The following is a 55,151-nucleotide window of genomic DNA, read 5'->3' as shown; positions in this document are numbered from 1 at the left end:
TCAGCACTTCGGGCACATGCAGCATCATTTTCAGGAACTCCGCAATGAGAAAAGCCCCGGCGCGGGCCGGGGCTCGAGTGTCGCACCGCACCGGGTGAGCCCGGTGCGCGCAAGGACCGTCAGAACGCGAAGTTCGCGGTGATCTTGGCCGAGCGAGGCGTGCCCGGCGTGTAGCGGTAGCCGCTCTTGTTGATGGCTGCCACGTAGTCCTTGTCGAACAGGTTGTACAGGTTCAGCTGGATGTCGATGTTCTTGTTGATGCGATAAGACGCCATCGCATCGAACACCCAGTACGAATCGACATACGCTGGCGTTCCCACCGCGCCGTCGGTGCCGCGCTGCAACTTGCCGTTGTAGCGGGCGCCGCCACCGACGGTCAGGCCGAACGGGAACTGGTAGGTGGTCCAGAGCGTGAAGGCCTTCTTCGGCGTGTAGGCGAGGGCGGTCGAGCCATCGGCCAGCACCGAGGGGCCGCTCGCCACGCGGGTGTTCATGGTGGTGAAGCCCGAGCTCACGCCCCAGTTGTCGGTCAGCGCACCCGACACGCCCAGCTCGACGCCCTGCACGCGCTTCTTGCCGGTCTGGAAGTACTGCTGCGAGACCGTGTCCTGCACGACTTCGTTGCTCACGTCGGTGCGGTACAGCGCCGCCGTCAGGGCCACGCGCTTGTTCATCACGTCCCACTTGGTGCCGACCTCGTAGGTTTTGGCCTTCTGCGGCAGGAAGTCGGTGCGCCCGGCGCTGTTGCCGGTGCCGCTGGCGGCCAGCTGGAAGTTGGCGCCGCCCGGCGGCTGTGCGGCGGTGCCGTAGGCCGCGTAGATGCTGCTGTTCTCGGTCGGCTTATAGACCAAGCCGATCTTGCCGGAGAGCAGGTTGTCCGACAGCTTCAGGTTGGTCGGCGTGATCGTCGAGGTCTGCGGGCCGTTGCCGGTGCGTGCCAGCGTCAGCGCGGTGGCGTTGTACGTGGTCGAGTAATGGTCGTAGCGCAGGCCGGCTGTCAGCTGCCATTGCTCGTTGAACTTGAGCGTGTCGAAGGCGTAGAGGCCGATGGTGTCGGTGCTGCCGTCCGAGCCGGTGCCGTTGGCGATGCGGTTGTAGCCGCTCACGTACGGGTTCGGGTTGTACAGGTTGGCGGCCGGCCACGAACCGGCCGCCGCCAGCGTGGTGCCCACGCTGGGGTAGCCCGCGGCGTAGTAGTTGTTGGCGCGCTGCGTCTCGCGGATGAATTCGAGGCCACCGTTGAACGAGTGGCTGATGCTGCCCGTGTTGAACTTGGCCGACACGCTCGTCTGGTTGGTGAAGATCGTGTTTTCCTGGTCCTTGTTGGTGGGCAGGTTGCGCGTGACGGTCCAACTGGCGGGAATCGTGGGGATCACCGTGTTGAGGAAGCCCGCGTTCGCGGCCGGCAGTTGGCCGACACCGGTTGCCGACGCCGTCAGGCCGCCGCCCATGAACGACGTCAGCATGTAGTCCTGCGAAGTCTTGCCGTAGCGCGTGGTGTTGCGGATGGTGATGTCGGGCGTCAGGTCGTGCTCGATGCGCGCGGTGAACATGTCGGCCGTCACGTTGTCGAAGTCCGAGCTGGTGCCGTAGAAGTTGCTCGAATCCACGCGCGCGGCGGCGTTCAGGTAGGTGCGGCGCGCCAGGCCGCGCGTGATCGCGGTGGCGTCGGGCGTGCTGTAGCCCGGCAGGCCGATGGTGGGCACCCCACCATCGGGAATGTTGTTCTGCTTGACGTGCAGGTAGTCGAGGAAGATGCGTGTCGGACTGTTCAGGCCAAGGGCCAGCGACGGGGCGATCGCCGTACGCTTGTTCTTGACGAAATCGCGTCCGGCCACGCCGCCGTCTTCGGTTACTGCATTCAGGCGAAACGCCGCGCCGATGCCGTTGGCGCTACTGAGCGACTTGTTCCAGTCGACGCTGCCGCGCTTGAAGTCGGCGCTGCCGAAGCTCATCGAGCCCAGGAAGCTGTCTTCGAGCTTGGGCTTCTTGGTGACGAGGTTGATGTAGCCGGTGGGCGAGGTGCGGCCCACGTCGGTGCCCGACGGGCCCTTCACGACCTCGATCTGTTCGATGTTGAACACGTCGCGTGACACCGAGCCCAGGTCGCGGATGCCGTCGACGAAGATCGCGCTCGAGCTGTCGAAGCCGCGCATGAAGACGGCGTCGCCCGTGTTGGTGTTGCCGTTTTCCCCGAGGAAGAAGGTACCCACGCCGGGCGTGTTGCGCAGCGCCTCGGTCAGCGTGGTCGCGCCCTGGTCGCGAATGATCTGTTCCTTGATGACCTGGATGGTCTGGGGCGTGTTCACCAGAGGAGCCGTGAACTTGGGGTTCGACGAGTTGTCGGTCTTGTAGTCGGCGGCAGTGGAGTCCTGCACGCGGACTTCGGGCAGCGCACCACCCGACTGGGCGAGAGCGGCTGGGGCCGCAATGGCCATCAGCGTGGCGGCGGCAGCGCCTGAAAGGTGTGGAACGGCGCGCGCAACGGTGTGCTTGCGGCTCTTGATGTAGGCCATGAAGTTCTTCTCCGAAAAGGGCGGGCGGCAGGACTCGACTGGCGATGTCCTGGCGGCCTGCGTTTTCTGAAGAAGCGAGGGCGGACTGGCTGGGTGAGTCGATTTACAAAGCGTTTGTAAATCGCTGCGAATGATATTGTTTCTCAATACGGAAGTGCGCGGCCAACTTCGTATTAATTAAAAAGTTCTGCTGATTTGTTGCTGTCACGCAACTGGCCCGAAGCGCAGAGCGTCAGTAGACGTCGCGGCGATAACGTCCACTGGCCGTCAGTTCGCTCACCATCGTTTCGCCTGCAACCTGCCGTAGCGCGGCGTCCACGCCCGACGCCATGCCCTGCAAGCTTCCGCAGACATAAATTGCCGCGCCGTCGTCCAGCCACCGCAGCAAGGTGTCGGCCGACTGCAGCAGCCGGTGCTGGACATAGAAGCGCTCCGCCTGATCGCGCGAGAACACCATGTCGAGCCGCTGCAGCACGCCGTTGGCCTGCCAGGTTTCGATTTCTTCGCGATACAGGAAGTCGTGAGCGGCCTGGCGCTCGCCGAAAACCAGCCAGTTGTCGTGTCTGCCCGCGGCGGCACGGGTCCGCAGGTGCGCGCGCAGACCGGCCAGGCCAGTGCCATTGCCGATGAGGATCAGCGGCCGTGCTTCGTTGCCATCCAGGCGGAACCCTCGATGAGGCCGCAGTCGCAAGGCCACCGTGTCGCCGATGCTGAGTGTGGACGTGAGCAGCCCCGACGCCGCGCCAAGCGTCCCATCGGGATGCTGCTCCTGCCGGACGAGCAATTGCAGTTCGCCGTCGGCGTGTACGGACGCGATCGAATAGTCGCGCGGGCGTGCCGGATCGCTCGCCACCGCCACCTGCACCAGGTCGCCTGAAACCCAATGCGGCAATGTGCCAGCCTGCGGCACCAGTCCGAGGTGGAAAACTGGCGCGCCCGCGCTGCCTTGATTGAGTCGCTCGCGCGCAATGAGCCGCCACTGCGTGAAGCTGGTAGTCGTCGCGCTGTCGTCGGCCGCCGGCGCATCGCCCCATTGCGCCTGCCATGCGGCTAGCGCGGCGGGGTTGCTGTTGTCGACCTCGATGCGATCGAACTCGCGCTTGGCGCCCGTCGCAAGCAGCCATTCGTCGAGTGCGCGGCCGAAGCCGCAGAAGTTGGCGTACTGGCGGTCGCCCAACGCCAGCACGGCGTAACGCAGCGACGGCAACTTGGGTGGCGAATTCATCACGCGCTCGGCGAACACGCTGGCGCTATCGGGCGCGTCGCCTTCGCCGTAGGTGCTGGCGATGAAGAGCGCACGCCGCGCGGCGGCCAGCGTCGGGGCATCGAGCGTGTTCAGCTCCATCACGCGTGCCGGCATGCCTGCGGCACTCAGCTGCCGCGCGGTCTGCCAGGCGATGGCTTCGGCCTGTCCGGTCTGGCTGGCGAACAGCACGAGGACTGGTGGCTCGTTGCCGCTCCCCGAGAGCGCTACGGCGTCGCGCGCAGCAGAGGCCTGCCGCCTGCGCTCGCGCACGTAGATCGACGCGCAAAGCGCCGCGTACGCCACCACGGTGGAACCCGCACCCAATGCGCGCCAGCCGAAGTCGTTCATGCCCCGGCCGGTGCGGGCCAGGCGCGCGTGGCCTTTGCCGCAGGCGATGCGTCGCCATGGCTCACGAACAGCGCGGCAACGTCATGCCGCTGCGCAAAGTCGAATCCTTCGTCCGGGCCCAGCACCGTCAGCACGGTGGCCAGTGCGTCGGCCTGCATGCACTCCGCGTGCAGCACGGTGACGCTGGCCAGTGCATGCGCGACCGGTTCGCCCGTGCGCGGATCGATGGTGTGCGACCAGCGGCGCCCCTTGTCCGAGCGCTGGTGCCATCGGTCGCCCGACGTGGCGATGGCCATGTCGGCAAGCGCAACGCGCCGCGCCTTGGTCGGGTCGCCGTCGACGAGCACCTGCCAAGGCTGCCCACCGGGACGTTGCCCGATGCCTCGCAGTTCTCCGCCGACTTCAAAGAGGAAGTCGACAAAGCCAAGTGCGCGCAGCGCCTCGACGCCATGGTCGACCGCGAAGCCCTTGGCAATGCCCGAAAGATCGAGCGCGAAGCCGCCCGGTTGCAGCAGCGAGCCATCGGCTGCATCGAAGGCCAGCCGCGACCAGCCGACGCACGCACGCGCATCGGCCAAGGCCGTCGCAGCAGGCAGTCCGTTTTCTTTCGCTCCGGGGCCAAAGCCCCAACAAGCGACGAGTGGACCGACGGTCGGATCGATCGCGCCACCGCTGGCCGTTGCCCATCGCGCAGCACAGCGCATCACCTCAGCGAACTCCGTGGGTAACACGTGCCGCGACCCGGCCGGCGCCCGGTTGAAGCGGCTGATGTCCGAGTCCGGCTCCCAATGGCTCATCTGCGCGATCACGCGGCCGAGCGCCGACTCGACGGCCGCGCGCACCTGCCCCAGCGGCAGCATCCGCGGATTGTCGAAGCGCAGCGACCAGGTTGTGCCCATGGTCTGCCCGCCCAACTGCTGCAGGGTCGCGGGATCGGCGGGGCGCGGTACGGCTGCGTTGGCGTAGCCGCCAGCGCGCCAGGTGCTGAACGAAAGGCCCAAGGTGGTTGGCTGCCGTGTCAGGGCATCACTTCAAGGGTGGCCGCGTAGTTCAGGCGGCGTTCCTTGGCTTGCGGCACCGTGGTCTTGTTGTCCTTGGTGCTGGCGTCGAGCCAGTACATGCCGGCGGCCGGCCAGGTCACGCTGAACTGGCCCTTGTCGTCGGTCTTGAGCTTGATTTCCTCGAGCTTGTCGCGGTACTGGGTGTTGCCTGCCGTCACCGTCACTTCGAGGCCCTTGGCGGGCTGGCCGTCGAGGTTCAGCGTGAAGGTGGCCTTCTCGCCCTTGACCAGGTCGGTCGGGCTGCCGGTGGCGATCAGCTCCAGCCCCTGCCCGGTTGGCTTGAGCACCGAAGGCTTGCCGACCGTCACGAAGGTCTCGATGCGGCCGGACGACTGGGTGACCGTCACGTCCTGCGCATCGGCCGGGATTTCCTTGCCGATGGTCTCGGCCGTGCCGCGCGCGCGCTTGGTCTGGCCCGTGGCCTTGTCCTTCCAGCTCGCGAAGGCGCCGGCATTGATCACGGCGATGCGATAGGTGCCCGATTGCGCCACGTTCACGTCGAACACGTTGCGCAGCTTGAGCTTGGCTTCGGTCTCGGGCTTGATGGTGCTGCCATCGGGCGCGGTGATCTGCAGGCCGTCGAGCCGCAGCGGTGCGTGATTGGCCACGAACAAGTCGTTCGACACCGCGGCATCGACGGTCACGGTGTCGGCCTTGGAGAACACGGTGGAAGAGGGCAGCAGCCAGGCGTTGTGCGCCTGGGCGAGCGAAGCGGCGGCCGACAGGGCGATGGCGAGGGAGGCAGCGCGCAGGTTGAAATGGGTCATGGCAGTTCCTTGATGTGACGGGCTGGCGGTGAAAGGGGCTGTGCGGCGCAGGTCAGGGCTTGAGTTCGAGCTTGATTTCGCCGAGCTCTTCCTTGCCCGTTGCGGTCGGCTGTGCCGCTGCCGTCGGGGGCCACTGGAAGGGAATGCTCACGACCTCGCGGCCACCGACTTCGCGCGCGGCTTCCACCACGAGCTTGTAGGCGCCCGGTGCGAGCTTGGGCATGGGCGCCGTGCCTTCGGTGAAGCTCAGCTGGTGCTTGCCGGCGGGCTTGGTGGCGCCCGTCACGCCGTCGACCGGTACCGCGAGTTCGCGGCCGCCGCGGCGCCACCACTGGCGCATGTCCTTCAACCATTTCGTGCCTTCGCCCTCGGGGTTGTTGGTCTTGGTGCGCACGTCGTACCAGACCGCCAGCGTGCCGGCGACGGTGTTGTCGGCGCGCTCGATCCAGGTCGCCACGTAGGGGCGGTGGTACTCGGAGACGTTCAGCCGGGGGATCTCGATGTTGACGGCCAGCCCCGACGCGAAGGCCGGAGCTGCGAACAGCGCCGACATGGCCAGCGGTGCGAGTGAATAGCGAACGTGCACGGGAAACCTCTTTTCCTGGATCGACGATTGATGAATGAATCAGTGAATGAACAGCAGCGCGAGCAGCACCGGCACGACGAGCCCCATGCCCACCATCGGCCAGGTGAACGGCCGGTTGCCCGCATGCATCTTGAGAATGAACAGGCCGGTGATCGAGAAGACCAATGCGGCGCCCGCGAAGATGTCTATGAACCAGCTCCACGCGGCGCCGGTGTTGCGGCCTTTGTGGAGATCGTTGAAGTAGGAGAGCCAGCCGCGGTCGGTGCGCTCGTATTCGATCTCGCCGTCGGCCAGGCTCAGGCGCAGCCAGGCATCGCCGCCGGGGCGGGGGAGCGAGAGATAGATTTCGTCGTCCGACCACTCGGCCTCGCGGCCGGCGGTGGCGACGTCCCAGTGCTTCTGCACCCAGGTCTGGAGTTCAGGGGGCAGGGGCGCTTTCCCTTTGCTGGCCTTGGCGGCGGGCAACTGCTTTTCGAGCCGCGCGCGAAGGGCTTCGTCGACCGAGCCGTTCAGCTTCGTGACGGCCGGCTTGGCCTCGATCTGCCCCGCGTGGTTGAGCGTGAAGCCCGTGACGCTGAACAGGATCATGCCGATGAGGCAGATGGCCGAACTCACCCAATGCCATTCGTGCAGGGTCTTGAGCCAGTAGGCACGGCGGCGGTTGTCGGGGCGGGTGGCAGTCATCGAAGGCGCGGATTTTATCCGTGCAAATGAGAATGACTGTTATTCGTGCGGAGTTAAGTTACGTAAAGCAATAAAAAACGGGACCGAAGTCCCGTTGATTGGCTGGTGCGAGAGCCTCGCCTTATTCGAGCTCGCCCATCTGCGATTGCAGGTAGTTCTGCACCCCGACCTTGTCGATCAGGTCGATCTGGGTTTCGAGGAAGTCGATGTGCTCTTCCGTGTCGTCCAGGATCTCTTGCAGCAGATCGCGCGAAACGTAGTCGCGCACCGATTCGCAATGCGCGATGCCGTCCTTGATGGTGGCTTGTGCGCCGGTTTCCGCGCCGAGGTCGCAGCGCAGCAGTTCGGGCACGTCTTCGCCGATGTTCAGCTTGCCCAGGTCCTGCAGGTTGGGCAGGCCGTCGAGCATGAAGATGCGGTCCATCAGCTTGTCGGCGTGCTTCATTTCGCCGATCGATTCCTCGTATTCCTTCTTGGCCAGCTTGTCCAGACCCCAATGCTTGAGCATGCGGTAGTGGAGGAAGTATTGGTTGATTGCAGTGAGCTCGTTCTTGAGCTGCGCCTGCAGATGTTCGATGACCTTGGGGTCGCCCTTCATGGTTTTTTCCTTGTTCTGAAAGCGGTGATTGTCAGAGGGGCGCAGTGGCACTTGCAAGCAATCCCATGCTGCGCCGGTCTGCATGCGTGTGATGGTGATACACGTTCGTATTGATGTATCGCCAAACGCGTTTCGCGGTCATCGTAAACATAGCAAGTCCCAATACTTTTAATAGATACTGACTATCAAATGTATTGAATTGGTAGTTATACTCATGGCTCGCACTTATCTTTGTCCAACCGCAGCATCTAAGGAATTTCAATGTCCCTGATCAACACCCAAGTCCAGCCCTTCAAGACCCAGGCCTACCTCAACGGCAAGTTCATCGATGTGTCCGACGAGACGCTCAAGGGCAAGTGGTCCGTGCTGATCTTCATGCCGGCGGCGTTCACCTTCAACTGCCCGACCGAAGTCGAAGACGCGGCCGACAACTACCCCGAGTTCCAGAAGCTGGGTGCCGAGGTCTACATCGTGACCACCGACACGCACTTCTCGCACAAGGTCTGGCACGACACCTCGCCGGCCGTCGGCAAGGCCAAGTTCCCCCTGGTGGGCGACCCGACCCACACGCTGACCAACGCTTTCGGCGTGCACATCCCCGAAGAAGGCTTGGCACTGCGCGGCACCTTCGTGATCAACCCTGAAGGCATCATCAAGACCGCCGAAGTGCACTCCAACGAAATCGCCCGCGACGTCAAGGAAACCCTGCGCAAGCTCAAGGCCGCGGTCTACACCGCCGCTCACCCGAACGAAGTCTGCCCGGCCAAGTGGAATGAAGGCGACAAGACGATCGCACCGTCGTTCGACCTCGTCGGCAAGATCTAAGCGCCCCTGCGCGAAAGCCCGGGCGCTCACGAGGCCCCGGGCTTTTTTGCCCCCAGTTGATAGTTTTCAGTTATCGAAAGAGAGTCCCTCATGCTCGACGCAAGCACCAAAGCCCAATTGAAGAGTTACCTCGAACGCGCCACGCAGCCGATCGAGATCGTCGCCTCGCTCGACGACAGCAAGGCCTCGGGCGAAATGCTGTCGCTGCTGAAGGACGTTGCCGAGTCGTCCCCGCTGGTCAAGCTGACCGAAAGCCGCGACGACAACCATCGCAAGCCCTCGTTCTCGGTCAACCGCCCGAGCGAAAACCACGGCCCGCGTTTTGCCGGCCTGCCGATGGGCCATGAATTCACCTCGCTGATCCTTGCATTGCTGCAGATCGGCGGCTATCCCCCGAAGGTCGAGCAGGCCGTGCTCGACCAGATCAAGGCGCTCGACGGCGACTTCGAGTTCGAGATCTACGTCTCGCTCACCTGCCACAACTGCCCCGACGTGGTCCAGGCACTGAACCTGATGGCGGTGCAGAACCCGCGCATCCGCACCACCATGATCGAAGGCGGCACCTTCCAGGAAGAGGTGAAGGAACGCCAGATCATGGCCGTGCCGACCGTGTTCCTCAACGGCACCGAGTTCGGCCAGGGCCGCATGAGCCTGGAGGAAATCCTCGCCAAGATCGACACCAGCGGCGTCGAGCGCGAAGCGAAGAAGATCGCCGCCAAAGACCCGTTCGACGTGCTGATCGTCGGCGGCGGCCCTGCCGGCGCGGCAGCTGCGGTGTACGCAGCGCGCAAGGGCATCCGCACCGGCGTTGCCTCCGAGCGTTTCGGCGGCCAGGTGCTCGACACCCTGGGCATCGAGAACTTCATCTCGATCAAGGAAACCGAAGGACCGAAGTTCGCCCACGCGCTCGAAGAGCATGTGCGCGACTACGAGGTCGACATCATGAATCTGCAGCGCGCAAAGGCCCTGGTGCCCGGCAGCGACCTCATCGAGGTGCAGCTCGAAAGCGGCGCGTCGCTCAAGAGCAAGTCGGTCATCATTTCGACCGGCGCACGCTGGCGCAACATCAACGTGCCCGGCGAGCACGAGTTCAAGAACAAGGGCGTGGCCTACTGCCCGCACTGCGACGGTCCGCTGTTCAAGGGCAAGCGCGTCGCTGTGATCGGTGGCGGCAACTCGGGCGTCGAAGCGGCGATCGACCTGGCCGGCATCGTGGGTCATGTCACGCTGATCGAATTCGACACGCAACTGCGCGCCGACGCCGTGCTGCAGCGCAAGCTCAAGAGCCTGAAGAACGTTGACGTGTTCACCAACGCGCAGACCACCGAGATCACCGGCGACCAGAAGGTCAACGGCCTGGTCTACAAGGACCGTGCGACGGGCGAGCTGAAGAAGGTCGAGCTCGAAGGCGTGTTCATCCAGATCGGCCTCGTGCCCAACACCGACTGGCTCAAGGGCACGGTCGAGCTGTCGAAGCACGGCGAAATCATCGTCGACGCGCGCGGCCAGACCTCTGTGCCGGGCGTGTTCGCGGCGGGTGACGCGACCACGGTGCCGTTCAAGCAGATCATCATCGCGGCCGGCGACGGCGCGAAGGCGGCGCTCGGTGCGTTCGACCACCTGATCCGCACATCGGCCCCTGCATGAGTAAGCCTTAAGTTGTTTCAATGAGAATTATTCTCATACAATAAAAAGCTCGGGCGACAGCCCTTCATTGCCAGCCAGGTCGTTCGCGCAGTCTTCTGCGCCCGAAGGTCCAGCAAGCAGTTCTTTAACTGTTTCTGGACCTTTTTTCGTGGCCTCCAAACTCAACCGACGTCCCTCCCATCGCCTCGCTCTCCTGCCGTGCCTGATCGCCTCCGGGCTCGGTCTTTCGGCACCCTCGTGGGCCCAGCGTGTCGCGGCGCTCAATGAAGTGGTGGTGAGCGGTTCGCGCTCGGAGCAGGCAAGGGACGATCTTCCGGTGAGCACCGAGGTCATCAACCGCGACGACATCGAATCGAAGCAGATCACCGACATCCGCGACGCGGTGCGCGACCTGCCCAACGTGTCCGTCAAGCGCGCCCCCGCACGCTTCGGCCTCGCGCAGGGCAACACCGGCCGCGACAGCAATGCGGGCTTCAACATCCGTGGCCTCGACGGCAACCGCGTGCTGCTGTTGACCGACGGCATCCGCACGCCGCGCAGCTACGTCTTCAGCGCCAACGCGTTCGGGCGCGACTACTTCGACATCAGCCTTGTCGAGCGCATCGAGATCATCAAGGGCCCGGCCTCCGCGCTCTATGGCTCCGACGGCCTCGCGGGCCTGGTGAACTTCATCACGCGCGACCCGTCGTCCTACCTGCGCGATGGCAAGAGCTTCGGCGGTAGCGCCAGCATCGGCTACAGCGGCGACGACAACGGCACGCATGGCGGCGTCACGCTCGCGGGCAAGGCCAACGACACACTGCAGTGGCTCATCTCGGCCAACATGGGCCGCTCCAGCGCGCTGGAGAACATGGGTACCAACAACGCCGCCAACGTCGACCGCACCACGCCCAACCCCGAGCGCGACCGCAACAAGGCGCTGCTTGCCAAGGTGATCCTCACGCCCAATGCCGACCAGCGCCACGGTTTCACCTTCGAGCACATCGAGAAAACCAGCCGCTACGACCTGCTCTCGGGCGTCGCCAAGCCGCCGTATGCGTCCACTTCGGTCATCGGCCTCAACGCCAAGAACGATCTGCAGCGCGACCGCTTCACCTACGACGGCCGCCTGCGCCTGAATTCCGTCATGGCCGACAGCCTGCTCGCCGTGGTGAGCTACCAGAAGGCGAAGTCGCGCGAGTTCATCTACGAAGACCGCTTCACCGCCGCCGACCGCACACGCGACGTCACCTACGACGAGAGCACCTGGCAGTTCGGCCTGCAGGCCGACAAGACCCTGCGCACCGGCGACTGGGCACAGAAGATCACCTACGGCTTCGACTACACGCGCACCAACGTCGAGAACCTGCAGACCGGCCTGGTGCCCCCGGCTGGCGAGACCTTCCCGCTCAAGCGCTTCCCCGACACGCGCGAGACTTCGTCCGCGTTCTACGTGCAGGACGAGTTCATCCACGACCGCTGGAGCATCACGCCGGGCATCCGCTTCGACCGCTTCTCACTCGACGCGAAGCAGGCGGGCTTCGGCGCGCAGGCCGTGTCGCTCTCGGGCTCGGCCGTATCGCCCAAGCTCGGCGTGCTGTTCCGCGCAACGCCGCAATGGAGCGTGTACGGCAACTACGCCTCTGGCTTCAAGGCGCCCAACGCGTTCCAGGTCAACAACTTCTTCGAGAACGTGATCTCGGGCTACAAGACGATTCCCAACCCGAATCTCAAGCCCGAGAAGAGCCAGAACATCGAGCTCGGCGTGCGCGGGCGCACCGGCGTGCTGAGCTTCGACGTGGCCGCGTTCACCGGCGACTACAAGGACCTGATCGAGAACGACCGCCAGGTCGGTGGCGTGTTCGGCTCGCGTACCAATCCGGCGACCTTCCAGTCGGTCAACATCGGGCGTGCGCGCATCAGCGGCTTCGAGATCAAGGGCGAACTCGACTTCACCGACAACGGCAACGGCTTCTCCGTGCCTTTTGCCTACGGCCAGACGCGCGGACGCGACCGCACCAACAACCGCCCGCTCAACTCGATCGACCCGAGCAAGGCCAGCGTCGGCGTCAAGTACCAGGCGCCGGTGTGGAGCGTGCGCCTCGACGCCGTGAATCACGCGCGCAAGAAGTGGTCGGACATCGACAGCACCGAGGTCACGACCGGCACCCAGTTCCGCACGCCCGCTGCCACCACCTTCGACCTGAGCGCACAGTGGCGCATCCGCAAGGACTTGCGCCTGAACGCGGCAATCGTCAATCTCACCAACAAGCGCTACTGGATGTGGAGCGACGTGCGCGGGCTGACCTCGACCTCGACGATCCGCGACGCCTATACCCAGCCGGGCCGCAGCTTCAACGTGTCGCTCGTGGCGGACTTCTGATCGCCGCACGCCGCTTTCACCACAACAAGGAAACCCGATGATGAACGCCGAAGACATCCGAGATCGTTTCGCCGAATTGCGCGCCAAGGGCATGCGCCACAAGGACGCCGCCGCGGCCATGGGCCTGTCCGAAGGCGCTGCGGTGGCCGCGCACACGGGCACGCATGTCAAGGCCCTGCGCGCCACCCGACTGCACGGCCCATGGGTCGAACTGCTGCAGGCGCTGGAGCTGTGCGGCCCCGTGCTTGCGCTCACGCGCAATGAGACCACGGTGCACGAGAAGACCGGCGTCTATGAAAAGGTGTCGGGCAGCGGCGCGATGGGGATCGCACTGGGCGAGGCCATCGACCTGCGGCTGTTCTTCAGCCGTTGGCATGCGGGCTTCGCGGTGAGCGAGGCGGCTGCCAACCCGGGTGTGTCGCCTTCGCTGAGCCTGCAGTTCTTCAATGCACAGGGTGTAGCCGTGCACAAGATCTTCGTGCGCGACGCCACCGATCGTGATGCCTTCCAGTCGGTCATCGACAGCTTCACGGCGCCCGACGAGCCCGTGGTGTTTGCCGCGCCCGAGGACAAGGCTGCGCCGCGCGAAGACAGCGCCATCGACACGGCAGGCCTCGTCGAAGCCTGGCGCGGCATGCAGGACACGCACGAGTTCTTCGGCCTGCTGAACAAGTTCGGCGTGGAGCGCCAGCAGAGCTTTCGCCTGACCGAAGGCGAGTTCACGCAGCGCGCCGAACTGAGTGCCATCAGCGGTCTGCTGAACGAAGCCGCGTTCGACGGCACGCCGATCATGGTGTTCGTCGGCAGCCCGGGCTGCATCCAGATCCACTCCGGCCCGGTGGTGCGCATCGAGCCGATGGAAATGAAGGGCCACGGCGAGAACGCGACGCCGATGCGTTGGCTCAACGTGCTCGACCCGGGCTTCAACCTGCACATGCGCGAAGACCGTATCGCCAGCGTCTGGATCGTCGAGAAGCCGACCAGCGACGGCGTCGTGACCTCGGTCGAAGCCTTCGACCAGCAGGGCGAGCTGATGGCGATGTTCTTCGGCGCACGCAAGCCCGGCATGCCGGAGCGCGAGGAGTGGCGGCGCATCGTGCGCGAGCTGCCGCGTCTTCAACTCAAGAACGAGGCCCCATGACCACCTTTCATGAAATGAACGCCCGCCTTCCGCTGCAACGCCGAGACGTGCTGCGCCTGCTCGGCGCCTCGTCGCTGGGCACCGCCGCGCTGCCCCTGTTCGCACAGGAGGCGAAGCTGCCCAAGCTCGTGACCGTCAGCGGCGCGATCACCGAAGTCGTCTACCTGCTGGGCGCGGAAGTGCAGCTCGTCGGCACCGACACCACCAGCCTGTATCCCGCCGCCGCGCGCGCCACGGCGAAGGTCGGCTACATGCGCCAGCTGTCGGCCGAGGGCCTGCTGTCGCTGAAGCCCGACGCGATCATCGCCACCAATGAATCGGGCCCGGCCGTCGTGCTCGACCAGGTTCGCAGTGCGGGCGTCAAGGTCGAGATCATCGAGGCCGACCACAGCTGGGGCGAAGTGCAGCGCAAGGTGCAGGCCGTCGGCCGTGCCGCCGCGCGCGAGGCGCAGGCGCGCGAGCTGCAGGCGAAGCTCGATGCCGAATGGAGCCAGGTGCAGCAGCGTGTGGCCGCAGCCTCGAAGGGGCGCAAGCCGCGTGTGCTGTTCGTGCTGTCGCACAGCGCCAGCCCGCAGGTTTCGGGCGAGAAGACCGCCGCACATTCGGTGATCGGCTTGGCGGGTGGCGTCAACGCACTCGGCGGCTTCCAGGGCTACCGGCCGATGACGGCCGAGGCCATGGCCAGCGCCGCGCCCGACATCATCCTCACCAGCACGCAGAGCATCGAAGCTCACGGCGGCGTCGACAAGTTCTGGCAGCGGCCCGAGCTTGCGCTCACGCCGGCGTTCAAGAAGCGCAGCCTGATCACGCAGGACGCCTTGCTGCTGCTGGGCTTCGGCCCGCGCATGCCCGCGGCCATCGCCGAACTGCACGAAAAATTCCTGGCTGCCACCGCATGAGCCAGCGCTTCTCGGCACAGGCCGTGCTGGGCGGCAGTGCGCTGCTGCTCGTCGCCGCCTTCGTGGTGGGGGCCGTTTCGGGGGCGTATGCCATCAGCCTGCCGCAACTCTGGGGCGTGCTGACCTCGCTGGGGCAGGGGGCCGACAAATCGCCCGAGCACCTGGTGTTTCTCAACATCCGCCTGCCGCGCCTCGTGCTCGGCGTGGCGGCGGGCGCGGGGCTCGGCATGGCGGGCACGCTGATGCAGGGGCTGTTCCGCAATCCGCTGGCCGACCCTGGGCTTGTTGGCATCAGCAGTGGTGCGGCGCTGGCGGCGGGTGTCACGATCATCCTCGGCGCATGGCTGTGGCCCGTGCTGCCGCGCACGCTTGGCAGCTGGACGCTGGTGCTCATGGCGTTCGGCGGCGGGCTGTCGGTGACCTTGCTGATCTACGGCCTGTCGCGCAGCGAAGGCGGCACGCGCATGGCACTGATGCTGCTGGCAGGCATTGCGGTCAATGCGCTGGCGAGCGCGGGGCTCGGTTTTCTCAGCGTGATGGCGACCGACGAGCAACTGCGCAGCCTGCAGTTCTGGCTGCTGGGCAGCCTGGGCGGGGCGCGCTGGAGTGCCGTGTTGCTGGTCGGCGTGGCGGTGCTGCTGTCGTGCGTGGCGGCGCGGTCGCTGGCGGCGCCGTTGAACGCCATTGCGCTGGGCGAGGCGCAGGCGGCGCTGCTCGGCGTGGACGTCGAACGCATCAAGCGGCGCGCCATCGTCGTCACGGCCGTGGCCGTGGGGGCGGTGACGGCGACGACCGGGATCATCGGCTTCATCGGCCTGATCGCGCCGCACTGGGTGCGCATGGTGGCGGGGCCTGATCACCGCGTGGTGTTGCCGGCGTCGGCGCTGCTGGGAGCGGCGCTGGTGCTGGCTGCCGACACGGTGGCACGCACGGTGATGGCGCCGGCCGAGCTACCGCTGGGCGTGCTCACCGCGTTCATCGGCGTGCCGATGTTCCTGTGGATGCTGCGGCACTTCAAGGGGCGCATATGACTGCGGCGACGTTGCCACGCGATCAGATGGCGCTGTGCTGCGCCAGTGTCGAGGTCCGCGTTGGGGCGAAGACGCTGCTCGCCGACGCTTCGGTCCACTTGGCGCCGGGCCGGGTGACGGCCATCCTCGGACCCAACGGCGCCGGCAAGTCGACGCTGCTCTCGGTGCTGGCCGGCCAGCGGGCGCCGACACGGGGCAGGGTGACGCTCGATGGCCGTCCGCTCGAAGACCACGGCATGCCGGCACTGGCGCTACGCCGGGCGCTGATGCCGCAGGAGAGCGCGGTCGCCTTCGATTTCACCGCGCAGGAGATCGTGGCGCTGGGCCGCTACCCGCACCGCCGCTCGCCGGGCCGCGACGAAGATGAGATCGTCGACGAGGCGATGGGGCTGACCGATGCATCGGCGCTGGCGCCGCGCATCCTCAACACCCTGTCGGGCGGCGAGAAGGCGCGGGCCCACATGGCGCGGGCGCTGGCCCAGCTCTGGCATCCGCGGCCCAACGGCGCGACCCGCTGGCTGCTGCTCGACGAGCCCACCGCGGCGCTGGACCTCGCGCACCAGCATTCCGCGATGCGCCTGCTGCGCGCCTGGGCCGCGCGCGGCGTGGGCGTGGTGGCCGTGCTGCACGACCTGAACCTGGCGCGGCGCTATGCCGACGAGGTGGTGGTGCTGGGCGGCGCTTCGGGCGGGCTGATGCAGGGAGCGGCAGCCGAAGTGCTCCAGCCGGGGCTGATCGAGGCGGTCTGGGGCACGCCGTGCCAGCCCGTGACAAGCGCGGACGGCACGGTCCAGTACCTTTTCGGGTAGCTTTTGTCGCTGATGTCGCTGCTTGCTATCCAAAAGATAGCAATCAACCTCAGTAGACCAGTCGCTCGGGCCGCAGCTCCTGCAGGATCGTGGTCGCGATTTCCTCGATCGACTTGGTGGTCGTCGACAGCCAGCGGATGCCGGCGCGCCGCATCATCGCCTCGGCTTCGCTCACCTCGTGGCGGCAGTTCTCGAGGCTGGCGTAGCGCGAATTCGGCCGGCGCTCGTTGCGGATTTCGCTGAGCCGCTCAGGCTGGATGGTCAGGCCGAAGATCTTCTTGCGATGCGGAATCAGGGCCGGCGGCAGCTGCCGGCGGTCGAAATCTTCCGGAATCAGCGGGTAGTTGGCCGCCTTCAGGCCGTGCTGCATTGCCAGGTAGAGCGAGGTTGGCGTCTTGCCGCTGCGGCTCACGCCCACCAGGATCACGTCGGCGCCTTCCAGGTCACGGTTGCTCTGGCCGTCGTCGTGCTGCAGGCTGAAGTCGATCGCGGCGATGCGGTCGTTGTATTCCTTGCTCTTGCTGACGTCGCTGAAACGGCCGATCCGGTGGTTCGACTTCACGGCCAGCTCGATTTCGAGTGGCCGCACGAAGGTGCCGAACATGTCCAGCAACATGCCCTTGCAGCCGGTTTCGATCACTTCCAGCACGTCCATGTTGGCCAGCGTGGTGAAGACGATGGGGCGCACGCCCTCGAGTTCAGCCGTGTGGTTGATCTGCCGTACCGCCTGGTGGGCCTTGTCGACCGTGTCGGTAAAAGGTAGTCGGACATGGCGCGGTTTCATCTCGAACTGGGCGAGAACGGCGTTACCGAAGGTTTCGGCGGTGATGCCCGTACCGTCGGAAATGAAGAAAACAGTGCGTGAATGCGTGGTCATGCGGCCTTGTCCTGCGGCGCGGGCAACCTTGCCACGCCTACAATCCGGGCCATTATCGGGAATCCGCTTCCCAGCCCCAATTCTTTCCATGCACACCGCGCCCGCACCCAAAGCAACGACAACGATCGTGCCGCGCCGTCTGCATGCGGCACCGGTTTCAACTTCTGGAGCTTCCCCATGTCTGCACTTTTCGACGCGACCGCCCTGGTCGTACCGTTTGAAAACCTGAGAATGACCGACGTCGAGGCGGTTGGCGGCAAGAACGCCAGCCTCGGCGAAATGATCTCGCAGCTGCCGCAGGGCGTGCGGGTGCCCACCGGTTTCGCGACCACGGCGCACGCATTCCGTCAGTTCCTGGCCCACGACGGCCTGGCCGACAAGATCAGCAAGCGGCTTGCCGCGCTGGACACCGAGGACGTGCGCGCACTGGCCACCGCCGGCGCCGAGATCCGCGCCATGGTCGAGGCCCAGCCGTTCCCGGCCGACCTGCAGAAGGCCATTGGCGAGGCCTTTGCCACGCTGAGCTCGGGCAACCCCGCCGCCTCGTTCGCCGTGCGCTCGTCGGCCACCGCTGAAGACCTGCCCGACGCTTCCTTCGCGGGCCAGCAGGAAACCTTCCTGAACGTGGTCGGCATTGACGACGTGCTGCACAAGATGAAGGAGGTGTTTGCCTCCCTCTACAACGACCGCGCCATCAGCTACCGCGTGCACAAGGGCTTCGAGCACGACGTGGTCGCGCTGTCGGCCGGCGTGCAGCGAATGGTGCGCTCCGACCTCGGCGCCGCCGGCGTGATGTTCACCATCGACACCGAATCGGGCTTCGAAGACGTGGTGTTCATCACCTCCAGCTACGGCCTGGGCGAAACGGTGGTGCAGGGCGCCGTGAACCCCGACGAGTTCTATGTGCACAAGCCGACGCTGCGCGCCGGCAAGAAGGCCGTCATCCGCCGCAACCTGGGTTCCAAGCTGATCCAGATGGAGTTCGCCACGCCTGAAGAAAAAAAGGCGACCGGCAAGCTGGTGAAGACCACCGACGTCAAGGCTGAGCAGCGCAACCGCTACTCGCTGAGCGACGCCGACGTCGAGCAACTCGCCAGGTACGCGCTGGTCATCGAAGAGCACTATGGCCGCCCGATGGACATCGAGTGGGGCAAGGATGGCACCGACGGCCAGCTGTACATCCTGCAGGCGCGACCGGAAACGGTGAAGAGCCAGCAGCAAGGCAAGGCCGAGCAGCGCTACAAGCTGCTGGGCAAGGGCGCCGTGCTGGCCGAGGGCCGTGCCATCGGCCAGAAGATCGGCACCGGCCCCGTGCGGCTGGTGCACAACATCAGCGAGATGGACAAGGTCCAGGCCGGCGACGTGCTCGTCACCGACATGACCGACCCCAACTGGGAGCCCGTGATGAAGCGCGCTGCCGCCATCGTCACCAACCGCGGCGGGCGCACCTGCCACGCGGCCATCATCGCGCGCGAACTGGGCATTCCGGCCGTGGTCGGCTGCGGCGACGCCACCGACCTGCTGAAAGACGGCACGCTGGTGACTGTGAGCTGCGCCGAGGGCGACACCGGCTTCATCTACGACGGCCTGCTCGAAACCGAAGTGACCGAAGTGCAGCGCGGCGTGATGCCCGAAATCGACATCCAGCTGATGATGAACGTGGGCAACCCCCAGCTCGCCTTCGACTTCGCGCAGCTGCCGAACCACGGCGTGGGCCTCGCACGGCTCGAGTTCATCATCAACAACAACATCGGCGTGCACCCGAAGGCGATCCTCGACTATCCGAACGTCGACAACGACCTGAAGAAGGCTGTCGAGTCGGTGGCCCGTGGCCACGCCTCGCCGCGCGCTTTCTACGTTGACAAGGTTGCCGAAGGCATCGCGACCATCGCGGCGGCCTTTTGGCCCAAGAAGGTCATCGTGCGCCTCTCGGACTTCAAGTCGAACGAGTACCGCAAACTGATCGGCGGCAGCCGCTACGAGCCGGAAGAAGAAAACCCGATGCTGGGCTTCCGTGGCGCCGCGCGCTACCTGAGCGCCGATTTCGGCGAGGCCTTTGCCATGGAGTGCGAAGCGCTGAAGCGCGTGCGCAACGACATGGGCCTGACCAACGTGCAGATCATGGTGCCCTTCGTGCGCACCCTGGGCCAGGCCGAGCGCGTGACCACGCTGCTGGGCGAACACGGCCTGAAGCGCGGTGAGAACGACCTCAAGCTGATCATGATGTGCGAGGTGCCGAGCAACGCCATCCTGCCCGAGGAGTTCCTGAAGTTCTTCGACGGCTTCTCGATCGGCTCGAACGACCTGACCCAGCTCACGCTGGGCCTGGACCGCGACTCGGGCCTCGAGCTGCTGGCGGCCGACTTCGACGAGCGCGACCCGGCCATCAAGGCGCTGCTGAGCCGTGTCATCAAGGCTTGCAAGGCTGAGGGCAAGTACGTTGGCATCTGCGGCCAGGGCCCCAGCGACCACCCGGACTTCGCGCTGTGGCTGGCGGAGGAGGGGATCGAATCGATTTCCCTGAACCCCGACAGCGTGATCGACACCTGGCAGCAGCTCGCCAAGCGCTGAAGCCCGGACTGCGGAAATCCCCATGGGGGGATTCCCGCGACGGTGGGGTGTTATTGAAACGAATTGCGTAATTGATGCCAGACTTGTGAGATTCACGGGCGCATCCCGGAAGGGAAGACCACCATGATTCTTGTCAAGACGCAAACGGGCCATCAGGTTCTCAAGGACCGCTCGGTCCCTCTGTCGCCGCGCCAGCGCTCGGCCTTCATCCTTTTCGATGGCAAGCGCTCGGTCGACGAGATATTGGCCAACGGCATGGGCATCGCCCGCGAAGACATCGACCAGATGGTGGCGCTGGGGCTGCTCGAGCCGACGGAGGGCAGTGCAGCACCGCCGGCCGCCGGAGGCGCATCCGCTGAGGCAGTGGCGAAACCGGTCGCGCCGGCCGCACCCGCTGCTCCCGCTGTGGGCTCCTCCGGGCGCAGCAATCAGCAGCGCTACAAGGACGCCTATCCCATCGCCACGCAGCTCACCGGCAGCCTGGGCCTGATGGGCTTCCGGCTCAACCTGCAGGTCGAGGGCACGACGAGCTATGAAGACCTCCTGGCGCTGGCGCCCAAGATCCGCGCCGCGGTGGGCCCGGAGAAGGCCGCTGCCCTGGACAAGGCCCTCAACGACTGAGGTGGCTTGCCGAAGTGCGCGCTACAGGGCTATAATCGCCGGCTTTGCCTTGCCACACTGCGCCCGACGCTGCAGGTGGCTTTTCCTCTTCCTCGGAAGAATCCACAAGGAGTGCCATGCGTCACTACGAAATCATTTTGCTGATCCACCCGGATCAGAGCGAACAAGTTCCGGCCATGCTGGAGCGCTACAAGGGCCTGATCACGGCCGGCGGCGGCAAGATCCACCGCGTTGAAGACTGGGGCCGTCGTCAGCTGGCTTACCAGATCAACAAGCTCAACAAGGCCCACTACCTGTGCGTCAACATCGAAGCTGAGCAAACCGTGATGGGCGAACTCGAACACGCGTTCAAGTTCAACGACGCCGTGCTGCGCCACCTGACCGTTCAGAAGAAGAAGGCCGAAACCGGTCCTTCGTCGATGATGAAGACGGTCGAGCGCGAAGAGGCTCGCAAGGCCCAGCAGGCCGAATACGCCGCCAACAACAACTGATGGCGTGACTGCTGCCGCTGCGGCAACCGGGGTCAACCAGCTTCTGCTGACCGCCTCCGTTGCCGAACTCGGAGCATTGCGATTCACGCCAGCCGGCTTGCCCGCCATAGACCTGAAGCTCGAACACGAGTCGACGCTCCAGGAGGCAGGTAAACCCAGGCAGGTGAAGACGGCCCTCAAGGCCGTTGCCTTCGGCGCCATCGCCGAACGGCTCGCAAGGCAGTCGATGGGAAGTCTCTGGCGTTTTCAGGGCTTTCTCGCGACGCCGGGCAACGGCAAGCATCCGGTCCTGCACATCCAGGATTTTCAGCAAGATTAATTTTCGACAAGAGGTCCCCAAATGGCCACGTTCAAGAAATTCAACAAAGACAAGCGCCCGAAGCGCAACACCCAGTCGCTGCTGTTCAAGCGCAAGCGCTTCTGCCGCTTCACCGTCGCTGGCGTCGAGGAAATCGACTACAAGGACATCGACACGCTGCGTGACTTCATCAGCGAAAACGGCAAGATCATCCCCGCCCGCCTGACCGGCACGCGCGCGATCTACCAACGCCAGCTGAACACCGCCATCAAGCGCGCGCGCTTCCTGGCCATGGTGCCGTACAGCGACCAGCACCGCGTCTAAGAGGAGTCGATACCATGCAAATCATTCTTCTGGACAAGGTTGTCAACGTCGGCGCCCTGGGCGACATCGTCAAGGTCAAGGACGGCTACGCACGCAACTTCCTGATTCCGACGGGCCGCGCCCGCCGCGCTACCGCCGCCAACAAGGCCGAATTCGAAGCCAAGCGCGCCGAACTCGAAAAGGCTGCGGCCGCCAAGCTGGCCGAATCGCAAGCTCAAGGCGAAAAGCTCGGTGGCACGACCATCAAGCTGACGCAAAAGGCTGGCGTCGACGGCCGTCTGTTCGGCTCGGTCACCAACGGCGACATCGCCGAAGAACTGGGCAAGCAAGGCTACAAGGTTGCCAAGTCGCAAGTGCGCCTGCCCAACGGCCCGATCAAGGTCGTCGGCGACAGCACTGTGAGCGTGGCCCTGCACACCGACGTGGTGGTCGACATCACCGTGACGGTCTACGGCGAAACCGCCTGATCGTCCACAGCGCCTGTGCGCTGCAGCAAAAGCCGCCTTCGGGCGGCTTTTCTTTTTCTGCGCCCGAGTTTTCCAGTCAATTGCACTGGAAGATCACCGTTTATTCACAACCTTGTCCACACGCGCATCAGCGCGCGCGGCTTAGCATGCAGGGTTGCAAGGGAAGTCCATGTCCGCTGTTTTCTCCTATGCCGACAATGATCCGTCGGCCGATCGCCAGGTTGCCCAGCTGCGCATTCCGCCTCATTCCATCGAGGCCGAATCCAGCGTGCTCGGCGGCCTGCTGCTCGACAACGGCGCCTGGGACCGCATGGGCGACCTGCTGGTTGACGGCGACTTCTACCGCCACGAACACAAGCTGATCTACGCCGCCATCGGTGGGCTGATCAACGCCAGCAAGCCGGCCGACGTGATCACCGTCTACGAGCAGCTGCAGAACCTCGGCAAGGCCGACGACATCGGCGGGCTGGTGTACCTGAATTCGCTCGCGCAGTACGTGCCCAGCGCGAGCAACATCCGCCGCTACGCCGAGATCGTGCGCGAGCGCTCGATCCTGCGCAAACTGGTTTCTGCCAGCGACGAGATCGCGACCAACGCCTTCAATCCGCAGGGCAAGGCGGTCGACAAGATCCTCGACGAAGCCGAGCAGAAGATCTTCAACATCGGCGAAGAAGGCACGCGGATGAAGCAGGGCTTCCAGAGCATGGATGCCCTGGTGGTCGAACTGCTCGACCGCGTGACGGAAATGGCCGAGAACCCGAACGACATCACGGGCGTGCGCACCGGCTTCAACGACTTCGATAAGATGACCTCGGGCCTGCAGCCGGGCGACATGATCGTGCTGGCTGCGCGTCCCTCGATGGGGAAGACCTCGCTCGCGATCAACATCGCCGAGCACGTGGCGCTCGAAGAAGGTCTGCCGGTGGCGGTGTTCTCGATGGAAATGGGCGCCGCGCAGTTGGCAGTGCGTATCGTGGGTTCCATCGGCCGTATCGACCAGGGCCACCTGCGCACTGGCAAGCTCAGCGACGAAGAGTGGCCGCGCCTGACCGAGGCCATCGAGAAGCTGCGCACCGTGTCGCTGCACATCGACGAAACGCCTGGCCTCTCGACCAGCGAACTGCGCGCCAACGCGCGCCGCCTCGCGCGCCAGTACGGGCGCCTGGGCCTGATCGTGGTCGACTACCTGCAGCTGATGTCGACCAGCACTTCGGGCGACGAGAACCGCGCCACCGCCGTGGGCGAAATCTCGCGCGGCCTGAAGATGCTGGCCAAGGAACTGAAGTGCCCGGTGATCGCGCTGTCGCAGCTCAGCCGCGGCGTTGAAAGCCGCACCGACAAGCGCCCCATGATGAGCGACTTGCGCGAATCCGGCGCCATCGAGCAGGACGCGGACATCATCATGTTCATCTACCGCGACGACTACTACAACAAGGAGTCGAAGGAGCCGGGCGTGGCCGAGGTGATCATCAGCAAGCACCGGAACGGCCCGACCGGTACCATCAAGCTGGCCTTCCTGAAGCCGATCACCAAGTTCGAGAACCTGGTGGGCTACAGCCACAACGACGAGTACTGAGCCGGCGCGGAAGGTCGTCAGCTGGAGCCGTTGCCGGACCAGGGCGGCGAGTCCGATGGCTTCTGCGGCACCACCTTGCCCTGCGCCGTCTCGGCCTTCATCTGTCGAAGCATGTCTGCCAGCGTCTTGCCCGGCTCGTCGCGAAAGCGCTCGGGCAGCACCTCGATCGCGTCCATGCGATCCAGGCGAAACCCCCGGAAGTCGTTGCGCAGCTCGCACCAGGTCGAGAGCGTCCAGACCTTGCCCCAATAGAAGCAGCCGAGCGGCCGCACCGTGCGTTCGCTGGCGTCGCCCGATACGTCGTGGTACTGCAGCAGCAGCTTGTTGTGCGACTGCACCGCTTCGCGCAGCGTCTGCAGCCGCGTGCGCAGGGTTTTGTCCAGGCCCATCGCGGGGGCGTAGAGCGCCAGAGCTTCGGCCGAGACGCGCGCCGCCGGCGGCAACACCGACAGAATCTTGCCCAGCCCGGTCTCGATGTCGCGTGCCAGCGCTGGATCGACCCAGCTCTGTGCGAGCCGCGCTGCGGCCACCAGAGCCGAGGCCTCGTCCTGCGTGAACATCAGTGGCGGCAGCTCGAAGCCGGCGCCCAGACGGTAGCCCACGCCAGCTTCGCCCTCGATGGGCACGCCTTGATGCTGCAAGTCGGCCACGTCGCGGTACACCGTGCGCTCCGACACTTCGAGGCGCTGCGCCAGGAATGCGGCCGTGGTCAGCCGACGCCCGCGGATGAGCTGCACGAGTTGGAACAGGCGGTCTGCGCGGCGCATCAGCGTGTTCCGGTGAGCTTCTTCGCGAAGTCTTCGACGAAGTAGCGCTTGCCGCGCTGCACGACTGTGTGGCCCTCGGCTTCGAGCTTCGACATTTGCGCCTCGATGCCGCCGGGGTACTTGGCATTGAGCTCGCCGCCGATCTTGAGAGTGCGCCAGTAGGGCGTTCGTTCTTCCGTCCTCGCTGCCTCCTCGGCTGCATGCGCGACCATGTGGGCAAAGATCGCCGTGGTCACCGTGCAGCCAATGGTCGCCTCGTGGCGCAACGCGATGTCCTCGCCGATGCCCATTACCGTTGCGAGCCGGCCTTCCGGAATGCTGCGCATCGCGGCTTCCACCTCCCGCGGCGACGGCGTGGCGATGGTCCCTTCGCCGCGCCGAGGGCGCATGGCGGCGGGAATCTCCTTGACGTTCGGCAGGTGAGGGTAGCTGGCCAACCTGTCGCGCCAGCTCTTCTTGGGGCTCATGAAACTCCGATGTGGATCGCCACCTTGTCCGGCCCTTCGTAGGCTTCGAAATCGCTGCGGTAGCGGCGCGCGACTTCCGGGTGTGCCTCGAAATACTGCCAGATGCGCTGCCATGTGGCGATGACCATCTGCGGCATCTCTCCCTGGCCGGTGAACACAAGGTAGTCGCCAGCCTCGACGGCCAGACTGTCTTGGCCACCCGAGACGGCGACACCCGCCGTCACGTCGAAGGCGCCGTGGGCGTCGGACTCGTAGGCCGAGTAGACGCTGAAGATGCGGATGTCGCCGGTGCGGTCCGGCGTCGATGCGTAAGTCTCTTCGCCGAAGAAGCGGCCCCACAGCTTGCCGATGCGGGCGGTCGTGGGGTCGTTCTCTTCGTGGTTGGTGGTGCGGATGGTGAGGCCCGCGACGTGAAAGGCATCCTGGTGTTGGCGGGTAGGTTCCATAGGGGGGCTTCTCCTCAAAGCGACAGTGTTTTCAGATCGGCCTTCATGGCCTGGGCGATCAGCTTCATGTCGGCGTCGGTGACGTCGAACATGCCAAAGCGAAACTTGTAGCCCCATTGCTTGGGGTTCTCGATGAAGGCCAGGCGCTCGATCAACGGTGCGATCGGCGCCTCGTGCCCGGCTGCATAGGCCACGTCGCGCCGCCAGGGCACGAAGCCGTTGCCCATGTCGAACTCATACGGCTCGCCGGGTTGCACGACGCCGATCGAGACGAAGCTCTGCAGCCTGTCCGTGCCCCCGAACACCGTGGACGGCGAATAGTAGGCGACGCGGTCGCCCGCCGAGAGCCGCTTGAGCGGCGAATGCTTGCCGTGGCCGACCTGCATGAAGCCGAGCGGCCGATGATCGCGGCCGAGCCGTGCGTGCTCGGCGCTGGCTACGGCGATCCAGTTGCGTTGCGTCATGACGGGATCAATCCAGCGCGTGCAGGCCGACTTCGTTGCCTTCGGTGTCGCGCATGTGGGCGATGAAGCCCATGCCGGGAGGCAGCGCGGACTTGGGCGCCACGATCTGTCCGCCTGCGGCTTCGACCCGCGCAAGCACTGCGTCGATGCCGGGGTTGCAGTCGAGGTAGATGCGAATGCCCGTGCCGGCGCGCGCGCTGGCGTTGGCTCCGGCCTGCAGGGCACCGCCCGTGGCGGGATCGTCGTAGGGGAACACGGCCAGCGTCTCGCCGCCGAAGTTCTCGCGGCGCAGCTTGCGGGCCAGCACAGTCTCATAGAAGGCCTGGGCGCGGTCCATGTCGGCGACCGGGATCTCGAACCAGCTGATGGCGTTCTGTTTTTGCATTTTGGGGCTCTCTTTCGTGTCGGTTGAAGGAGCCCTGATGGTGCGAGCCGCCTACTGACAACGTCTTGTCAGTAGCCTGTCATTGCGGGCGAAAAAAAGCCCGCGATGCTCCGGGGAGCATGCGCGGGCTTGTGTCGGCCTGTGCCGCTGGTTTTAGAGAACGTCGCTGGCGAAATCCGCCAGCCGCGAGCGTTCGCCGCGCGCCAGCGTGATGTGCCCGCCGTGCGGCCAGCCCTTGAACTTGTCGACCGCGAAGGTCAGGCCCGAGGAGCCTTCCGTCAGGTACGGCGTGTCGATCTGCGCGAGATTGCCCATGCAGATGATCTTCGTGCCGGGGCCGGCGCGGGTGATCAGCGTCTTCATCTGCTTGGGCGTCAGGTTCTGCGCCTCGTCGATGATCACGTACTTGTTGAGGAAGGTGCGTCCGCGCATGAAGTTCATGCTCTTGACCTTGATGCGGCTGCGGATCAGCTCGTTGGTGGCCGCGCGGCCCCACTCGCCGGCACCACCGCCGTCGCCCTTGGCCAGGAACTCGAGGTTGTCATCGAGCGCGCCCATCCAGGGGCCCATCTTTTCCTCTTCCGTGCCGGGCAGGAAGCCGATGTCTTCGCCGACGCTCACGGTGGCGCGGGTCATGATGATCTCGGTGTAGCGGCGGTCGTCGAGCACCTGCGTGAGGCCGGAAGCCAGCGCCATCAGGGTCTTGCCGGTGCCGGCGGTGCCGGTCAGCGTGACGAAGTCGATCTCGGGGTCCATCAGCAGGTTCATCGCGAAGTTCTGCTCGCGGTTGCGCGTGTTCACACCCCAGACCGCGTTCTTGCCCGAGCTGTAGTCCTTGAGCGTCTTGAGCACCGCGGTCTTGTCGCGGATTTCGGTGACGCGGGCGTACATGCTCGGCTCGCCGGGCGCCTCGAAGTACACGAACTGGTTGATGTACAGGTTGGGCACCAGCGGACCGCTGATCCGGTAGAAGGTATTGCTGCCGCTCTGCCAACTTTCGACCGTCTTGCTCTGGCGGGTCCAGAAGTCGGGCGGCAGTGCGAGCGAACCGGCGTAGAGCAGGTCGCCGTCTTCCAGCGTCTTGTCGTTCTGGTAGTCGTCGGCGGCAAGGCCCAGCGCGCGCGCCTTGACGCGCATGTTGATGTCCTTCGACACCAGCACCACTTCCTGCTTCGGCTTGCCCGGCCGGTCCTTGGCGTACTCGTCGCGCAGCGCGTGCACCACGCCGAGGATCTGGTTGTCAGCCTTGCCCTGGGGCAGGCTGATCGGCAGCGAGTAGTCGAGCGGGGCGGTCTGGAAGAACAGCCGGCCGCCGGCTTCGCGGTGGCCGGTGGTGTCGAGCTTCAGGCCCTTGTCGATGTCGGCGTCCTGGGCGCCGGCCAGCGCATCGAGCGTGCGGCTGGTCTGGCGGCCGTTGCGCGCGACTTCGGTGGTGCCTTTCTTGTGGCCGTCGAGTTCTTCCAGCACGATCATCGGCAGGAAGATGTCGTGCTCCTCGAAGCGGAACAGGCACATGGGGTCGTGCAGCAGCACGTTCGTGTCGAGCACGAACAGCTTGGCCGGTCCATTGGACTTGTTGCGCTTGGGTCGCGTCGGCGCTTGCGGCGCTGGAGCGGGAGCTGGTGTGACTTCGACGACCGGCGCCTTCCTCGTCTCGACCTGCACCATGGCCTCCGGCTGCGGTGCGCTCACGGGGGGCACGGGGGCCGGTGCGGGTTTGGACCTGCCCCGGCGCGTCGGGCGCACGGTGGCGCCGCCGGCGCCTTCAGTGCCGAGGCTGTCGAACAATTCCAGCGGCTGCGGGCTGTGCACCGTGGCTTCGTCAGCGCGCGAATCGCCGGAACGGCGCGAGCCCCTGTGCGAGGACCGGGCGGGCGCATCGAGTGCGTCCGGCGAGAGCAATGCAGCGCGTTTCGTGGGGGCGGGGGGCAGTGGCATGTGTCAGATCGCTCGCAGAAAGTGGGAACCAGAAAACGAAAAAGCCGCCTGAAGACCAAGGCGGCTTTGTTCGGGGGATGCGGTCGTGGAGCTCAACGGCATGAAACCATTATGCACACCGCAGATGACGCGCCGGAGGCTCTTTACGCGCTGCGTTGGGCATTCCCCACGCCAGAGCGGAAAAGTGCACGGCCGGCTCGCCGGGCGGCGGTCAGGCAGCCTTCTTGAGCGCCTTGACGGCCTTGAGCACGTCGTCGACATGGCCCGGAACCTTGAGCCCGCGCCATTCGGCCTTCAGGATGCCGTCGGCGCCGATCAGGAAGGTGCTGCGCTCGATGCCCTTGACCTTCTTGCCGTACATGATCTTGTTCTTGACCACGCCGAACATGTGGCACATCTTTTCTTCCGTGTCGGCGATGAGCTCGAAGGGCAGCTCGAGCTTGGCCTTGAATTCGTCGTGCGACTTCATGTTGTCGCGGGACACGCCGAACACCGTGGCGCCGGCCTTTTCGAAGTCCTTGTAGCGGTCGCGAAACTGCATGGCTTCGGTGGTGCAACCCGGAGTGTTATCTTTCGGGTAAAAATACATGACCAGCACGTGGCCGAGATGCGAGGTATTCGAGACCTTGAGGCCGCCCGTGGCGTTGGCGTCGAATTCAGGAATGGGTTTGTTGACAACGATCGCCATGAAACTTGTTTTCTCCGTTAGATTCCGTTCCCGAGCCCTCTCGTCCCGTTTCGGACGGGACTTGCTCAAGGAATGGAGGATTGGTCGTTGCTAACTTTGGGGTAGCGGGCCTGTTCGCAACCCGGTATTTTACCCCGAAAATACCTCTCTCAGCCACCCGCCGGGCTCTCGACCAGCAGGGCGGCAATCACGTGCCGGCCTTCTCCGGCCAGGATGTTGTAGGTTCGGCAGGCTGCCGCGGTGTCCATGGTCTCGACGCCGGTGCGCTGCGCCATCAGGGGCTTCAGCCATGCGGGCTGGGGAAAGCGGATGCGGTTTCCGCTGCCGAAAATGATCAATTCCGCACCCAGGGCCGCCAATTGCGCGAAATGTTCGGCGCCGAGCTGGTCGAAGCTCGAACAATTCCATTCGAAGCGCTCGCCGCGCGAGCCAACCACTACGCTGCCTTCGACTTTTTCGTTGTTGATTGCCACCCAGCCGGGGCCGTGTGCGGTGAGGGACTGAGCGTCGGATTTGTCGGGCTGGAGCTTCATCTGGGCACTGGGAACTGTGGTCAAATTATAGGTTTTCCCTAGTGCCACGGGGCTCGCAAGGGCCTTTGACTACTCGTTAAGCAACTCCGCAACCCGCGCCCGGGAGGGCCTTTTGAAGCAGCTCAAGAAATCGGCCAAGCTGGCCAACGTTCTTTATGACATCCGCGGCCCTATCATGGATGCCGCCAAGCAGATGGAAGAAGACGGCCAGAAGATCATCAAGCTCAACATCGGCAATCTGGCCGTGTTCGGCTTCGATGCCCCCGAGGAAATCCAGCAGGACATGATCCGCAACCTGCCCACCTCGGCCGGTTATTCGGACAGCAAGGGCGTCTTCGCCGCGCGCAAGGCGGTGATGCACGAGACGCAGAAGCAGGGCATTGCGGGCGTCACCCTCGACGACATCTATCTCGGCAATGGCGCCAGCGAGCTGATTGCCATGTCCACGAACGCGCTGCTCAACGACGGCGACGAACTGCTGCTGCCGGCCCCTGATTACCCGCTGTGGACTGCTTCCACGAGCCTGTCGGGCGGCACGCCGGTGCACTACCTGTGCGACGAGGCCAACGGCTGGATGCCCAACCTCGACGACATCCGCGCCAAGATCACGCCCCGCACCAAGGGCATCGTGGTCATCAACCCGAACAACCCGACCGGCGCGCTGTACTCGAACGACCTGCTCAAGAGCATCGTGGCCATCGCGCGCGAGCATGGTCTCGTGATCTTCGCCGACGAGGTCTACGACAAGGTGCTGTACGACGGCGTCAAGCACACCGCCATTGCCAGCCTGTCGACCGACGTGCTCACGCTCACCTTCAATTCGCTGTCCAAGAGCTACCGTTCGTGCGGCTATCGCGCCGGCTGGCTCGTGGTGTCGGGCGACAAGCGCAGCGCACAGGACTACATCGAGGGCCTGAACATGCTCTCGAACATGCGCCTGTGTGCCAACGTGCCGGGCCAGTGGGCCATCCAGACGGCGCTCGGCGGCTACCAGAGCATCAACGACCTCGTGTGCGAGGGTGGCCGCCTGCGTCGCCAGCGCGACCTGGCCTACGAGCTGATCACCGCCATCCCGGGCGTGAGCTGCGTCAAGCCGAGCGCAGCGCTCTACATGTTCCCCAAGCTCGACCCGGAGGTCTATCCGATCGAGGACGACCGCCAGTTTTTCCTCGAGCTGCTGAAGGAAACCCGCGTGATGCTGGTGCAGGGCACCGGCTTCAACTGGGCCACGCCCGACCACTTCCGCATCGTGTTCCTGCCCCATGAAGACGACTTGCGCGAGGCCATCAACCGCATCGCGAAGTTCCTTGAGCAGTACCGTTTGCGCCGCAAGTCGCGCTCATGAAATCTGCCTGCATCGCTGCTGCGGCGCTGTCGCTCGCCGCGTTGTCCGCCGGAGCTGCCGACAAGGAGTCCGTCTCGTTCTCGCACAACGACTGGGAGCTGGCCTGCGACAACACGCGCACCTGCCGCGCCGCCGGTTACCAGCCGGAAAGCGGGGCGAGCGAGCCGGTGTCGATGCTCATCACCCGCAAGGCGGGGCCCGGCGCGACAGTTGATATTCAGTTGCAGATCGGCGATGACGACGGCGTCAAGGGCCCGCTGCGCTTCAAGGTCGGCAAGGCCACCGTCTCGGGCCTGGCTGCGGGCACCGCCAGCTTCGACGACAGCCAGGTCCGCACCGTCCTGCCCGAACTGCTCAAGGGCGACGACGCCACGGTGACCGCCAACGGCGGCAAGAAGTGGACCCTTTCGCTCGCCGGCCTCAACGCCGTGCTGCTGAAGATGGACGAGGCCCAGGGCCGCGTCGGCACGCCGGGCGCGCTGGTGCGCCGCGGCAACAAGCCCGAGTCTTCGGTGCTGCCGCCGGTGCCGGCCCCTGTCGTGAGCGTGGTCGTGCCGCCGAAGGCGCACCCCGGCGACGACGCGCTGGCCGCGCGCATCTTCCCGTCCCTGAAACTGGACAGCGCCAAGGAAGACTGCAACAACCGCGACGACATCAACGCCAAGTCGCTGACCGTCTCGCGCCTGACCGACCGGAAGGTGCTGCTGTCGCTGGGCTGTGGCATGGGCGCCTACAACTATTCCAGCCTGCTCTGGATCGCCAACGACAAGCCGCCCTTCGCGCCGGTGTCCATCGAGGCGAATGGCGACTTCGACGAGAAGGAAGGCAGCGTCACCTCTGCCATGAAAGGCCGAGGCATCGGCGACTGCTGGTCGAGCGAGACCTGGCATTTCAACGGCAAGGACTTCGTGCGCACCGGCTCCACAGGCGACGGCATGTGCCGCGGCTTTGCCGGCGGCGCCTGGACCTTGCCCCGCTACGTCAGCCGCGTCGTGACTTCCACGCCGTCAGCCACCCCATCCAAACCATGAACGCGACTCTCCCAATGAAACCCATCCAAGTAGGCCTGCTCGGCGCAGGCACGGTCGGCAGCGGCACCTTCAAGGTGCTCCAGCGCAACCAGGAAGAAATCAAGCGCCGTGCCGGCCGCGGCATCGAGATCACCATGGTGGCCGATCTCGACACCGCCCGCGCCCGCGAAGTGGTTGGCGAAGGCGTCAAGGTGGTCAGCGACGCGCGGGAAGTCATCGCCAACCCCGACATCGACATCGTCATCGAGCTCATCGGTGGCTATGGCATTGCCAAGCAACTGGTGCTCGAGGCCATCGCGGCCGGCAAGCACGTGGTCACGGCCAACAAGGCGTTGCTTGCGGTGCACGGCACCGAGATCTTCGCGGCCGCGCACGCCAAGGGCGTGATGGTGGCTTTCGAGGCCGCGGTGGCCGGTGGCATCCCGATCATCAAGGCGCTGCGCGAAGGCCTCACGGCCAACAGCATCCAGTGGCTGGCCGGCATCATCAACGGCACCACCAACTTCATCCTGTCCGAGATGCGCGACAAGGGCCTGGACTTCGCGACCGTGCTCAAGGAAGCGCAACGCCTGGGCTATGCCGAAGCCGATCCGACCTTCGACATCGAAGGCGTCGACGCCGGCCACAAGGTCACGCTGATGAGCGCCATTGCTTTCGGCATTCCGGTGCAGTTCGACAAGGCCCACATCGAAGGCATCACCAAGCTCGCCGCGCAGGACATCAAGTACGCCGAACAGCTGGGCTACCGCATCAAGCTGCTGGGCGTCACCAAGCGAACCGCCAAGGGCATCGAGCTGCGCGTGCATCCGTCGCTCGTGCCGTCGAAGCGCCTGTTGGCCAACGTCGAAGGCGCGATGAACGCGGTGGTGGTGCACGGCGACGCCGTCGGCACCACGCTCTACTACGGCAAGGGCGCCGGCAGCGAGCCGACCGCCAGCGCCGTGATCGCCGACCTGGTCGATATCACCCGCCTGCACACGGCCGACGCAGCGCACCGCGTGCCGCACCTGGCCTTCCACCCCGACGCGATGAGCGACCTGAAGGTGCTGCCGATGTCGGAAGTCGTCACCAGCTACTACCTGCGCCTGCGCGTGGCCGACCAGGCCGGCGTGCTCGCCAAGGTGACGGGTCTGCTGGCCACCGCCGGTATCAGCATCGACGCCGTGCTGCAGCGCGAAGCCGACGAAGTAGGCGGCGAAGGCTCGACGCAGACCGACCTCATCATCCTCACGCACGATGCGCGCGAAGGTACCGTCAACGACGTCATTGCCGAGCTGCAGGCGCTGCCGACCGTGCTCGAGCCCATCGTGCGCATCCGCAAGGAAGAGCTGAAGTGAACTACCTGAGCACCCGCGGCCACCCCGACCGCAAGCGCTTCTGCGAAATCCTTCTTGAAGGCCTTGCGCCCGACGGCGGCCTCTATCTGCCCGAAACGTATCCGCAGGTCGACACCGCCACGCTCGCCAAATGGCGCGCGTTGCCGTATGCCGAGCTGGCCTTCGAGATCCTCTCGCTCTACATCGACGACATTCCGCCGGCCGACCTGAAGGCGATCTGCGCGAAGACCTACACAGCCGAAGTTTTCGGCACCGATGAGATCGTGCCGCTGCGCGAGCTCGAAGACGGCGTGTACCTCGAAGCCCTGTCCAACGGCCCCACGCTGGCCTTCAAGGACATGGCGATGCAGCTGCTGGGTAACCTGTTCGAGTACGAACTGGCCCGTCGCGGCTCCGAGCTCAACATCCTCGGCGCCACCAGCGGCGACACGGGCAGCGCGGCCGAATACGCCATGCGCGGCAAGAAGGGCGTGCGCGTCTTCATGACCTCGCCCGACGGCCGCATGAGCCCGTTCCAGCAGGCGCAGATGTTCAGCCTGCAAGACGCCAACATCCACAACATTGCCATTACCGGCGTGTTCGACGACTGCCAGGACATCGTCAAGGCCGTGTCGAACGACCTGGGTTTCAAGCGCAAGTACCGCATCGGCACGGTCAACTCGATCAACTGGGCGCGCCTGCTGGCGCAGGTCGTCTACTACTTCGCCGGCTACTTCCAGGCCACGGCGAGCAACGACAAGCCCGTGAGCTTCACCGTGCCCTCGGGCAACTTCGGCAACGTCTGCGCGGGCCACGTGGCGCGCATGATGGGCCTGCCGATCCAGACGCTGGTGGTCGCCACCAACGAGAACGACGTGCTCGACGAGTTCTTCCGCACCGGCGTGTACCGCGTGCGCGCGGCCGTCGACACGCACGAGACCTCCAGCCCGTCGATGGACATCAGCAAGGCCAGCAACTTCGAGCGCTTCGTGTTCGACCTGGTCGGACGCGACTCCGCCAGGCTGCGCCAGCTGTTCGTGGACGACCTGGGCCTGCAGGGCAGCTTCGACCTGAGCGCCGACCCGGCGTTCAAGCAGGCTGCCGGGCGCTTCGGCTTTCGCAGTGGCCGCAGCACGCACGCCGACCGCCTGGCCACCATCCGCGACACCGAGAAGCGCTTTGCCACGCTGATCGATCCGCACACGGCCGACGGCCTCAAGGCCGCGCGCGAGCAGATCACGCCCGGCGTGCCGATGGTGGTGCTCGAAACCGCGCTGCCGATCAAGTTCGCCGCCACGCTGGTCGAGGCACTGGGCGAAGAGCCTGCGCGGCCGAAGAAGTTCGAAGGCATCGAGGCGCTGCCCAAGCGCGTCGTCAAGCTGCCGGCCGACGCGGAAGCCGTCAAGGCCTACATCGCCGAGAACTGTGACTGATCGCGCCCGGGCTCCCGCATGAAGGTCGTCGGTTTCGCCGGCTATTCGGGCGCGGGCAAGACCACGCTGCTCGAGCGCCTGATTCCGGCGCTCAAGCGGCTTGGCCAGCGCGTGTCGGTGGTCAAGCATGCGCATCACAAGTTCGACATCGACCATCCGGGCAAGGACACCTACCGCCATCGCGAGGCCGGCGCCTTCGAGGTGGTCGTGGCATCCGACAAGCGGCTCGCCGTGATGCGCGAGTTCGAGGTTCCCGTCGAGCTCAGCGTGCACCAGTTGCTGGTGGAGGTGCACCCGGCCGCCGACTGGGTGCTGGTCGAGGGCTTCCGGCACAGCGACGTGCTCAAGATCGAGGTCTGGCGCGAGCCGGAAGCGGGCGAGCCTTCGCGGCCCGTGCTGTACACCAACGATCCTTTCGTCACCGCCGTGGCCACCGACGCACCGGCCAGCCTGCCGTCGCCCACCGAACGGCCACTGTTCGACCTCAACGACGCCGAGGCCATTGCGAAGTGGTTGATCGACAGCGGCGACCGCTTCGAATACAACCCCGAGCACCATGGCTGATTCACCCGTTCCTTTTTCCGCTTCTTCGTCGCGTCCGCCACTGATGCCGTTGGACGAGGCCATTGCGGTCCTGCTCGCGAAGGCAACGCCGAAGCTGCCCACCGAAAGCGTCGGCACCTTCGACGCCGACGGCCGCGTGCTGGCGCAAGACCTCGTCTCCGGTCTCACGGTGCCACCGCGCGACAACAGTGCGATGGACGGCTATGCCGTGCGCGTGGCCGACTGCGCCGCACCTGGCGCCGAGCTGACAGTGGCGCAGCGCATTCCCGCAGGCACCGTCGGCACGGCGCTCGCGGCCGGCACCGCGGCGCGCATCTTCACGGGCGCGCAGATTCCGGAAGGAGCCGATGCGGTCGTGATGCAGGAAGACACCACGGCCACGCCACAGGAAGGCAGCCTGGGCTCGGTGCGCATCGCCATCGTTCCGGCGGCCGGGCAGTGGATTCGGCGCGCAGGCGAAGACGTGGCTGCAGGCGACGTCGTGCTGAAGCAGGGCGAGCGCCTCACGCCCGCCGCGCTCGGCCTCGCGGCCAGCGTCGGCTTCCACAAGCTGCAGGTGGCCCGCAAGCCGCGCGTGGCCATGCTCTCCACCGGCGACGAGCTGGTGATGCCCGGCGAGGTTGCGCCCGACGCGATGAAGCCCGGCGCCATCTACAACTCCAACCGCTTCTTCATGCGGGCCCTGCTGTATCGCCTGGGTTGCGAGGTGAACGACCTGGGCATCGTGCCCGACGACCGCGAAGCCACCATCGCGGCGCTGCGCAACGCGGCCGAGGCCAGCGACCTGATCATCACGACCGGCGGTGTCTCCGTCGGCGAGGAAGACCACATCCGCGCGGCGCTGCAGTCGCTCGGCGAGCTGCAGCTCTGGTCGCTGTCGATGAAGCCCGGCAAGCCTTTTGCCTACGGCTCCATTGCGCGCAGCAACGGGCAGGGTGCATGCCATGTGACGGGGCTGCCCGGCAATCCGGTGTCGAGCTTTCTCACCTTCCTGATGCTGGTGCGGCCCTTCCTGCTGACGCTGCAGGGCGGCACGCGCGTCGCGCCGGAAGCGGTGAAGATGCGCGCCGATTTCGACTGGCTGCGTGCCGACAAGCGCCGCGAGTTCCTGCGCGCGCGGCGCAATGCGGCCGGCGGCCTCGACCTGTTCGGCAACCAGAGTTCGGGCGTGCTCACGTCGATGGTCTGGGGCGACGGCTTGGTCGACAACCCGTCGGGCCAGACGTTCAAGTCGGGCGACACCGTCAACTTCATTCCGTTCGCATCGCTGCTGGGCTGAATCGCATGAAGGTCCAGGTCCGTTATTTCGCCTCGGTGCGCGAGGCACTTTCCAGCAGCGGCGAAACCGTCGACACGCGAGCCGAAACGCTGTCGGCCCTGCGCGACGAACTCATCGCCCGGGGCGGCGCCTACGCCACCGCGCTTGCGCGCGGCAAGGCGGTGCGCATGGCGCTCGATCAGGCCATGAGCGACGAGGCCGCCACCTTGAGCGAAGGCTGCGAAGTCGCTTTCTTTCCTCCCGTCACGGGCGGTTGAGCCGGGCGTCCAGCGCCACGAGGCGCTCGCGCAGGTCGTCGGATGCGCGGGTCATCGGCGAGCGCAGCTCGTCGCGCATTTCGCCCATGTGCGCCAGTAATGCCTTCAGCGGGCCCGGGTTCGGTTCGGCGAACAGCATCTCCACCAGCGGCTGCAGCGCCTGCCATTCGGCGCGCGCCTCGGGCAGCCGGTTCTCCGCAAGCAGGCGCACCAGCCGCACGAAGCGGCGCGTCTGCACGTTTCCGCTGGCCGCGATGGCGCCCACGCCGCCTTCGGCCATGGTGCCGAAGATCTGGTGGTCTTCGCCTGTCAGCACCTGCAGCCGGCCGTCGGCGATCACCGCGCGCGTCTTGGCCATGTCGCCGCCGCAGTCCTTGATGCCGCGAATGCGCGGATGCTCGGCCAGCGCCAGCAGCGTGTCGCGGGCGATGGTGACGCCCGTGCGATAGGGAATGTCGTAGACCAGCACCGGCACCGTGCTCGCATCGGCGATCGTGCGGAACCATTCGAGCAGGCCGGCCTGCGAGGGGCGGATGTAGTTTGGCGCGGACACCAGCAGGCCCGCCAGCGGGCGTTCCGAGAGCTTGCGCGCCCAGGCCGTGGCCTTGCCCAGGTGGTAGCCGGAAATGCCCATCACGACCGGCAGCCCGCAGGCCGTTTCCAGCACGGTGTCGAGCACGGCCAGTTGCTCGGTTTCGTCGAGCGCGGCGGCCTCGCCCGTGGAGCCGCAGGGCACGAAGCCCGTCACGCCGTCGTCGGCGAGCCGCCGGGTCAGCGTGGCGAGGGCGGCATGGTCCACCGTGTCGTCGCGGAACGGGGTGACGAGGGCCACCCAGAAGCCGGAGAAATCAGGGATGGTGGAGCTTGGTTGTTGTTGAGGCACGCGGGTTTCCTTTCAGGAATCGACCGATGGAAAGAACCACCGTCCGATGCGCGCACAACCCAAGAGGGGCCAAAGCCTTTTGCAGGTTCCGTCGCTCATCCGACGACGGAACCTCGGCTCCGGTCAGACGAGCTTTGGTTTTTTGGCTTTGTTGCTGCCTTGGCGCGCGCGGCGGCCTTCGGGGTGCGAGGGCACCGGGAAGAGCGTGGCGGGACAAGGCATTACGGCAGTCTATCGCGATGCCACAATTCGGACATGAGCGTTGCGCGTGTTTCGATCCAGACGGCCGATTTCGACCTTTCGCAGGAGGTCGCCGCGTTGCGCGACGGCGACAAACGCGTGGGCGCCGTCTGCAGCTTTGTGGGCACCGTGCGCGACAGAAATAGTGCCCCCACGCTCGGCACTGGCGTGTCCTCGCTGCCCCCCGAGGGGGCGCTTTCGCCTTGGGGCGGCCCGGCGGCGAAAGACGACGGCGGCACCATCACCTCGATGGAGCTGGAGCACTACCCCGGCATGACCGAAAAGGCCATCGAAGCCATGATCGACGAGGCGCACAAGCGCTTCGACATCCTCGGCGCGCGCGTGATCCATCGCGTGGGCCTGCTGCAGCCGCTGGACCAGATCATGATGGTGGCGGTGGTGTCGGCGCACCGCGGCCAGAGCTTCGAGGCCTGCGAGTTCCTGATGGACTACCTCAAGACCCAGGCGCCGTTCTGGAAGAAAGAGCAGACGCCCGAAGGCGCCCGCTGGGTCGATGCGCGCGTGGCCGACGACACGGCGCTGGCGCGCTGGGGCATCAGCGCCCCGAACGCCTGAAGCCGCTCAGAGTGGCTTGAAGCCGCTCGCCTGGATGATCCGCTCCCAGGTCTGCGTGTACGTGCGCACGCGGCCCGCGAACTGGCCCTGCGGCTCGTAGCCGACCGTCAGCCCCATCGTCGTGAGCTTCTGCTTCACGTCAGGCATTGCCAGCACCTTCTGCAGCGCATCGCCGTACTTGTCGATGATCGGCTGCGGCGTGCCCACCGGCGCGAAGATGCCGTAGTAGGGCAGGTCTTCCAGGTTCGAGAAGCCCAGCTCGGTGAAGGTCGGCACGTTCGGAATCACGGCCTGGCGCTTGGCGCCGATGGAGGCCACGATGCGCACCTTGCCCGCCTTGTGGTTTTCGATGAAGTCAGGCACCGAGGCGATGCCTGCGGTGATCTGGTTGCCCAGCATGTCGGCCGTCATCGGCGCGCTGCCGCGGTAGGGCGCGGGTTGCACGTCGATCTTGTACTTGTCCGAGATCATCTTCACCAGGAACTCGGGGATCGACGCCGGCGCCGGGATGCCGATGGTTTCCTTGCCGCCTTTCTGCGTGCGGACCCACTTCACGTACTCGTCAATGCTCTTGGCCGGCGTGCCGCCCGACACCGCCAGCACGTTGGCGAAGGTGGCGAAGCCGGCCACGGGGACGAAGTCGGTGGCGGGGTTGAAGCCCGGGTTCTTCACCACCTGCGGCAGGATCGAGATGGTGTGGTCGTGCGACAGGAACAGCGTGTGGCCGTCGGCCGGCGAAGACTTCAGCACCGTTGCAGCAATCTGCCCGCCCGCACCGGCGCGGTTCTCGACCACCACGGGCACGCCCAGCACGTCCTTGAGTTTTTCGCCCAGCGTGCGTGCAATGGCGTCGGTGCCGGCGCCGGCGGGGAAGCCCACGAGCAGGCGGATGGGGGTGCCGCTTTGCGCTTGCGCAAGGCCGGACAGGCCCATGGCGGCTAGAAAGAGGCCCACGCTGATCGCCCGGCGCACCGGTTGAACGCGCTGCATTGAAAAAACCATGATCGACTCCATTCGAGAGAGAGAAATGCCTACGGGCAGGGGAAACGGACCTTGTGCAATAGCCGTGCCCACGGCACCGGCGTGGCCGGCAGCCTTGAATCGTGCCCGAACAGCCCTATTTTGGATGCAGGAATACCACCATGCGACAAGACAAACTCACCACCAAATTTCAGGAAGCGCTGGGCGATGCCCAGACGCTCGCGCTGGGTAGCGACAACGCCTACATCGAACCGGCCCACCTGCTGGTCGCGATGCTGCGCCAGGACGACGGCCCGCGCGCCCTGCTCGAGCGTGCCGGCGTCAACGTGCCCGGCCTGACGCAAGCGGCCGAGGCCGCCATCAAGAAACTGCCGCAGGTGCAGGGCCACGACATCGTCCAGGTCGGCCCCGAACTGGGCAAGCTGCTGCAGGCCACCGAAAAGGAAGCCCTCAAGCGCAATGACCAGTTCATTGCCGGCGAACTCTTCCTGCTCGCGCTGGCCGACAGCAAGGCCGACATCGGCAAGACCGCCCGCGAAAACGGCCTGAGCCGCAAGTCGCTCGAAGCCGCCATCGACGCCGTGCGCGGCGGGCAGGGCGTGAACAGCGCCGATGCCGAAGGCCAGCGCGAAGCGCTCAAGAAATACACCATGGACCTGACCGAGCGCGCCCGCCTGGGCAAGCTCGACCCGGTCATCGGCCGCGACGAGGAAATCCGCCGCGCCATCCAGGTGCTGCAACGCCGCACCAAGAACAACCCCGTGCTCATCGGCGAACCGGGCGTGGGCAAGACCGCCATCGTCGAAGGCCTGGCGCAGCGCATCGTTGCGGGTGAAGTGCCCGATTCGCTCAAGGGCAAGCGCGTGCTGTCGCTCGACATGGCTGCGTTGCTGGCTGGTGCCAAGTTCCGCGGCGAATTCGAAGAGCGCCTGAAGACCGTGCTCAACGAACTCGCGAAGGACGAAGGCCAGACCATCGTCTTCATCGACGAACTGCACACCATGGTCGGTGCCGGCAAGGCCGAAGGTGCGATGGACGCGGGCAACATGCTCAAGCCCGCGCTTGCGCGCGGCGAGCTGCACTGCGTGGGCGCCACCACGCTCGACGAATACCGCAAGTACATCGAGAAGGACGCCGCGCTGGAGCGCCGCTTCCAGAAGATCATCGTGGGCGAGCCCAGCGTCGAAGCCACCATCGCCATCCTGCGCGGCCTGCAGGAAAAATACGAAGTGCACCATGGCGTGCAGATCACCGACCCGGCCATCGTGGCTGCGGCCGAACTGTCTGACCGCTACATCACCGACCGCTTCCTGCCCGACAAGGCCATCGACCTGATCGACGAGGCCGCGGCCAAAATCAAGATCGAGATGGACTCCAAGCCCGAGGTCATGGACCGCCTCGACCGCCGGCTGATCCAGCTGCAGATCGAGCGCGAAGCCGTGCGCCGCGAAAAGGACGAGGCCTCGCAGAAGCGCTTCGGCCTGATCGAGGACGAGATTGAGAAGCTGCAGAAGGAAATCGCCGACTACGACGAGATCTGGCAGGCCGAGAAGGCCCAGGCCCAGGGCAGCGCGCAGGTGCGCGAAGACGTCGACAAGATCAAGTTCCAGATCGAAGAGTGGAAGCGCAAGGGCGACTTCAACAAGGTCGCCGAGCTCCAGTACGGCCAGTTGCCCGCGCTCGAAAAGCGCTTGAAGGAGGCCGAGGCCAACGAGGCGAACAAGGGCAAGTCCAGCGCGCCCACGCTGCTGCGCACCCAGGTCGGCGCGGAAGAAATCGCCGAAGTCGTGGCGCGCGCCACCGGCATTCCGGTCGCCAAGCTGATGCAGGGCGAGCGCGACAAGCTGCTCGTGATGGAAGACAAGCTGCACGAGCGCGTGGTCGGCCAGGACGAGGCCATCGGCGCGGTCGCCAACGCGATCCGCCGCTCGCGCTCGGGTCTTTCAGATCCGAACCGCCCGACCGGCTCGTTCCTGTTCCTCGGCCCCACGGGCGTGGGCAAGACCGAGCTGTGCAAGGCGCTCGCAGGCTTCCTGTTCGACAGCGAAGACCACCTGATCCGCATCGACATGAGCGAGTTCATGGAGAAGCATTCGGTCGCCCGCCTGATCGGCGCGCCTCCGGGCTACGTGGGCTACGAGGAGGGCGGCTACCTCACGGAAGCCGTGCGCCGCAAGCCCTACAGCGTGGTGCTGCTCGACGAGGTCGAGAAGGCCCACCCCGACGTGTTCAACGTGCTGCTGCAGGTGCTCGACGATGGCCGCCTTACCGACGGCCAGGGCCGCACCGTGGACTTCAAGAACACCGTGATCGTGATGACGAGCAACATCGGCTCGCCCATCATCCAGGCCATGGTGGGCAAGCCTTCCGAAGAGATCAAAGAGGCGGTGTGGGACGAGCTGAAGAACTACTTCCGCCCCGAGTTCCTGAACCGCATCGACGAGACGGTCGTGTTCCACGCGCTCGACGCGAAGAACATCGAATCGATCGCCGCGATCCAGCTCAAGGTGCTGAAGGCGCGGCTCGCGAAGATGGATCTGGGCCTGGAGGTGTCGCCGGCGGCGTTGGCAGAAATTGCCAAGGTCGGCTTCGACCCGGTGTTCGGCGCGCGACCGCTGAAGCGTGCCATTCAGCAGCGCATCGAGAACCCGCTCTCGAAGCTGTTGCTTGACGGCAGCTTCGGGCCGAAGGACACCATCGAGGTCACGACCGACCCGATCCAGTCGCCGGGCAAGTTCTCGTTCGCCAAGGCCGGGGAACCAACGGCGGCGGCTTCGGCCTAAAGTTGGATGATGAACTTCATTTTTCGCGTCATTCTTCTGCTCCTGGGGCTGGTTTTCGCGGCCAGCCTGGCTGTGGCGGTCATGCTGCTGGCGGCTGTGTGGGGTGTGCGCTACGCTTGGGGGCGTCTCACGGGCAAGCCCGTGACGCCTTGGGTCATGCGCTTCAATCCGCGCTCGGGCTTCGATAAATTTCGTAATGCGGCACAGCCGGCCGAGCCGACCGCCGCCGACGTGGCCAATGCGCGGGCACGCGGCGAATCGGTGGAGCGTCCGGTGCGCATTCGCGGCAGCGCCAGCGACGTGACCGACGTGTCGCCGAAATCGGTCTCGCGCGGCTGAGCCACCGCTATTTCAGGCGCGACAACCCGTCACGCCTTTCACCGTCAGAATCGTCCTCCTGCAGCCGCCGCTGAGTGCGGCTTTTCGCTTTTCATCAGGAGAGACATTCCATGACATCGCGCGACATCTTCGTGGTCGGCACTGCCCGCACCGCCATCGGCACCTTCGGCGGAGCGCTGAAGGACGTGCCCAACACCCACCTGGCCACCACCGCCGTCAAGGCCGCCATCGAGCGCAGCGGCCTCGCGGCCGATGCCATCGGCCACGTGGTGATGGGCAACGTGATTCCCACCGACGTGAAGGACGCGTATCTCAGTCGCGTGGCGGCCATCGACGCGGGCTGCCCCATCGAGACGCCGGCCTTCAACGTCAACCGCCTCTGCGGCTCGGGCCTGCAGGCCATCGTGTCGGCAGCGCAGGCCATTGCGCTGGGCGACTGCGACATCGCCATCGGCGGCGGATCGGAGTCGATGAGCCGCGGCCCGTATTTCGACACCTCGGCGCGCTACGGCGCGCGCATGGGAGACGCGGTGCTCGTCGACTACATGCTGGGCATCCTGCACGACCCGTGGGAGAAGATCCACATGGGCATCACCGCGGAGAACGTGGCTGCCCGCTACGGCATCACGCGCGAGCAGATGGACGAACTGGCCGTGAGCAGCCAGCAGCGCGCGGCAGCCGCCATCGAGGCGGGCCGCTTCAAGGAGCAGATCGTTCCGGTCGAAGTGAAGACGCGCAAGGGCGTCGTGCTGTTCGACACCGATGAGCACGTGCGCGCCGACACCACCGTCGACGCGCTCTCGAAGATGAAGCCTGCGTTCAAGAAGGACGGCCTCGTCACCGCCGGCAACGCCTCGGGCATCAACGACGGCGCTGCCGCCGTGGTGCTGGCAAGCGGCGAAAGCGTCAAGGCGCGGGGCCTGAAGCCACTGGCGCGCCTTGTCGGCTACGCGCACGCCGGTGTCGAGCCCGCATACATGGGCATCGGCCCCGTGCCAGCCACGCGCAAGGTGCTGGAGCGCACCGGTCTGAAGGTGAGCGACTTCGACGTGATCGAGTCGAACGAAGCCTTCGCGGCGCAGGCCTGCGCGGTCATCAAGGAGCTGGGCTTCGACCCGGCCAAGGTGAACCCGAACGGCTCTGGCATTTCGCTGGGCCATCCGGTGGGCGCGACCGGCGCGATCATCACGACGAAGGCGATCGCCGAATTGCACCGCACGGGTGGCCGCTACGCACTGGTCACGATGTGCATCGGCGGCGGGCAGGGCATTGCCGCCGTCTTCGAAAGAGTCTGAGCACATGCTCCGCCCACCCATCCTGATCGATCCCGACGAGGTCGACTTCAGCGCCATCCGGGCGCAGGGTGCGGGCGGGCAGAACGTCAACAAGGTGTCGAGCGCGGTGCACCTGCGCTACGACATCCACGCCAGCTCGCTGCCGGCCGACGTGAAGGAGCGGCTGCTCGCGCTGCGCGACAGCCGCATCACGCAGGAGGGCGTGTTCGTGCTGAAGGCGCAGCAGCACCGCACGCAGGAGATGAACCGTGCCGACGCGCTCGCGCGCCTGCAGGCGGTGATCGACAGCGTGGCCACGCCGCCGCGCGTGCGGCGCGCCACCAAGCCGACCTACGGCTCGAAGCAGCGCCGGCTCGAAGGCAAGAGCCAGCGCGCGCAGATCAAGAACCTGCGCGGGCCGGTGCGGGACTGAGCGCGCCAGCGCCGCCGCGCAGCCGGCGGATCTGCAGGCCGACGCCGATCAGGTACAGCACGAACAGCACGCCGGTGATCGCCTTGAGCTCCGGCGCGTCGGCGTTCGGCAGCAGCGGGGCGCCGAGCGGCAGGCGCGTGAGCGTTTCGGTGAAGGCCGGAATCCAGTGGAACAGGAAGCTGGCCGAAAACGCGATGGCCTCGACATAGCGTGCCGACTTGCCGAAGAGCATGCCTCGGCCCGCGAGCGTGCCCACGGCCAGCGCCAGCAGCGTGATGATGCCCAGCACATGCGGCTTGCCGAAGCCGCCGTGCTGGAAGATGCCGAAGCCCGTGAGGCAAGTGAGCACCGTGGTCCACACGAAGACCTGGCCGAGCCCGGTGCGCATCGTGATCTCTTTGTAGCGGAACAGGGCCAGCAGGCCCGCAACGACGGCGATCAGGCTGATCGCGGTATGAACTGTGCCCAGGGACGTGAGTCCCAGCCATCCTGTAGGTGCCATGCGGATCCCCTCGTTATCGTGGTGCGGCATTCTGGCGCGTTACATCAAATTTGTGGAATCTGGGATGAAATGAGTGCAAAAGGCCCTGCTTTACGGGCCTGAAACATCTCCCAAGCACAATCGTGGTCATGAGAAGGCTCTTTTCGCGCGCCGTGCTGGCCGCGCTCCTGCTGGTGCCGGCCGCGGCGCTCCTGACCGGCTGCGGTCCGGGAGTGGCGGCGCAGCAGACCGCGAGCGCCGCCCCGGCCCCCGAGCTCAAGTGGGAAGAGCTTGTTCCCAAGAGCTGGGACCCGACCAAGCGCTACCGCAACATCAGCCTCGAGGCGCTGCGCGACAACGACCCGCGCGCGATCCAGATGCTCGACGAGATGCGCGCCGTCTGGGATAACGCGCCGGTCAACGTGGCGCTGGACGACAAGCCGGCCAAGCTGGCGGGCTTCGTCGTGCCGCTGGACAGCACGCAGGACGGCATCCGCGAATTCCTGCTGGTGCCGTATTTCGGCGCCTGCATCCACACCCCGCCGCCGCCCGCCAACCAGATCGTGCACGTGATCGCGGCTACCACCGTGAAGGGCCTGCACGCGATGGACACGGTGTACGTCAGCGGCACGTTGAAAGCGGCGCGCTATTCGTCGGTGGACATGGGCGTGAGCGGCTACGAGATCAAGTCGGCCGCGGTCGAGCGCTTCGTGGCCAAGCAGCCGCAGTAAGCCGCGGTAATCGCCGGCCGCGCAGCTCAAGCCATGCGCTGCGACAGGAAGTCCAGGAACGACGTGATGCGCGCCGTCAGCTGCGTGTTGCGGTAGTACACCGCGTTGACCGGCTGGCGCACGTCCGCCGTTTCTTTCGCCAGCACCTGCACCAGCGCGCCGCTCGCGCGGTCGGCACCCGTCATGAAATCAGACAGGCAGACGATGCCTACGCCGGCCAGCGCCAACTGGCGCAGCGTTTCGCCGCTCGACGCCATCAGCGTTGGCGCGATGTTCCATTCGTCGCCATGCACGCCGCGCAGGGGCCAGCGGTTCAGCGACTCGGGCTGGGTGAAGCCCAGCAGCGCGTGCTCGGCCAGGTCGGCCACCTTGCGCGGCTTGCCGTGCGCTTCGAGGTAAGCCGGGCTCGCGAGCACGCGCAGCCGGTGCGTACCCAGTGGCCGCGCATGCAGCGTGGAATCGCGCAGCGGCCCGATGCGGATCGCGATGTCGGTGCGGCGCTCCAGCAGGTCGATGGGCAGGTCGTCGGTGTCGAGTTCGAGGCTGATCTGCGGATAGAGCCTTCGAAACTCCGGCACCAGCGGCACGATGGCATGCAGCATGAAGGGCGAGGCCGCGTTCACGCGCAGGCGCCCGGCGGGCTGCTGGCGGCGCGCGGCCATCTGCTCTTCGGCGTCGTCGATGGCATCGAGGATGGCGCGCGTGCGTTGCAGAAAGGCCGCGCCTTCTTCCGTGAGCTCGAGCCGCCGCGTGGTGCGTCGAAGCAGCGTGGTGTCGAGCTTCTGTTCGAGCCGGCTCAGGGCGCGGCTGATGCCCGAGACCGTTTGCGCCAGTTGCTCGGACGCAGCCGTGATCGAGCCCGTGTCCACCACCGTACGGAACGCGACCAGTTCTTCGATGGTGGTCTTCATGGGCACTGGCGGGTCAGGCTTCGGCTTCCTGCGCCACGGGTATGTCGCCGATGCGCGGCATCAGCGCGGCAAGCGCTTCGCCGTCGGTGCGGTAGCTGAACAGCATCGGCCCCGGGGCCAGCAGGCCGGCGCGCTCCAGCACCTGCATCGCGGGCAGCTTCAGGCCGCTCAGGTGCAGGCGGATGCCCTTGGACTCCATCATCCGGCGGATCGAGCCGAACACCTCGGCTCCGGTGATGTCGATGCGATTGATGGGTTGCGCGAACAGGCACACGTCGGTGAGCTCGGGCCGCTCGGCCAGCGCCACGGTGAGCGCGCGTTCCAGCGTGGAGGCCGAGGCGAAGTCGAGTTCCGCGTCCATGCGCAGCGCGTAGAGCTGCGGCGCCAGCGGCGGCAGCTTCCAGAGGTTGCGATCGCGCAGGCTGCCGTCGGGGTGCAGGCCCACTTCGATGATGCGCGGGTGCAGGTGCCGATACATGTAGTGCGCCAGGGCGGCCAGCAGTCCGCCGAGCACGCCCCAGTAGATGCTCGGCGCAGTCGCGATGGTCAGCACGAAGGTGCCGAAGGCAATGCCCGCCTCGATGCGTGAGATGCGCCACAGCGCCGCGAAGCTCGCCGGCTTCACCAGCCCGAGGATGGCCGTGACCACCACCGCCGCCAGCACCGCCTGCGGCACGTGATACAGCAGCGGCATCAGCCACAGCAGCGCACCGGCCACCACGACCACGCTGAACAGCGTGGCCCAGCCGGTCTGCGCGCCCGCATAGAGCGTGATGGCCGAGCGCGAGAAAGACGAGCTGGTAGGAAACGCACCCGTGAAGCCCGAGGCCAGCTTGGCCAGGCCCTGGCCGATCAGGTCCTGGTTTTCGTTCCACAGCGTGCCGGCACGCGCGTTGTCGACCTTGGCGCTCGACGCGGTTTCAAGAAAGCTCACCAGCGTGATCATCAGCGCCGGCAGCACCAGCGCGCTGAAGGTGCTCACCGGCAACAGGCCGGGCCAGTAGAACGAGGGCAGGCCCGAAGGCAGGCTGCCCACCACTGCGCCGCCGCGCAGCGCGTAGTCGATGACCCAGCTGATGGCGGCGGCGCCGGCCACCAGCGCCATCGTGGTCGGAAAGCGCGGCAGCATGCGCTTGCCCAGCCACAGCACCGCGATGCTGCCGAGCCCGAAGGCAATGGCCACGAGATCGGGCAGCGGCCCGCCCTGCAGCACTTGCGGAATGGTGCGCCCCGTGAAGCCCAGCAGCGCGGGCAATTGCGAGATGGCGATCAGCACCGCTGCGCCCTGCGTGAAGCCGATGAGCACCGGCGAATTGACCAGCCGCAGCAGCCAGCCGAAGCGCCCCGCGCCCAGCACGATCTGGATGGTGCCCGACATCAGCGTGAGCCACACCGCCATTGCCACCCACTCGGCGCTGCCCGCCACCGCCAGCGGCGCGAGCGAGGCGCCGACCAGCAGGCTGGTGAGCGCCGTGGGCCCGACCGACAACCGCTGCGACGAGCTGAACATCACCGCGATCAGCGCCGGGAACAGCGCCGCGTACACGCCCGTGACCAGCGGCATGCCCGCCAGCGCCGCATACGCCACGCCTTGCGGAATGACCATCAGCGCCACGGTGATGCCGGCCATTGCCTCGTTGCGCAGCAGCGCGGCGGAAGGGCGCGGCCAGGCGAGACAGGGAACCCAGCGCGCGAGGCGCTGGCGCAGGGAGGGAGAGGGGGCAGCCGGGGTCATGGAGATTTGCGGGCGCACTGGGGAAAACTGCAGGCACATGCGCGGTGCGCCGCGCGGGAGCGATGTGGAATGCGGGTCGAAGTCAGATCAGTGAGGTCGCGTTCTTGAGAACGTAGTCGCAGGCCTTTTCCTTCACCTTCGACGACAGGCCCTTGAAGTTCAGCGACTTGCCGTCGCCGCCCTGCAGCAGGCCCTTGGCGCCGCTGGCGAAGCCGGTCTCCTGCTTCTTCTGCCCGGTGATCTTGGCGAGCAGCTTGTCTTTCACCGAGGCCGCGTCGCCGCCCAGGTAGTTGTTCTTCACGCAGTACTGCAGCACGCCGGCCGCGTTGCCCATGGTGCTGGAGCCGATGGCGGGCATCTTGAAGCCCAGGTTGCTGCCGAGGCTGCCGAGCGCGGATCCGCCGGCGCTGCCTTGCGAGTTGGAGGAGGCCGCTTCGCCGGCCTTTTCCTTCAATTGGTCGAGCAGGTCGTTGGCTTGCGCCGAGGCGCCTGCCGCGAGCAGCGCCAGGGCGATGAGGGTGGAACGAGCGTGCATGGTGTCCTCCTGTCGGTAAGCGTGATGGAAAGCGGCCACCAGCATACCGGAGACTTCCATGGGCGCACCCCCTCGGTGCACGCCCGCTTGCCTGCTTACTTCGTGCGCGGCGGGCGCTTCTCGAGCAGAGGGGCGCTGGTGCCTTGCACGCCGACCAGGCCGAGTACCGTCACCAGCGAGTTCTGCGCACCCTTCCAGCCGTCGGTCACGTCGATCCACTCGGACAGCGCATGGAAGCCGCCGGTCTTGCCTCCGCCGCCGATGATGATCGCCGGGATGCCCAGCGACATCGGCACATTGGCGTCGGTGCTCGCGCCCGTCAGCAGCGTCTTGTGGCCGAAGGCGCTGTTCGCGCGCGTGGCGGCTTCGACGATGACGGTGTCTGATTGCGTGCGACCGCCCGGACGGTCGCCGATGAGTTTGGTGCTCACGCTCAGCGTGCTCACGTTCCAGCGCTTGTTTTCCTCGACCACGGCTTCGTCGATGGCGGCCAGGATCTTCTTCTCGGTTTCGAGCAGCGGCGCCATTTCGTCGGAGCGGATGTCGACTGCCATGCGCGCGTCCGGCGCGATGGTGTTGACCGAGGTGCCGCCGCCCACGGTGCCGACGGTGAACGTCGTCTTCGGGAAACTCGGCGTGCGGATGTCTGCGATCTTGGCGATGGCGCGGCCCATGCCGTGGATGGCGCTGGGCACCTGGCCGAAGGCTCCGTAGCTGTGGCCGCCCGGGCCCTTGAAAGTCACTTCGTAGCGGTGGCTGCCCGTGCCCAGCATCAGCACCGAGCCGTCTGGCGCGGGCTCCAGGCCGACCATGCCGTCGATGTCGAGGTTGTCGCGGAAGATGGCCTTGATGCCGCGCAGGTTGCCAAGTTCTTCCTCGCCGACATTGCCCACGAACAGCAGGTCGCCCACTGTCTGGACCTTGTTGTCGTTCAGTACCTTGAGCCACGACAGCAGCACCGACAGGCCGCGCGTGTCGTCGGAGATGCCGGGCGCGTAGAGCTTGCCGTCGCGCTCCTTCACCTTCACGTCGGTGCCGGCGGGGAACACGGTGTCGAGGTGGGCCGAGATCAGCAGCTTGGGGCCGTTGCCCGTGCCCTTGCGCAGGCCGACCACGTTGCCTTCGGCGTCGATCTTCGCTTCCGTCAGGCCAAGGGCCTTCATGCGCGCGAGGAAGGCTTCGGCGCGCTTCTGTTCCTTGAAGGGTGGCGCCTCGATCTCGGTAAGCATCTTCAGGTCTTCGACCGAGCGATCGTGGTCGGCCTTGACCGCGTCCAGCAGCTTCTGGATGGAGGGTGAGGCCATCAGCTGTGTGTAGGCCTTGTCCACGTCGGGCCGCACCTGCGTGGGCGTGGCCGCGACGCTGCCGCTCTGGGCGTGCGCGAGGCCGGCGGCCGCGGAGGCCAGGGCAATAACGAGCGGGGCGAGGCGAAGCGACACGGGGCGGGGCATGGTGCGGGGATGTCCTTGTAGGCGAGCAACGCCGACGCGGCGTCTTCAGCGATTCTTACGGCTGTGTTAGCCGAGTGCTCTGGTTTAATCTTCGGCGTCGTCAGTTTTTCTAACAATGCCCACCATGCGCCGCCACATCCCCAGCACCCGCGCGCTGCTGATCTTCGACGCCGTGGCTCGCCACCATGGCGTGGGCAAGGCCGCGGAGGAGTTGTGCCTCACGCACAGCGCGGTGAGCCAGCAGCTGCGGCTGCTGGAAACCCAGATCGGCGTGCGACTGGTGCAGCGCACGGCGCGCGGCACCGAACTCACCGAGGCCGGGCGGCGCTACCACGGGCAGATTTCAGGCGACCTGCTGCGGCTGCAGAACCACACGCTCGAAGCCATGGCACAGCGCACCGACGGCCTGCGCCTGCTGGTGGGTGCGGTGCCGGTGCTGGCCGAGGGCTGGCTGACGCCGCGGCTGCCGGAATTCATCGCGCGGCACCCGGGCTGCAGCCTGCACCTGCAGGTGTTCCCGACGCACCTCTACATGGAAGACATGTCCTTCGATGTGGGCGTGCAGTACGACGACGCGGTGTGGCCCGGCGCGAATGCGCTGCCGTTGATGGGCGAGTCCTGCGTGGTGGTGTGCTCGCCACAGGCAAAGGGGCGAACGGCCATGGCGCGCGGCGATTTCCGCGCAGCGTCGCTGCTGCAACTGCGCACGCGTGTGGGCGCCTGGGAAGAATGGTTTGAGCAGACGACACATGCGCAGCGGCCCGAAAACCTGGTGACGGGGCACCGCTTCGACCTGTTCTCGTCGCTGGTCGCGGCAGTGCGCGCCGACCTGGGCGTGGGGCTGGTGCCCGAGTACTTCGTCGAGCGCGAGTTGCGTTCGGGCGAGCTGGTGCTGGCCTGCCCGCATCGGGCGCCGTCGAGCCGGGGTTACAGCGTGTTCGTGGCGCCGAGCCGTACGGACGATCCGCTGGTCAGCGCTTTCGTGGCCTGGCTGTGCGCGGCGGCCGCGCTGCCAGAGACCTCGCCGGCCTAGGCGCGGCGGAAAAGCAGCACGGAGTTCGTGCCGCCGAAGGCGAACGAGTTGCTGATGGCGGCTTCGAGCGACGGCGCTGCCGCGTCGTCTTGCGTCACGAGGTTCAGCCTGCAGTCTGCGTCGATCTCGCGGCAGTTGGCGTTGGGCGGCAGTTGCCGCTGGTGCAGCGCCAGCACGGTGATTAGCGCTTCGAGCGCGCCCGCCGCGCCCAGCAGGTGGCCATGCAGCGCCTTGGTCGAACTCACGCGCAGCGTGTCGAGCTCGTCGCCCCACACCTCGGCCAGCGCATTGCGCTCGACCACGTCGCCGATGCGCGTGGCCGTGCCGTGGGCGTTGCAATAGCCCACGTCGCGCGGCTGCAGGCCGGCCTGGCGCAGGGCGGTGCGCAGCGCTCGGGCCTGGCCCGGTGCGTCGGGCTTGGTGAGGTGGGTGGCGTCGCTGCTCAGCCCCCAGCCGGCCAGCGTGGCGTAGCTGCGGGCGCCGCGTGCGCGTGCCCGCTCGGCGGATTCGAGGATCAGGAAGGCTGCGCCTTCGCCGAGCGCAAAGCCGCTACGGTCGGTTGCGAAAGGCCGCACCGCGCCGGCCGCTTCGCCGGGCTGGAAGGTGGCCAGCGTCTGCATGGCCTGCCAGGCCACGACCACGCCCGGCACGATCAGCGCTTCGCTGCCGCCGGCAATGGCGATGTCGACCTCGCCGCGCTGCACGGCCTTGGCCGCTTCGGCAATCGCGGCCGAAGAAGAAGCGCAGGCGACCGAGTAGGTGAGCACCGGGCCCTGAACACCCTGGCGCATCGCCACGTGGGCGGCCGGCGCGTTGGGCATGAAGGCGGGAATGGTGAGCGGCGACACGCGACCATTGCCGCGGTAGGCCGCTTCGAGCGCTGCGGCGCCACCCATGCCGCAGCCGGCAAAGACGCCCACGCGCTCCGGGTCAGCGTCGGCAACGGCCAGGCCCGCGTCGCGCATCGCCATGTCGGCGGCGGCCACGGCCAGCTGGCTCACGCGGTCGACGCCCGCGAGCTGCAGCTTGGTGAACCAGCGGGTTTCGTCGAAGGCCACGGTGGCCGCGGCGGCTGGCTTAGGCAGATCCGCAAAGATGGGCTGGATGGCCGATCGGCCATCCAGCAGGGCCTGGAACAACGCGTCGGGCTCGCCGCCGTGCGGCGCCATGACACCCAGTCCGGTGACGGCGACCTCGTGGTTCACGCGACTTTCGCGGCTCGTACCTTGTCGACCAGCAGCGCGAGTTCGGCCAGGGTGTCGATGCTCGCGTCCTCGTCGGGCATGGTGATGCCGAAGTGGTCTTCGATGGCGAACAGAAACTCGGCGAGGGCCAGCGAATCGAGTCCGCCGGTTTCCCGCATCGAGGCGTGGGGGTCGAGCTTCGACGGTTCGATGCCGTACTTCTCGTGGATCAGGTCCTGCAATTCCTTCAGCGAACTCATCGTGCAATGCCTGTCGTCATGTGCCGTTGATCGATTGCCACCGTGTGGTGGTTGCCATTGAATCGATCCCTTCCTCGTCGGCCAGTGGTGAGTGTGGTCAGTGATTGCAGATGATATCCGCTCCGACCCGAGGGGCATCTCCTCGCTAACGCGCCCCCGGGCGCCAGCGCAACGAGGGTAGTGCGAAGGCCATACCCAGCAGCGCGCCGGCCACCACGTCCAGCACCACGTGCTGCTTGACCGCCAGCGTCGAATAAGCGATGGCGGCGAACCAGGCCCAGTTCAGCACGCGCCACAGGGCCGGCGTGCGCGCCTCGCGCAGCACATGTTCGACGCGGATGGCGGTGAAGATGGCCACGGCCACGTGCATCGAGGGGCAGGCGTTGCCCGCCGCGTCCACGCCCTGCAGCATCGCGAAACCGGGGTAGCCGGTGCCGTCGATGGCCATAGGGGGTATCTGGGTCGGCCAGAAGTAGAAGAGGCTCAGGCCGGTGATGCACAGCCCCCCGATCCACAGCCCGTAGACCACCAGCTCGCGAAACGTGAGCTGCAGCCCCGGCGCGATGCCCACGTACACCCAGAGCGAGAGATACGCGCCCAGCGTGTAGGGCTGGAACGGAATCAGGTGGTCCAGCGGCGTCAGCGGCATCACCGCCACCGGAAAGGCCGGGTTGCGCAGCAGGTGGAAGTAGCCGATGAAGAACAGCCAAGTGAAGACGGTGGTGCCGACCGCTTTCAGCAGGAAATGGCGGCGCACGCGCAACCAGATCTCGGCAGTCCACGTCGGGGGCCGGGCGTCGGGCGCTATGTGCAGGGGGATCGGTGAGTGCATGGTGTTGTCGGTCGCCGATCTTGCCAGAGCACCATGAAGCATCCCCCGCGATGCCCCGCTGCATCAGGGGGCGGCGGGCCGCTTGCGGTGCTGGAACGAAGTGGGCGAGCGGCCCGTGGCGGCCTTGAACATCGCGCAGAACGCGCTGTCGGTGGCATAGCCGCTGGCGGCCGCCACCTGGCTCACCGCCATGCCGCGCGCCAGCAACGGCAGCGCATGCGCCATCACGGCCTGCTGGCGCCATTGCTGCCAACTCATGCCGAGCTGGTCGCGGAACAGGCGCGCCACCGTGCGCTCGCTGGCACCGATGGTGGCGGCGCGCTCGGCCAGCGTGGCGCGGTCAGCCGGGTTGCGCAGCAGCGCCTCGCAGAGCTGGCGCAGGCGCTTGTCGGTGGGTAGCGGCACGTCGATGCGGATCTGCGTGGCGCGCTCGACCTCGTCGACCAGCAGCGGCGCGATCATGCGTTCGCGCTGCGGCGCGTGCGGATCGGTCGGTGGCAGGCCGTCGGGCGTGGTGTCGAGCGCGAGCATCAGCGCACGCAGCAGCGGGCTGATCTCCAGCACTTCGCACTTTTCCCAGGTGGGTGCGATCCAGGCGTGCAGGTAGACCGTGCGCAGTTCGGCGTCTTCGATCAGCGTGATGCTGTGCGGCATGTTGGCCGGCACCCAGAGCGCGCGCGAGGGCGGCACGATGTAGCTGCCGTCCTGTGTGCTCAAACGGATCACGCCGCGCGTGGAAAAAGTGAGCTGCGGCCACGGGTGCTCGTGCAGTTCGACCAGCGTGTCCGCGCTGAGAAAGTGCTCCTTGGCGCGCAGCGGGCGCACCGCGTCGGGGGCGTAGAGGTGCGGCGTGAGGGAGGCAACGCTGGTGATCGGGGCGGGGAGCGCGCCGCGCGGCCTGGCGGGCGCGGCGCTCCTGGAAGTGGGTGAGGCGGCGCTTGGCATGGTTTCGACAAATGTTGTCGCTGTATCGCCATTCTGCCGCGTCCCCGGCGCATAGCATCGGTGCCTGCCCCGTTTTTTTGTAGCAATCCATGTCTTCCACTTCGTCCGCGAGCGCTGGTTCTCCTCCTCACAACAACACCTTGCGCACCGACGCCAAGCTGATCGGGCTGGTCGGCCTGGCTCATGCGGTCAGCCATTTCAGCCAGCTCATCCTGGCGCCGCTGTTCCCGTGGCTGAAGGACGCGTTCAACGTGAGCTATGTGGAGCTGGGCGCGGTGCTCACGGTGTTCTTCGTGGTCTCGTGCATCGTGCAGGCGGCCTCGGGCTTCATCGTCGACAAGCTGGGCCCGCGGCCGGTGCTGTTCGTCGGACTCGGGGCGCTGGGGCTGGCGGCTTTCGGCTATGCCGCGGCGCAGAGCTACTGGATGCTGCTGTTGTGCGCGGTGGTCGGCGGCATCGGCAATGGGGTGTTCCATCCGGTGGACTACACGCTGTTCAACCGCAAGGTCGCGCCGACGCGGCTGGGCCATGCCTACAGCGTGCATGGCATCACCGGCAGCCTGGGCTGGGCGCTGGCGCCAGCCTTCGTGGTGCCGATCGCAATCGCTTTCTCGTGGCGTGTGGCGCTGGCTTCGGCGGGCGTGGTGGCGCTCGTGGTGCTGCTGGTGCTGTGGGCGTACCGCAGCGTGCTGTCGCTCGACGCGGCGGCCGTGCACAAGGCGACGGGGCAGGGCGAGCCTGCGCCCGTCGGCGGCGAATTCGACTTCTTGCGCATTCCGGCCGTGTGGATGTGCTTCGGTTTCTTCTTCTTCTATGCCGCGGTGATCAGCGTGGTGCAGACCTTCGCGCCGGTGGCCGCGGGGCAACTGCATGCGGTGCCGGTGGC

57 protein-coding genes (2 of these 57 cut by a window edge) are annotated in these 55,151 nt (G+C 66.2%); 29 read left to right on the top strand and 28 right to left on the bottom strand.

What is annotated here, in order from left to right:
• From ACSFCA_RS14110 to bfr, 8 genes are all read right to left on the bottom strand, one after another.
• A protein-coding gene (locus tag ACSFCA_RS14110) for a Fe2+-dependent dioxygenase (protein WP_435459916.1) crosses the window boundary here: on the bottom strand, nt 1-28 show its 5' portion. It extends 653 nt beyond the left edge of the window; 28 of the gene's 681 nt are visible here — the first part of the coding sequence; the start codon lies at nt 26-28; the stop codon falls past the left edge of the window.
• Between the two features lie 91 nt (nt 29-119).
• The gene (locus tag ACSFCA_RS14105; protein ID WP_435459915.1) at nt 120-2,516 is read right to left on the bottom strand and encodes a catecholate siderophore receptor Fiu; all 2,397 of its coding nucleotides are present in this window, start codon (nt 2,514-2,516) and stop codon (nt 120-122) included.
• Between the two features lie 232 nt (nt 2,517-2,748).
• Nucleotides 2,749-4,110, bottom strand: a complete 1,362-nt coding sequence (locus tag ACSFCA_RS14100) for a sulfite reductase subunit alpha (RefSeq protein ID WP_435459914.1) — start codon at nt 4,108-4,110, stop codon at nt 2,749-2,751.
• Nucleotides 4,107-5,111 carry an FAD:protein FMN transferase gene (locus ACSFCA_RS14095; RefSeq protein ID WP_435459913.1) on the bottom strand — a complete coding sequence of 335 codons (1,005 nt, stop codon included), beginning with the start codon at nt 5,109-5,111 and terminating at the stop codon, nt 4,107-4,109. Before ACSFCA_RS14095 ends, ACSFCA_RS14100 begins: the two co-directional genes overlap by 4 nt.
• Before the next feature lie 17 nt (nt 5,112-5,128).
• Nucleotides 5,129-5,938, bottom strand: a complete 810-nt coding sequence (locus tag ACSFCA_RS14090; protein ID WP_435459912.1) for a DUF4198 domain-containing protein — start codon at nt 5,936-5,938, stop codon at nt 5,129-5,131.
• A 52-nt stretch (nt 5,939-5,990) separates the two neighbouring features.
• The gene (locus tag ACSFCA_RS14085) at nt 5,991-6,491 is read right to left on the bottom strand and encodes a DUF2271 domain-containing protein (protein WP_371127353.1); all 501 of its coding nucleotides are present in this window, start codon (nt 6,489-6,491) and stop codon (nt 5,991-5,993) included.
• A 72-nt stretch (nt 6,492-6,563) separates the two neighbouring features.
• Nucleotides 6,564-7,208, bottom strand: coding sequence for a PepSY-associated TM helix domain-containing protein (locus tag ACSFCA_RS14080; RefSeq protein ID WP_435459911.1), 645 nt, complete (start codon nt 7,206-7,208; stop codon nt 6,564-6,566).
• A 121-nt stretch (nt 7,209-7,329) separates the two neighbouring features.
• On the bottom strand, nt 7,330-7,806 hold the full coding sequence (gene bfr / locus ACSFCA_RS14075; protein WP_007830763.1) for a bacterioferritin: 477 nt from the start codon (nt 7,804-7,806) through the stop codon (nt 7,330-7,332).
• Nucleotides 7,807-8,067: 261 nt separating this feature from the next.
• Here bfr and ahpC point away from each other — a divergent pair, with 261 nt between their 5' ends.
• The 7 genes from ahpC to ACSFCA_RS14040 all read left to right on the top strand — a co-directional run bounded on the left by ahpC (nt 8,068) and on the right by ACSFCA_RS14040 (nt 16,520).
• Nucleotides 8,068-8,631, top strand: coding sequence for an alkyl hydroperoxide reductase subunit C (gene ahpC, locus ACSFCA_RS14070; RefSeq protein ID WP_007830764.1), 564 nt, complete (start codon nt 8,068-8,070; stop codon nt 8,629-8,631).
• Between the two features lie 90 nt (nt 8,632-8,721).
• Entirely contained in the window at nt 8,722-10,278 is a 1,557-nt protein-coding gene (gene ahpF / locus ACSFCA_RS14065) for an alkyl hydroperoxide reductase subunit F (protein WP_435459910.1), read from the top strand.
• A 148-nt stretch (nt 10,279-10,426) separates the two neighbouring features.
• Nucleotides 10,427-12,640 carry a TonB-dependent hemoglobin/transferrin/lactoferrin family receptor gene (locus tag ACSFCA_RS14060; protein ID WP_435459909.1) on the top strand — a complete coding sequence of 738 codons (2,214 nt, stop codon included), beginning with the start codon at nt 10,427-10,429 and terminating at the stop codon, nt 12,638-12,640.
• A 40-nt stretch (nt 12,641-12,680) separates the two neighbouring features.
• Nucleotides 12,681-13,781, top strand: a complete 1,101-nt coding sequence (locus ACSFCA_RS14055) for a hemin-degrading factor (protein WP_435460201.1) — start codon at nt 12,681-12,683, stop codon at nt 13,779-13,781.
• Nucleotides 13,778-14,680: a heme/hemin ABC transporter substrate-binding protein gene (locus ACSFCA_RS14050; protein ID WP_435459908.1), complete on the top strand. Its 903-nt coding sequence runs from the start codon at nt 13,778-13,780 to the stop codon at nt 14,678-14,680. The genes ACSFCA_RS14055 and ACSFCA_RS14050 overlap by 4 nt, the downstream gene beginning before the upstream one ends.
• On the top strand, nt 14,677-15,711 hold the full coding sequence (locus tag ACSFCA_RS14045) for a FecCD family ABC transporter permease (protein ID WP_435459907.1): 1,035 nt from the start codon (nt 14,677-14,679) through the stop codon (nt 15,709-15,711). The genes ACSFCA_RS14050 and ACSFCA_RS14045 overlap by 4 nt, the downstream gene beginning before the upstream one ends.
• A gap of 26 nt (nt 15,712-15,737) precedes the next feature.
• The gene (locus ACSFCA_RS14040; protein ID WP_435460200.1) at nt 15,738-16,520 is read left to right on the top strand and encodes a heme ABC transporter ATP-binding protein; all 783 of its coding nucleotides are present in this window, start codon (nt 15,738-15,740) and stop codon (nt 16,518-16,520) included.
• A 49-nt stretch (nt 16,521-16,569) separates the two neighbouring features.
• Here ACSFCA_RS14040 and ppsR read toward each other — a convergent pair whose 3' ends face one another.
• Nucleotides 16,570-17,397: a posphoenolpyruvate synthetase regulatory kinase/phosphorylase PpsR gene (ppsR, locus tag ACSFCA_RS14035; RefSeq protein ID WP_093051109.1), complete on the bottom strand. Its 828-nt coding sequence runs from the start codon at nt 17,395-17,397 to the stop codon at nt 16,570-16,572.
• A gap of 177 nt (nt 17,398-17,574) precedes the next feature.
• Between ppsR and ppsA the strand changes: the two genes are divergently transcribed.
• From ppsA to dnaB, 7 genes are all read left to right on the top strand, one after another.
• A complete protein-coding gene (gene ppsA, locus ACSFCA_RS14030; RefSeq protein WP_435459906.1) occupies nt 17,575-19,968 on the top strand; it encodes a phosphoenolpyruvate synthase in 2,394 nt (797 codons plus the stop codon).
• Between the two features lie 123 nt (nt 19,969-20,091).
• A complete protein-coding gene (locus ACSFCA_RS14025; RefSeq protein WP_435459905.1) occupies nt 20,092-20,589 on the top strand; it encodes a hypothetical protein in 498 nt (165 codons plus the stop codon).
• 116 nt (nt 20,590-20,705) lie between these two features.
• Nucleotides 20,706-21,080: a 30S ribosomal protein S6 gene (gene rpsF / locus ACSFCA_RS14020; protein ID WP_093051100.1), complete on the top strand. Its 375-nt coding sequence runs from the start codon at nt 20,706-20,708 to the stop codon at nt 21,078-21,080.
• 4 nt (nt 21,081-21,084) lie between these two features.
• On the top strand, nt 21,085-21,399 hold the full coding sequence (gene priB, locus ACSFCA_RS14015; RefSeq protein ID WP_258353961.1) for a primosomal replication protein N: 315 nt from the start codon (nt 21,085-21,087) through the stop codon (nt 21,397-21,399).
• Nucleotides 21,400-21,420: 21 nt separating this feature from the next.
• Nucleotides 21,421-21,702, top strand: a complete 282-nt coding sequence (gene rpsR, locus ACSFCA_RS14010; protein WP_007830781.1) for a 30S ribosomal protein S18 — start codon at nt 21,421-21,423, stop codon at nt 21,700-21,702.
• A 14-nt stretch (nt 21,703-21,716) separates the two neighbouring features.
• On the top strand, nt 21,717-22,169 hold the full coding sequence (rplI, locus tag ACSFCA_RS14005; protein WP_258353962.1) for a 50S ribosomal protein L9: 453 nt from the start codon (nt 21,717-21,719) through the stop codon (nt 22,167-22,169).
• A 169-nt stretch (nt 22,170-22,338) separates the two neighbouring features.
• Nucleotides 22,339-23,745 carry a replicative DNA helicase gene (dnaB, locus tag ACSFCA_RS14000; RefSeq protein ID WP_093051090.1) on the top strand — a complete coding sequence of 469 codons (1,407 nt, stop codon included), beginning with the start codon at nt 22,339-22,341 and terminating at the stop codon, nt 23,743-23,745.
• Between the two features lie 17 nt (nt 23,746-23,762).
• On the opposite strand, the gene ACSFCA_RS13995 is transcribed toward dnaB, so the two are convergent.
• The 8 genes from ACSFCA_RS13995 to ACSFCA_RS13960 form a co-directional block, all read right to left on the bottom strand.
• The gene (locus ACSFCA_RS13995) at nt 23,763-24,512 is read right to left on the bottom strand and encodes a helix-turn-helix transcriptional regulator (protein ID WP_435459904.1); all 750 of its coding nucleotides are present in this window, start codon (nt 24,510-24,512) and stop codon (nt 23,763-23,765) included.
• Complete coding sequence (locus ACSFCA_RS13990) at nt 24,512-24,979, bottom strand: MGMT family protein (protein WP_435459903.1); 468 nt, start codon at nt 24,977-24,979, stop codon at nt 24,512-24,514. The genes ACSFCA_RS13995 and ACSFCA_RS13990 overlap by 1 nt, the downstream gene beginning before the upstream one ends.
• Nucleotides 24,976-25,425, bottom strand: a complete 450-nt coding sequence (locus tag ACSFCA_RS13985) for a GyrI-like domain-containing protein (RefSeq protein WP_435459902.1) — start codon at nt 25,423-25,425, stop codon at nt 24,976-24,978. Before ACSFCA_RS13985 ends, ACSFCA_RS13990 begins: the two co-directional genes overlap by 4 nt.
• A 14-nt stretch (nt 25,426-25,439) precedes the next feature.
• On the bottom strand, nt 25,440-25,889 hold the full coding sequence (locus tag ACSFCA_RS13980) for an EVE domain-containing protein (protein WP_258353966.1): 450 nt from the start codon (nt 25,887-25,889) through the stop codon (nt 25,440-25,442).
• A 7-nt stretch (nt 25,890-25,896) separates the two neighbouring features.
• A complete protein-coding gene (locus ACSFCA_RS13975; protein ID WP_258353967.1) occupies nt 25,897-26,274 on the bottom strand; it encodes a VOC family protein in 378 nt (125 codons plus the stop codon).
• A gap of 153 nt (nt 26,275-26,427) precedes the next feature.
• Complete coding sequence (locus ACSFCA_RS13970) at nt 26,428-28,212, bottom strand: PhoH family protein (RefSeq protein ID WP_435459901.1); 1,785 nt, start codon at nt 28,210-28,212, stop codon at nt 26,428-26,430.
• 211 nt (nt 28,213-28,423) lie between these two features.
• Nucleotides 28,424-28,900, bottom strand: a complete 477-nt coding sequence (locus ACSFCA_RS13965; protein WP_007830801.1) for a peroxiredoxin — start codon at nt 28,898-28,900, stop codon at nt 28,424-28,426.
• A 149-nt stretch (nt 28,901-29,049) separates the two neighbouring features.
• A complete protein-coding gene (locus tag ACSFCA_RS13960) occupies nt 29,050-29,433 on the bottom strand; it encodes an Mth938-like domain-containing protein (protein WP_093203314.1) in 384 nt (127 codons plus the stop codon).
• A 112-nt stretch (nt 29,434-29,545) separates the two neighbouring features.
• Between ACSFCA_RS13960 and ACSFCA_RS13955 the strand changes: the two genes are divergently transcribed.
• The 7 genes from ACSFCA_RS13955 to moaD are packed head-to-tail and all read left to right on the top strand — an operon-like array spanning nt 29,546 to nt 36,658.
• The gene (locus tag ACSFCA_RS13955) at nt 29,546-30,778 is read left to right on the top strand and encodes a pyridoxal phosphate-dependent aminotransferase (protein ID WP_093051067.1); all 1,233 of its coding nucleotides are present in this window, start codon (nt 29,546-29,548) and stop codon (nt 30,776-30,778) included.
• Entirely contained in the window at nt 30,775-31,809 is a 1,035-nt protein-coding gene (locus ACSFCA_RS13950) for a DUF1176 domain-containing protein (protein ID WP_435459900.1), read from the top strand. Before ACSFCA_RS13955 ends, ACSFCA_RS13950 begins: the two co-directional genes overlap by 4 nt.
• A gap of 14 nt (nt 31,810-31,823) precedes the next feature.
• The gene (locus ACSFCA_RS13945; protein WP_093077660.1) at nt 31,824-33,146 is read left to right on the top strand and encodes a homoserine dehydrogenase; all 1,323 of its coding nucleotides are present in this window, start codon (nt 31,824-31,826) and stop codon (nt 33,144-33,146) included.
• Complete coding sequence (gene thrC / locus ACSFCA_RS13940; RefSeq protein WP_097198754.1) at nt 33,143-34,558, top strand: threonine synthase; 1,416 nt, start codon at nt 33,143-33,145, stop codon at nt 34,556-34,558. The genes ACSFCA_RS13945 and thrC overlap by 4 nt, the downstream gene beginning before the upstream one ends.
• Nucleotides 34,559-34,576: 18 nt before the next feature.
• Nucleotides 34,577-35,122 (top strand): molybdopterin-guanine dinucleotide biosynthesis protein B, encoded by a 546-nt coding sequence (mobB, locus tag ACSFCA_RS13935; protein ID WP_258353971.1) that lies wholly within the window; start codon nt 34,577-34,579, stop codon nt 35,120-35,122.
• Nucleotides 35,115-36,401: a molybdopterin molybdotransferase MoeA gene (locus ACSFCA_RS13930; RefSeq protein WP_435459899.1), complete on the top strand. Its 1,287-nt coding sequence runs from the start codon at nt 35,115-35,117 to the stop codon at nt 36,399-36,401. The genes mobB and ACSFCA_RS13930 overlap by 8 nt, the downstream gene beginning before the upstream one ends.
• 5 nt (nt 36,402-36,406) lie before the next feature.
• On the top strand, nt 36,407-36,658 hold the full coding sequence (gene moaD / locus ACSFCA_RS13925; protein WP_258353973.1) for a molybdopterin converting factor subunit 1: 252 nt from the start codon (nt 36,407-36,409) through the stop codon (nt 36,656-36,658).
• Here the strand turns inward: moaD and dapA are convergent.
• The gene (gene dapA / locus ACSFCA_RS13920) at nt 36,645-37,541 is read right to left on the bottom strand and encodes a 4-hydroxy-tetrahydrodipicolinate synthase (protein WP_435459898.1); all 897 of its coding nucleotides are present in this window, start codon (nt 37,539-37,541) and stop codon (nt 36,645-36,647) included. The genes moaD and dapA overlap by 14 nt on opposite strands.
• A 255-nt stretch (nt 37,542-37,796) precedes the next feature.
• Between dapA and ACSFCA_RS13915 the strand changes: the two genes are divergently transcribed.
• On the top strand, nt 37,797-38,357 hold the full coding sequence (locus ACSFCA_RS13915; RefSeq protein ID WP_435459897.1) for a molybdenum cofactor biosynthesis protein MoaE: 561 nt from the start codon (nt 37,797-37,799) through the stop codon (nt 38,355-38,357).
• 6 nt (nt 38,358-38,363) lie between these two features.
• Here the strand turns inward: ACSFCA_RS13915 and ACSFCA_RS13910 are convergent, their stop codons facing one another.
• Nucleotides 38,364-39,359, bottom strand: a complete 996-nt coding sequence (locus ACSFCA_RS13910; protein WP_093077650.1) for a Bug family tripartite tricarboxylate transporter substrate binding protein — start codon at nt 39,357-39,359, stop codon at nt 38,364-38,366.
• A 140-nt stretch (nt 39,360-39,499) separates the two neighbouring features.
• Between ACSFCA_RS13910 and clpB the strand changes: the two genes are divergently transcribed.
• From clpB to arfB, 4 genes are all read left to right on the top strand, one after another.
• The gene (clpB, locus tag ACSFCA_RS13905; RefSeq protein WP_093077649.1) at nt 39,500-42,121 is read left to right on the top strand and encodes an ATP-dependent chaperone ClpB; all 2,622 of its coding nucleotides are present in this window, start codon (nt 39,500-39,502) and stop codon (nt 42,119-42,121) included.
• A gap of 9 nt (nt 42,122-42,130) precedes the next feature.
• A complete protein-coding gene (locus ACSFCA_RS13900; RefSeq protein ID WP_256216808.1) occupies nt 42,131-42,460 on the top strand; it encodes a hypothetical protein in 330 nt (109 codons plus the stop codon).
• A 110-nt stretch (nt 42,461-42,570) separates the two neighbouring features.
• The gene (locus tag ACSFCA_RS13895; protein ID WP_435459896.1) at nt 42,571-43,755 is read left to right on the top strand and encodes an acetyl-CoA C-acyltransferase family protein; all 1,185 of its coding nucleotides are present in this window, start codon (nt 42,571-42,573) and stop codon (nt 43,753-43,755) included.
• Nucleotides 43,756-43,759: 4 nt separating this feature from the next.
• Nucleotides 43,760-44,167: an alternative ribosome rescue aminoacyl-tRNA hydrolase ArfB gene (gene arfB, locus ACSFCA_RS13890; RefSeq protein ID WP_093177098.1), complete on the top strand. Its 408-nt coding sequence runs from the start codon at nt 43,760-43,762 to the stop codon at nt 44,165-44,167.
• On the opposite strand, the gene ACSFCA_RS13885 is transcribed toward arfB, so the two are convergent.
• Entirely contained in the window at nt 44,136-44,669 is a 534-nt protein-coding gene (locus tag ACSFCA_RS13885) for a hypothetical protein (RefSeq protein ID WP_435459895.1), read from the bottom strand. The two genes, arfB and ACSFCA_RS13885, sit on opposite strands and share 32 nt — an antisense overlap.
• A 128-nt stretch (nt 44,670-44,797) precedes the next feature.
• Here ACSFCA_RS13885 and ACSFCA_RS13880 point away from each other — a divergent pair, with 128 nt between their 5' ends.
• Nucleotides 44,798-45,379 (top strand): DUF3299 domain-containing protein, encoded by a 582-nt coding sequence (locus ACSFCA_RS13880; RefSeq protein ID WP_258353978.1) that lies wholly within the window; start codon nt 44,798-44,800, stop codon nt 45,377-45,379.
• A 26-nt stretch (nt 45,380-45,405) separates the two neighbouring features.
• Here the strand turns inward: ACSFCA_RS13880 and ACSFCA_RS13875 are convergent, their stop codons facing one another.
• The 4 genes from ACSFCA_RS13875 to ACSFCA_RS13860 all read right to left on the bottom strand — a co-directional run bounded on the left by ACSFCA_RS13875 (nt 45,406) and on the right by ACSFCA_RS13860 (nt 50,011).
• Nucleotides 45,406-46,290, bottom strand: coding sequence for a LysR substrate-binding domain-containing protein (locus ACSFCA_RS13875; RefSeq protein ID WP_093051019.1), 885 nt, complete (start codon nt 46,288-46,290; stop codon nt 45,406-45,408).
• Between the two features lie 13 nt (nt 46,291-46,303).
• Nucleotides 46,304-48,025, bottom strand: a complete 1,722-nt coding sequence (locus ACSFCA_RS13870; RefSeq protein WP_258353979.1) for a SulP family inorganic anion transporter — start codon at nt 48,023-48,025, stop codon at nt 46,304-46,306.
• Between the two features lie 82 nt (nt 48,026-48,107).
• Entirely contained in the window at nt 48,108-48,560 is a 453-nt protein-coding gene (locus tag ACSFCA_RS13865) for a DUF2501 domain-containing protein (RefSeq protein ID WP_258353980.1), read from the bottom strand.
• Between the two features lie 95 nt (nt 48,561-48,655).
• Nucleotides 48,656-50,011, bottom strand: coding sequence for a M20/M25/M40 family metallo-hydrolase (locus tag ACSFCA_RS13860; protein WP_435459894.1), 1,356 nt, complete (start codon nt 50,009-50,011; stop codon nt 48,656-48,658).
• Between the two features lie 124 nt (nt 50,012-50,135).
• Here ACSFCA_RS13860 and ACSFCA_RS13855 point away from each other — a divergent pair, with 124 nt between their 5' ends.
• Nucleotides 50,136-51,044 (top strand): LysR substrate-binding domain-containing protein, encoded by a 909-nt coding sequence (locus tag ACSFCA_RS13855; protein WP_258353982.1) that lies wholly within the window; start codon nt 50,136-50,138, stop codon nt 51,042-51,044.
• Here ACSFCA_RS13855 and ACSFCA_RS13850 read toward each other — a convergent pair.
• The 4 genes from ACSFCA_RS13850 to ACSFCA_RS13835 form a co-directional block, all read right to left on the bottom strand.
• Complete coding sequence (locus tag ACSFCA_RS13850) at nt 51,041-52,249, bottom strand: beta-ketoacyl-[acyl-carrier-protein] synthase family protein (protein ID WP_258353983.1); 1,209 nt, start codon at nt 52,247-52,249, stop codon at nt 51,041-51,043. The two genes, ACSFCA_RS13855 and ACSFCA_RS13850, sit on opposite strands and share 4 nt — an antisense overlap.
• The gene (locus ACSFCA_RS13845; protein ID WP_093050999.1) at nt 52,246-52,488 is read right to left on the bottom strand and encodes an acyl carrier protein; all 243 of its coding nucleotides are present in this window, start codon (nt 52,486-52,488) and stop codon (nt 52,246-52,248) included. The genes ACSFCA_RS13850 and ACSFCA_RS13845 overlap by 4 nt, the downstream gene beginning before the upstream one ends.
• 145 nt (nt 52,489-52,633) lie before the next feature.
• A complete protein-coding gene (locus ACSFCA_RS13840) occupies nt 52,634-53,320 on the bottom strand; it encodes a phosphatase PAP2 family protein (protein WP_435459893.1) in 687 nt (228 codons plus the stop codon).
• A 63-nt stretch (nt 53,321-53,383) separates the two neighbouring features.
• A complete protein-coding gene (locus tag ACSFCA_RS13835) occupies nt 53,384-54,265 on the bottom strand; it encodes an AraC family transcriptional regulator (RefSeq protein WP_435459892.1) in 882 nt (293 codons plus the stop codon).
• Between the two features lie 89 nt (nt 54,266-54,354).
• Between ACSFCA_RS13835 and ACSFCA_RS13830 the strand changes: the two genes are divergently transcribed.
• Nucleotides 54,355-55,151 carry the 5' portion of an MFS transporter gene (locus tag ACSFCA_RS13830; RefSeq protein WP_435459891.1) on the top strand. Its footprint extends 466 nt past the window's final position, so 797 of the gene's 1,263 nt are visible here — the first part of the coding sequence; its start codon is at nt 54,355-54,357; its stop codon lies beyond the right edge, outside the window.

The organism is Variovorax multivorans (assembly GCF_051216835.1).
Classification (GTDB): Bacteria; Pseudomonadota; Gammaproteobacteria; order Burkholderiales; family Burkholderiaceae_C; genus Variovorax.
This window is presented reverse-complemented; position numbering and strand designations above follow the sequence as displayed.

Coding starts and splice junctions, on each gene's coding strand:
- ACSFCA_RS14105 (WP_435459915.1), bottom strand. CDS start 2,516: ATGGCCTACATCAAGAGCCGCAAGCACACCGTTGCGCGCGCCGTTCCA.
- ACSFCA_RS14100 (WP_435459914.1), bottom strand. CDS start 4,110: ATGAACGACTTCGGCTGGCGCGCATTGGGTGCGGGTTCCACCGTGGTG.
- ACSFCA_RS14090 (WP_435459912.1), bottom strand. CDS start 5,938: ATGACCCATTTCAACCTGCGCGCTGCCTCCCTCGCCATCGCCCTGTCG.
- ACSFCA_RS14085 (WP_371127353.1), bottom strand. CDS start 6,491: ATGTCGGCGCTGTTCGCAGCTCCGGCCTTCGCGTCGGGGCTGGCCGTC.
- ACSFCA_RS14080 (WP_435459911.1), bottom strand. CDS start 7,208: ATGACTGCCACCCGCCCCGACAACCGCCGCCGTGCCTACTGGCTCAAG.
- bfr (WP_007830763.1), bottom strand. CDS start 7,806: ATGAAGGGCGACCCCAAGGTCATCGAACATCTGCAGGCGCAGCTCAAG.
- ahpC (WP_007830764.1), top strand. CDS start 8,068: ATGTCCCTGATCAACACCCAAGTCCAGCCCTTCAAGACCCAGGCCTAC.
- ahpF (WP_435459910.1), top strand. CDS start 8,722: ATGCTCGACGCAAGCACCAAAGCCCAATTGAAGAGTTACCTCGAACGC.
- ACSFCA_RS14055 (WP_435460201.1), top strand. CDS start 12,681: ATGAACGCCGAAGACATCCGAGATCGTTTCGCCGAATTGCGCGCCAAG.
- ACSFCA_RS14050 (WP_435459908.1), top strand. CDS start 13,778: ATGACCACCTTTCATGAAATGAACGCCCGCCTTCCGCTGCAACGCCGA.
- ACSFCA_RS14045 (WP_435459907.1), top strand. CDS start 14,677: ATGAGCCAGCGCTTCTCGGCACAGGCCGTGCTGGGCGGCAGTGCGCTG.
- ACSFCA_RS14040 (WP_435460200.1), top strand. CDS start 15,738: ATGGCGCTGTGCTGCGCCAGTGTCGAGGTCCGCGTTGGGGCGAAGACG.
- ppsR (WP_093051109.1), bottom strand. CDS start 17,397: ATGACCACGCATTCACGCACTGTTTTCTTCATTTCCGACGGTACGGGC.
- ppsA (WP_435459906.1), top strand. CDS start 17,575: ATGTCTGCACTTTTCGACGCGACCGCCCTGGTCGTACCGTTTGAAAAC.
- ACSFCA_RS14025 (WP_435459905.1), top strand. CDS start 20,092: ATGATTCTTGTCAAGACGCAAACGGGCCATCAGGTTCTCAAGGACCGC.
- rpsF (WP_093051100.1), top strand. CDS start 20,706: ATGCGTCACTACGAAATCATTTTGCTGATCCACCCGGATCAGAGCGAA.
- rpsR (WP_007830781.1), top strand. CDS start 21,421: ATGGCCACGTTCAAGAAATTCAACAAAGACAAGCGCCCGAAGCGCAAC.
- rplI (WP_258353962.1), top strand. CDS start 21,717: ATGCAAATCATTCTTCTGGACAAGGTTGTCAACGTCGGCGCCCTGGGC.
- dnaB (WP_093051090.1), top strand. CDS start 22,339: ATGTCCGCTGTTTTCTCCTATGCCGACAATGATCCGTCGGCCGATCGC.
- ACSFCA_RS13995 (WP_435459904.1), bottom strand. CDS start 24,512: ATGCGCCGCGCAGACCGCCTGTTCCAACTCGTGCAGCTCATCCGCGGG.
- ACSFCA_RS13990 (WP_435459903.1), bottom strand. CDS start 24,979: ATGAGCCCCAAGAAGAGCTGGCGCGACAGGTTGGCCAGCTACCCTCAC.
- ACSFCA_RS13985 (WP_435459902.1), bottom strand. CDS start 25,425: ATGGAACCTACCCGCCAACACCAGGATGCCTTTCACGTCGCGGGCCTC.
- ACSFCA_RS13980 (WP_258353966.1), bottom strand. CDS start 25,889: ATGACGCAACGCAACTGGATCGCCGTAGCCAGCGCCGAGCACGCACGG.
- ACSFCA_RS13975 (WP_258353967.1), bottom strand. CDS start 26,274: ATGCAAAAACAGAACGCCATCAGCTGGTTCGAGATCCCGGTCGCCGAC.
- ACSFCA_RS13970 (WP_435459901.1), bottom strand. CDS start 28,212: ATGCCACTGCCCCCCGCCCCCACGAAACGCGCTGCATTGCTCTCGCCG.
- ACSFCA_RS13965 (WP_007830801.1), bottom strand. CDS start 28,900: ATGGCGATCGTTGTCAACAAACCCATTCCTGAATTCGACGCCAACGCC.
- ACSFCA_RS13960 (WP_093203314.1), bottom strand. CDS start 29,433: ATGAAGCTCCAGCCCGACAAATCCGACGCTCAGTCCCTCACCGCACAC.
- ACSFCA_RS13950 (WP_435459900.1), top strand. CDS start 30,775: ATGAAATCTGCCTGCATCGCTGCTGCGGCGCTGTCGCTCGCCGCGTTG.
- ACSFCA_RS13945 (WP_093077660.1), top strand. CDS start 31,824: ATGAAACCCATCCAAGTAGGCCTGCTCGGCGCAGGCACGGTCGGCAGC.
- mobB (WP_258353971.1), top strand. CDS start 34,577: ATGAAGGTCGTCGGTTTCGCCGGCTATTCGGGCGCGGGCAAGACCACG.
- ACSFCA_RS13930 (WP_435459899.1), top strand. CDS start 35,115: ATGGCTGATTCACCCGTTCCTTTTTCCGCTTCTTCGTCGCGTCCGCCA.
- moaD (WP_258353973.1), top strand. CDS start 36,407: ATGAAGGTCCAGGTCCGTTATTTCGCCTCGGTGCGCGAGGCACTTTCC.
- ACSFCA_RS13915 (WP_435459897.1), top strand. CDS start 37,797: ATGAGCGTTGCGCGTGTTTCGATCCAGACGGCCGATTTCGACCTTTCG.
- ACSFCA_RS13910 (WP_093077650.1), bottom strand. CDS start 39,359: ATGGTTTTTTCAATGCAGCGCGTTCAACCGGTGCGCCGGGCGATCAGC.
- clpB (WP_093077649.1), top strand. CDS start 39,500: ATGCGACAAGACAAACTCACCACCAAATTTCAGGAAGCGCTGGGCGAT.
- ACSFCA_RS13900 (WP_256216808.1), top strand. CDS start 42,131: ATGAACTTCATTTTTCGCGTCATTCTTCTGCTCCTGGGGCTGGTTTTC.
- ACSFCA_RS13895 (WP_435459896.1), top strand. CDS start 42,571: ATGACATCGCGCGACATCTTCGTGGTCGGCACTGCCCGCACCGCCATC.
- arfB (WP_093177098.1), top strand. CDS start 43,760: ATGCTCCGCCCACCCATCCTGATCGATCCCGACGAGGTCGACTTCAGC.
- ACSFCA_RS13885 (WP_435459895.1), bottom strand. CDS start 44,669: ATGGCACCTACAGGATGGCTGGGACTCACGTCCCTGGGCACAGTTCAT.
- ACSFCA_RS13880 (WP_258353978.1), top strand. CDS start 44,798: ATGAGAAGGCTCTTTTCGCGCGCCGTGCTGGCCGCGCTCCTGCTGGTG.
- ACSFCA_RS13875 (WP_093051019.1), bottom strand. CDS start 46,290: ATGAAGACCACCATCGAAGAACTGGTCGCGTTCCGTACGGTGGTGGAC.
- ACSFCA_RS13870 (WP_258353979.1), bottom strand. CDS start 48,025: ATGACCCCGGCTGCCCCCTCTCCCTCCCTGCGCCAGCGCCTCGCGCGC.
- ACSFCA_RS13865 (WP_258353980.1), bottom strand. CDS start 48,560: ATGCACGCTCGTTCCACCCTCATCGCCCTGGCGCTGCTCGCGGCAGGC.
- ACSFCA_RS13860 (WP_435459894.1), bottom strand. CDS start 50,011: ATGCCCCGCCCCGTGTCGCTTCGCCTCGCCCCGCTCGTTATTGCCCTG.
- ACSFCA_RS13855 (WP_258353982.1), top strand. CDS start 50,136: ATGCGCCGCCACATCCCCAGCACCCGCGCGCTGCTGATCTTCGACGCC.
- ACSFCA_RS13845 (WP_093050999.1), bottom strand. CDS start 52,488: ATGAGTTCGCTGAAGGAATTGCAGGACCTGATCCACGAGAAGTACGGC.
- ACSFCA_RS13840 (WP_435459893.1), bottom strand. CDS start 53,320: ATGCACTCACCGATCCCCCTGCACATAGCGCCCGACGCCCGGCCCCCG.
- ACSFCA_RS13835 (WP_435459892.1), bottom strand. CDS start 54,265: ATGCCAAGCGCCGCCTCACCCACTTCCAGGAGCGCCGCGCCCGCCAGG.